50 protein-coding genes and 2 pseudogenes (1 of these 52 only partly in view) are annotated in these 57,270 nt (G+C 71.4%); 33 read left to right on the top strand and 19 right to left on the bottom strand.

Features of this window, described 5'->3' with window-relative positions; all coding sequences use genetic code 11:
* Positions 1-466 carry the 5' end (the start) of a SpoIIE family protein phosphatase/ATP-binding protein gene (locus EST54_RS13305; RefSeq protein ID WP_129247814.1) on the bottom strand. It extends 2,399 nt beyond the left edge of the window, so only the first 466 of its 2,865 coding nucleotides appear in the window; its start codon is at positions 464-466; the stop codon falls past the left edge of the window.
* Between the two features lie 320 nt (positions 467-786).
* On the opposite strand from EST54_RS13305, the gene rsgA reads away from it, so the two are divergent.
* Together rsgA and EST54_RS36155 are read left to right on the top strand one after the other, a co-directional pair.
* A complete protein-coding gene (rsgA, locus tag EST54_RS13300; RefSeq protein WP_129247813.1) occupies positions 787-1,962 on the top strand; it encodes a ribosome small subunit-dependent GTPase A in 1,176 nt (391 codons plus the stop codon).
* Positions 1,963-2,049: 87 nt separating this feature from the next.
* Entirely contained in the window at positions 2,050-2,229 is a 180-nt protein-coding gene (locus tag EST54_RS36155) for an Ada metal-binding domain-containing protein (RefSeq protein WP_239013126.1), read from the top strand.
* Positions 2,230-2,273: 44 nt separating this feature from the next.
* On the opposite strand, the gene EST54_RS13290 is transcribed toward EST54_RS36155, so the two are convergent.
* Positions 2,274-2,756, bottom strand: a complete 483-nt coding sequence (locus EST54_RS13290; protein WP_129247812.1) for a DUF456 domain-containing protein — start codon at positions 2,754-2,756, stop codon at positions 2,274-2,276.
* Positions 2,757-3,208: 452 nt separating this feature from the next.
* Between EST54_RS13290 and EST54_RS13285 the strand changes: the two genes are divergently transcribed.
* Both EST54_RS13285 and EST54_RS13280 read left to right on the top strand, forming a co-directional pair.
* Positions 3,209-4,699: a protein phosphatase 2C domain-containing protein gene (locus EST54_RS13285; RefSeq protein WP_129247811.1), complete on the top strand. Its 1,491-nt coding sequence runs from the start codon at positions 3,209-3,211 to the stop codon at positions 4,697-4,699.
* Positions 4,700-4,823: 124 nt separating this feature from the next.
* Positions 4,824-6,566 carry a pyruvate dehydrogenase gene (locus tag EST54_RS13280; RefSeq protein WP_129247810.1) on the top strand — a complete coding sequence of 581 codons (1,743 nt, stop codon included), beginning with the start codon at positions 4,824-4,826 and terminating at the stop codon, positions 6,564-6,566.
* Between the two features lie 135 nt (positions 6,567-6,701).
* Here EST54_RS13280 and EST54_RS13275 read toward each other — a convergent pair whose 3' ends face one another.
* The gene (locus tag EST54_RS13275) at positions 6,702-9,857 is read right to left on the bottom strand and encodes an alpha-mannosidase (RefSeq protein ID WP_129247809.1); all 3,156 of its coding nucleotides are present in this window, start codon (positions 9,855-9,857) and stop codon (positions 6,702-6,704) included.
* A gap of 267 nt (positions 9,858-10,124) precedes the next feature.
* Here EST54_RS13275 and EST54_RS13270 point away from each other — a divergent pair, with 267 nt between their 5' ends.
* The gene (locus EST54_RS13270; protein WP_239012665.1) at positions 10,125-10,598 is read left to right on the top strand and encodes an ATP-binding protein; all 474 of its coding nucleotides are present in this window, start codon (positions 10,125-10,127) and stop codon (positions 10,596-10,598) included.
* Positions 10,599-10,637: 39 nt separating this feature from the next.
* Here EST54_RS13270 and EST54_RS13265 read toward each other — a convergent pair whose 3' ends face one another.
* Entirely contained in the window at positions 10,638-11,720 is a 1,083-nt protein-coding gene (locus tag EST54_RS13265; RefSeq protein WP_129247808.1) for a DUF2637 domain-containing protein, read from the bottom strand.
* Between the two features lie 788 nt (positions 11,721-12,508).
* On the opposite strand from EST54_RS13265, the pseudogene EST54_RS36340 reads away from it, so the two are divergent.
* From EST54_RS36340 to EST54_RS13250, 3 genes and pseudogenes are all read left to right on the top strand, one after another.
* A pseudogene (locus EST54_RS36340) lies at positions 12,509-12,918 on the top strand (hypothetical protein); the annotation flags it as partial.
* 33 nt (positions 12,919-12,951) lie between these two features.
* Positions 12,952-14,493 (top strand): FAD-binding oxidoreductase, encoded by a 1,542-nt coding sequence (locus EST54_RS13255; RefSeq protein WP_129247806.1) that lies wholly within the window; start codon positions 12,952-12,954, stop codon positions 14,491-14,493.
* Positions 14,494-14,585: 92 nt separating this feature from the next.
* On the top strand, positions 14,586-14,795 hold the full coding sequence (locus tag EST54_RS13250; RefSeq protein WP_129247805.1) for a hypothetical protein: 210 nt from the start codon (positions 14,586-14,588) through the stop codon (positions 14,793-14,795).
* Between the two features lie 36 nt (positions 14,796-14,831).
* Here EST54_RS13250 and EST54_RS13245 read toward each other — a convergent pair whose 3' ends face one another.
* A complete protein-coding gene (locus tag EST54_RS13245; RefSeq protein ID WP_129247804.1) occupies positions 14,832-15,671 on the bottom strand; it encodes a (2Fe-2S)-binding protein in 840 nt (279 codons plus the stop codon).
* A 171-nt stretch (positions 15,672-15,842) separates the two neighbouring features.
* On the opposite strand from EST54_RS13245, the gene EST54_RS13240 reads away from it, so the two are divergent.
* Complete coding sequence (locus EST54_RS13240; RefSeq protein WP_129247803.1) at positions 15,843-16,538, top strand: GntR family transcriptional regulator; 696 nt, start codon at positions 15,843-15,845, stop codon at positions 16,536-16,538.
* Between the two features lie 13 nt (positions 16,539-16,551).
* On the opposite strand, the gene EST54_RS13235 is transcribed toward EST54_RS13240, so the two are convergent.
* The 3 genes from EST54_RS13235 to EST54_RS13225 form a co-directional block, all read right to left on the bottom strand.
* Positions 16,552-17,427: a hypothetical protein gene (locus tag EST54_RS13235; protein ID WP_239012664.1), complete on the bottom strand. Its 876-nt coding sequence runs from the start codon at positions 17,425-17,427 to the stop codon at positions 16,552-16,554.
* 416 nt (positions 17,428-17,843) lie between these two features.
* On the bottom strand, positions 17,844-18,698 hold the full coding sequence (locus EST54_RS13230; RefSeq protein WP_239012663.1) for a hypothetical protein: 855 nt from the start codon (positions 18,696-18,698) through the stop codon (positions 17,844-17,846).
* A 374-nt stretch (positions 18,699-19,072) separates the two neighbouring features.
* Entirely contained in the window at positions 19,073-20,728 is a 1,656-nt protein-coding gene (locus tag EST54_RS13225) for a PucR family transcriptional regulator (protein ID WP_129247826.1), read from the bottom strand.
* Between the two features lie 281 nt (positions 20,729-21,009).
* Between EST54_RS13225 and EST54_RS13220 the strand changes: the two genes are divergently transcribed.
* From EST54_RS13220 to EST54_RS13190, 7 genes are all read left to right on the top strand, one after another.
* Entirely contained in the window at positions 21,010-21,909 is a 900-nt protein-coding gene (locus EST54_RS13220) for an FAD binding domain-containing protein (protein ID WP_129247801.1), read from the top strand.
* Positions 21,900-22,499, top strand: coding sequence for a (2Fe-2S)-binding protein (locus EST54_RS13215; RefSeq protein WP_129247800.1), 600 nt, complete (start codon positions 21,900-21,902; stop codon positions 22,497-22,499). The genes EST54_RS13220 and EST54_RS13215 overlap by 10 nt, the downstream gene beginning before the upstream one ends.
* 5 nt (positions 22,500-22,504) lie before the next feature.
* Complete coding sequence (locus EST54_RS13210; RefSeq protein ID WP_129247799.1) at positions 22,505-24,892, top strand: xanthine dehydrogenase family protein molybdopterin-binding subunit; 2,388 nt, start codon at positions 22,505-22,507, stop codon at positions 24,890-24,892.
* A gap of 232 nt (positions 24,893-25,124) precedes the next feature.
* Positions 25,125-26,582, top strand: a complete 1,458-nt coding sequence (locus EST54_RS13205; RefSeq protein WP_129247798.1) for an NCS2 family permease — start codon at positions 25,125-25,127, stop codon at positions 26,580-26,582.
* A gap of 35 nt (positions 26,583-26,617) precedes the next feature.
* The gene (locus EST54_RS13200; protein WP_129247797.1) at positions 26,618-27,856 is read left to right on the top strand and encodes an XdhC family protein; all 1,239 of its coding nucleotides are present in this window, start codon (positions 26,618-26,620) and stop codon (positions 27,854-27,856) included.
* A 649-nt stretch (positions 27,857-28,505) separates the two neighbouring features.
* Positions 28,506-31,259: a magnesium-translocating P-type ATPase gene (mgtA, locus tag EST54_RS13195; protein ID WP_129247796.1), complete on the top strand. Its 2,754-nt coding sequence runs from the start codon at positions 28,506-28,508 to the stop codon at positions 31,257-31,259.
* 82 nt (positions 31,260-31,341) lie between these two features.
* Positions 31,342-32,598: a GNAT family N-acetyltransferase gene (locus EST54_RS13190; RefSeq protein ID WP_129247795.1), complete on the top strand. Its 1,257-nt coding sequence runs from the start codon at positions 31,342-31,344 to the stop codon at positions 32,596-32,598.
* A gap of 147 nt (positions 32,599-32,745) precedes the next feature.
* Here the strand turns inward: EST54_RS13190 and EST54_RS13185 are convergent, their stop codons facing one another.
* Positions 32,746-33,720: an amidohydrolase family protein gene (locus tag EST54_RS13185; RefSeq protein ID WP_129247794.1), complete on the bottom strand. Its 975-nt coding sequence runs from the start codon at positions 33,718-33,720 to the stop codon at positions 32,746-32,748.
* A gap of 130 nt (positions 33,721-33,850) precedes the next feature.
* Positions 33,851-34,567 (bottom strand): SDR family NAD(P)-dependent oxidoreductase, encoded by a 717-nt coding sequence (locus EST54_RS13180; protein ID WP_129247793.1) that lies wholly within the window; start codon positions 34,565-34,567, stop codon positions 33,851-33,853.
* A 176-nt stretch (positions 34,568-34,743) separates the two neighbouring features.
* On the opposite strand from EST54_RS13180, the gene EST54_RS13175 reads away from it, so the two are divergent.
* Positions 34,744-35,787, top strand: a complete 1,044-nt coding sequence (locus EST54_RS13175) for an Lrp/AsnC family transcriptional regulator (RefSeq protein ID WP_129247792.1) — start codon at positions 34,744-34,746, stop codon at positions 35,785-35,787.
* Positions 35,788-36,216: 429 nt separating this feature from the next.
* Here EST54_RS13175 and EST54_RS13165 read toward each other — a convergent pair whose 3' ends face one another.
* Positions 36,217-36,816, bottom strand: coding sequence for a GNAT family N-acetyltransferase (locus EST54_RS13165; protein ID WP_129247791.1), 600 nt, complete (start codon positions 36,814-36,816; stop codon positions 36,217-36,219).
* A 99-nt stretch (positions 36,817-36,915) separates the two neighbouring features.
* Between EST54_RS13165 and EST54_RS34435 the strand changes: the two genes are divergently transcribed.
* The 6 genes from EST54_RS34435 (at position 36,916) to EST54_RS13140 (ending at position 40,281) form a co-directional block, all read left to right on the top strand.
* Positions 36,916-37,062 carry a hypothetical protein gene (locus tag EST54_RS34435; protein ID WP_154074017.1) on the top strand — a complete coding sequence of 49 codons (147 nt, stop codon included), beginning with the start codon at positions 36,916-36,918 and terminating at the stop codon, positions 37,060-37,062.
* Entirely contained in the window at positions 37,056-37,406 is a 351-nt protein-coding gene (locus EST54_RS13160) for a type 2 periplasmic-binding domain-containing protein (RefSeq protein WP_129247790.1), read from the top strand. The genes EST54_RS34435 and EST54_RS13160 overlap by 7 nt, the downstream gene beginning before the upstream one ends.
* A 168-nt stretch (positions 37,407-37,574) precedes the next feature.
* A complete protein-coding gene (dmpI, locus tag EST54_RS13155; RefSeq protein WP_129247789.1) occupies positions 37,575-37,757 on the top strand; it encodes a 4-oxalocrotonate tautomerase DmpI in 183 nt (60 codons plus the stop codon).
* Between the two features lie 224 nt (positions 37,758-37,981).
* Positions 37,982-39,523, top strand: a complete 1,542-nt coding sequence (locus tag EST54_RS13150) for an AMP-binding protein (RefSeq protein ID WP_129247788.1) — start codon at positions 37,982-37,984, stop codon at positions 39,521-39,523.
* A gap of 41 nt (positions 39,524-39,564) precedes the next feature.
* Positions 39,565-39,747 (top strand): hypothetical protein, encoded by a 183-nt coding sequence (locus EST54_RS34430; RefSeq protein WP_129247787.1) that lies wholly within the window; start codon positions 39,565-39,567, stop codon positions 39,745-39,747.
* 117 nt (positions 39,748-39,864) lie between these two features.
* Positions 39,865-40,281 carry a hypothetical protein gene (locus tag EST54_RS13140; RefSeq protein WP_129247786.1) on the top strand — a complete coding sequence of 139 codons (417 nt, stop codon included), beginning with the start codon at positions 39,865-39,867 and terminating at the stop codon, positions 40,279-40,281.
* 68 nt (positions 40,282-40,349) lie between these two features.
* Here EST54_RS13140 and EST54_RS13135 read toward each other — a convergent pair whose 3' ends face one another.
* Entirely contained in the window at positions 40,350-40,901 is a 552-nt protein-coding gene (locus EST54_RS13135) for a YciI family protein (protein WP_129247785.1), read from the bottom strand.
* Between the two features lie 303 nt (positions 40,902-41,204).
* Between EST54_RS13135 and EST54_RS13130 the strand changes: the two genes are divergently transcribed.
* Positions 41,205-41,501, top strand: coding sequence for a hypothetical protein (locus tag EST54_RS13130; RefSeq protein WP_129247784.1), 297 nt, complete (start codon positions 41,205-41,207; stop codon positions 41,499-41,501).
* Positions 41,502-41,576: 75 nt separating this feature from the next.
* Here the strand turns inward: EST54_RS13130 and EST54_RS13125 are convergent, their stop codons facing one another.
* Positions 41,577-42,380: an NAD-dependent epimerase/dehydratase family protein gene (locus EST54_RS13125; protein WP_129247783.1), complete on the bottom strand. Its 804-nt coding sequence runs from the start codon at positions 42,378-42,380 to the stop codon at positions 41,577-41,579.
* Between the two features lie 311 nt (positions 42,381-42,691).
* On the opposite strand from EST54_RS13125, the gene EST54_RS13120 reads away from it, so the two are divergent.
* Entirely contained in the window at positions 42,692-44,332 is a 1,641-nt protein-coding gene (locus EST54_RS13120) for an AMP-binding protein (protein WP_129247782.1), read from the top strand.
* Between the two features lie 17 nt (positions 44,333-44,349).
* Here the strand turns inward: EST54_RS13120 and EST54_RS13115 are convergent, their stop codons facing one another.
* From EST54_RS13115 to EST54_RS13095, 5 genes are all read right to left on the bottom strand, one after another.
* A complete protein-coding gene (locus EST54_RS13115; protein WP_129247781.1) occupies positions 44,350-44,730 on the bottom strand; it encodes an MmcQ/YjbR family DNA-binding protein in 381 nt (126 codons plus the stop codon).
* Between the two features lie 81 nt (positions 44,731-44,811).
* Positions 44,812-45,561: a hypothetical protein gene (locus EST54_RS13110; protein WP_129247780.1), complete on the bottom strand. Its 750-nt coding sequence runs from the start codon at positions 45,559-45,561 to the stop codon at positions 44,812-44,814.
* Between the two features lie 463 nt (positions 45,562-46,024).
* Positions 46,025-47,506 carry a catalase gene (locus EST54_RS13105; RefSeq protein WP_129247779.1) on the bottom strand — a complete coding sequence of 494 codons (1,482 nt, stop codon included), beginning with the start codon at positions 47,504-47,506 and terminating at the stop codon, positions 46,025-46,027.
* Positions 47,507-47,858: 352 nt separating this feature from the next.
* Positions 47,859-48,779, bottom strand: a complete 921-nt coding sequence (locus EST54_RS13100; protein WP_129247778.1) for a 2-hydroxy-3-oxopropionate reductase — start codon at positions 48,777-48,779, stop codon at positions 47,859-47,861.
* Between the two features lie 59 nt (positions 48,780-48,838).
* Positions 48,839-49,678, bottom strand: coding sequence for a TIM barrel protein (locus tag EST54_RS13095; protein ID WP_129247777.1), 840 nt, complete (start codon positions 49,676-49,678; stop codon positions 48,839-48,841).
* 135 nt (positions 49,679-49,813) lie between these two features.
* Here EST54_RS13095 and EST54_RS13090 point away from each other — a divergent pair, with 135 nt between their 5' ends.
* The 7 genes from EST54_RS13090 to EST54_RS13060 all read left to right on the top strand — a co-directional run bounded on the left by EST54_RS13090 (position 49,814) and on the right by EST54_RS13060 (position 56,045).
* Positions 49,814-50,083: a hypothetical protein gene (locus EST54_RS13090; protein ID WP_129247776.1), complete on the top strand. Its 270-nt coding sequence runs from the start codon at positions 49,814-49,816 to the stop codon at positions 50,081-50,083.
* Positions 50,080-50,478: a helix-turn-helix domain-containing protein gene (locus tag EST54_RS13085; RefSeq protein ID WP_129247775.1), complete on the top strand. Its 399-nt coding sequence runs from the start codon at positions 50,080-50,082 to the stop codon at positions 50,476-50,478. The genes EST54_RS13090 and EST54_RS13085 overlap by 4 nt, the downstream gene beginning before the upstream one ends.
* Before the next feature lie 239 nt (positions 50,479-50,717).
* Positions 50,718-51,230 carry a 2-oxo-4-hydroxy-4-carboxy-5-ureidoimidazoline decarboxylase gene (uraD, locus tag EST54_RS13080; protein WP_129247825.1) on the top strand — a complete coding sequence of 171 codons (513 nt, stop codon included), beginning with the start codon at positions 50,718-50,720 and terminating at the stop codon, positions 51,228-51,230.
* Positions 51,227-51,634, top strand: a complete 408-nt coding sequence (uraH, locus tag EST54_RS13075; protein WP_129247774.1) for a hydroxyisourate hydrolase — start codon at positions 51,227-51,229, stop codon at positions 51,632-51,634. Before uraD ends, uraH begins: the two co-directional genes overlap by 4 nt.
* Before the next feature lie 7 nt (positions 51,635-51,641).
* Positions 51,642-52,589: a factor-independent urate hydroxylase gene (pucL, locus tag EST54_RS13070; protein WP_129247773.1), complete on the top strand. Its 948-nt coding sequence runs from the start codon at positions 51,642-51,644 to the stop codon at positions 52,587-52,589.
* 318 nt (positions 52,590-52,907) lie between these two features.
* The gene (locus EST54_RS13065; protein ID WP_129247772.1) at positions 52,908-54,311 is read left to right on the top strand and encodes an 8-oxoguanine deaminase; all 1,404 of its coding nucleotides are present in this window, start codon (positions 52,908-52,910) and stop codon (positions 54,309-54,311) included.
* A gap of 294 nt (positions 54,312-54,605) precedes the next feature.
* Complete coding sequence (locus EST54_RS13060) at positions 54,606-56,045, top strand: nucleobase:cation symporter-2 family protein (RefSeq protein ID WP_129247824.1); 1,440 nt, start codon at positions 54,606-54,608, stop codon at positions 56,043-56,045.
* Positions 56,046-56,140: 95 nt separating this feature from the next.
* Here the strand turns inward: EST54_RS13060 and EST54_RS13055 are convergent, their stop codons facing one another.
* Complete coding sequence (locus EST54_RS13055) at positions 56,141-56,743, bottom strand: TetR/AcrR family transcriptional regulator (protein ID WP_129247771.1); 603 nt, start codon at positions 56,741-56,743, stop codon at positions 56,141-56,143.
* A gap of 196 nt (positions 56,744-56,939) precedes the next feature.
* Between EST54_RS13055 and EST54_RS13050 the strand changes: the two are divergent.
* A pseudogene (locus tag EST54_RS13050) lies at positions 56,940-57,270 on the top strand (hypothetical protein); the annotation flags it as partial.

Genomic DNA, 57,270 nt, shown 5'->3' with positions numbered 1-57,270 from the left:
GGCCGACCGACGTGGTGAACGTGGCGGTGTGCGCCTTGCCGTCGAGCGGCGGCCGGCGGGTGGCGGGTTTGCCGATCAGGCGGGGATCGGGGTGGGTCCAGCGGATGCCGTCGGGACGGAGCGCGACGACGAGGTCCGCACCGGAGGCCTTGCGCGCCGCCTCCGCCGCGGGCTGGAGCTGCGCGGTCGGGTCGGCGGACTGCATGGCGGCGAGGGTGCCCGGCGCATGGGCGAAGGTCTCGGCGCCGACGGCCGAACGCTCCCGGGCCTCCTGTGTGCCCGCGCGCTCCGACTGGAAGAAGAGGGCCAGCAGCGCCGCGACGACCAGCAGCACCGTGAGCGCGAGCTGCAGTACGAACACCTGGCCCGCGACGCTGTGGGTGGTCAGCAGTGCGCGCAGGTGCTGTCCCGGGGAGCGTGACGATCCCGGGGAATCGTCGCGCCCTCGCCGGAAAAATTCCCTCATGACCCAATATTTAGCATTACGCCCAGTCAGTCGTGACGGCCCCACGTGGTGGCGGTCCGCCGCGGCCGGAAAAACCGGTGGCGCCCCTGACCGGCACCGCGCTAGCGTCTGCGGCGTTCGGGACGGCGGCAGTGGCCGCTGTCATCAGCCGTGTGAGCGAACGGGAGGTGAGGACATTGATGACTGCCGTTGCGGTGGGCACTGCCCGCATTCAGGAGTTCCTCAACCCCACCCCTGTGGTCTCCGGCTGACGCAGCTTCATCACGCACTTCCGCGCGTGGGCGCGGCGCCGGGGCCCCACCCTCTGAAGGGCCATCCCGTTGTTCAACCTCACCTTCTCCGCTGCGCACCCGCTGTCCGCCTACGGCTGGGACCAGGGGTTCGCGGAGAGTTTTGTTCCCTTTGCCGAGCAGGGGTTCCTGCCCGGCCGGATCGTCCGCGTGGACCGCGGGCGGGTGGATGCCGTCGTGCCGGACGGCGACGGCATCCGGACCGTGCTGGCGGACACCGCGCTGGTGGCCACCGGTGATCCCCTGCGCGTGCCGTGCACCGGGGACTGGGCCGCGCTCGACCTCGGCAACGGCCGGAGCGGAGCCCATGTCGACGGCGTCGTACGGGCGTTGCTGCCGCGCCGCACGGCATTCGTGCGCTCCACGTCCTCGAAGCGGGCCGAGGGCCAGGTACTGGCCACCAACCTCGACCACATCGCCATCTGTGTCTCGCTCGCGGAGCCGCTGGACCTCGGGCGGATCGAGCGGTTCCTGGCGCTGGCGATGTCCAGCGCGTCCGACGAGGGACCGCTGGACACCTCCGCCCCCGCCCCGGCGGGCGGGGCACAGCCCGTGATCGTGCTGACCAAGTCGGATCTGGCCGGGGCACCCGAGGGCCTCGCCCATCTCGTCGCGGATGCCGCATCCGTGGCGCCCGGAGTGCCGGTGCTGGCGGTCAGTTCGGCGACCGGTGACGGGCTCGATGTGCTCCGCGCCGTGCTCGCGGGCGGCACCTCCGTCCTGCTCGGCCGGTCCGGTGCCGGCAAGTCCACCCTGGTCAACGTCCTCGTCGGCGAGGAGGTGCAGCTGGTGCAGGCGATCCGCGACCGGGACGGCAAGGGCCGGCACACCACGACCACCCGCGATCTGCGGCCGCTGCCCGGCGGCGGGGTCCTCATCGACACACCGGGGCTGCGCGGCGTCGGGATGTGGGACGCACACACCGGCCTCGCCCGGACGTTCTCGGACGTCGAGGAACTGGCCGAGGAGTGCCGTTTCCACGACTGCGCACACCGCGGCGAACCCGGCTGCGCGGTGCAAGAGGCCGTCGACAGCGGTGAGTTGAGCGTCCGGCGGCTGGAGAACTACCGCAAGCTCCAGCGCGAGAACCAGCGCATCGTGGCGAAGACGGACGCCCGGCTGCGCGCCGAACTCCGCCGGGACTGGAAGCAGAAGCAGGCGCTGGGCCGGCACATGATGGAGCGGAAGCGGGGGCCGCAACGTTGAGACGGCAGTTCGGGGGAGGGGCCGGTCCCTCCCCCGAGAGCCACCCCCGACAGCCACGTCCGATTTCCGCCGGCCGGGTGCTTCCCGGTGGTCACGACCGGCATCCACTGCCGGCCGAGCTGCCCCGCGGTCACTCCCAAGCGGGTGCACGTGCGGTTCTTCCCGGCGGCCGCCGCCGCGCAGGGCGCCGGATTCCACCGGGCAGCGGACGGGGCGCCGGCGGCGGTGGAGCCGCCGGCGTACGCCGCGGCCGGGCGGGCCGGGTGACTCCTCAGCCCGCGGACGCCTCCCCGGCCGGTCCGGCTGACGCCTCAGCCCGCCGACACCGCCCCGGCCCAGGCCCCGGCGACCAGCAGGCAGGCGAACAGCTCGACCAGCACGCTCAGGCCGGTGGCGCGCAGCACCGTACGGGTCGAGGCCCAGGCCTGGCCGTGGCCGCCGAGCCGGACCCGTTCCAGCAGATAGAGACCGCCGACGGCGCCCAGCGGGCACCCGAGGACCGGGACCACGAAGAACCCCACGATGCCGGCCACCCCCGCCAGGAACAGGGTCCGGTACGGCGCGCCCGCGGCCCGCGGATTGCGGGCCGGCAGCAGCCACTTCACCACCTGGTTGAGCAGCAGCACGGCAGTGGCGCCGATGAGCACCGCCCAGGCCGGGCCGGACTTCTCGGACAGCGCCCACCACATCGTGGCCGCCCACACGATCAGCGGTCCGGGGATACCGGGCACCAGCACCCCGAGCAGCCCGAGCAGCATGACCAGGCCGACCGCCACCAGCTGCCACACACTCATGCGCGGGCCCCGCTCCGCCCGGCGGCCCCGCCGTCACGGGGCGCGGCTCCCGTCCCGGCCCGCCCGCAGCCCGCACTCACCCGCCGGCCTCACTCCCGGTGGGCGCACGCCCCGTGACGGACCGTCCGCTGCACACTCTCATGGGCCCAGCGTGCCGGACGCGGCCCGGAAGCGCTTGCCGGCGGACTCCCGGGCGGGTGCCCGCCCCGGCCCGCCTGTTCGGCCCGCCGGTCCGGGCCGCCCGCCCGAACCGTCCGCCCGGACCGTCCGCAACGTAGCCGTGCCCGCGGGGGACTTCGCCGGCCCGGAGCGGGACACCGTCGGCCCTGGGCGGGACACCGCCGGAGACACCCCGGCAGCCCCGATCAAGGCCGCGCCGCCCGTTGCCCCCGACGGGGGAACGCTCTTTCGCGCCCTGTCCGGTCCGCGGCCGTCCGGGAACAATACGGTCCATGAAGCAGCAGGGGACCGGGCGCGGCCACGAGGACGACTGGTGGCGGCGGCTGTACGGCGACGGCGGCGGCAGTGGTGGCGGGGGCGCGGGGGACGACGTCCCGGGGCGCGGCGCGGTGGGCGACACCGGGCCGTCCGACGCTCCGGACACCCTCGACGACCGGGTCGCGTCGGCGCTCCGGGCGCTCGCGGCGCCGGGACGCTCCGACCGGGCGCCCCAGCGCCCGCCCGGGAGAACGGAGCCGCCTCCTGCGGCTGCGTCACCGCCCCCGCCCGCCCCATCGGCACCGATCCCGCTCCAGTCCACCGGCCCCGGAACGCGCCCGGCAGCCGCCTCCCGCCGGCCCGCCCCGTCCCCACGCGGCGCGCCCGGTGACACACCGCCAGCCGCCCCCGCCGACGTCACCGGAGACCGGCCGCCCGCGTACGAGCGCGAACCGGGCGGGCGCGATCCGGGCGGGCGCGCGCCCAACGAATCCGAGCCGAACGGCTACGGGCCCAACGGGTCCGACCCCAACGGCTACGAGCCCGACGAATCCGACCCCAACGAATCCGATCCCAACGGATACGGACCGCACGGCTACGGCCCGAACGGATACGAGCCCGAGCCGGGCCCCCTGCCCGCCGCCGACCCCGCCGCGCTCGATGAGCTGGTGCCCGACACCGCGCTGGACGGTGCCCGTTACGGCTCGTTGACCCTGCGTGCCGCCTCCCGGCGCGGCGATCTGGCCCGTCACCGCGGCGACGTCCGCCGCGATGCGCTGCTCACCGTCCGCTTCGGGGCCGGCCGGCATGCGCTGATCCTGGTCGCCGTCGCCACGGGGCTGCCGGGCGTCGAGGGTGCCCCGCGCGCCGCCCGCGACGCCTGCGCCTGGATCGGCGGTGCGGTCGGCCGCAGTTACACCCGACTGGCGGAGGACATCCGTACCGACCAGCGCGACGCCCTCAAATCCGGGTTGCAGCGGCTCCTCGACCGCAGCTACGGCAAGCTGCGCGCCCGGGCGGAGGAGCGGGGCGTCCCGCCGGAGCAGTACACGGCCGCGCTGCGCTGTCTGCTGCTGCCCGCCGACCCGGAGTGCCGCACCCGGGTGTTCTTCGGCGTCGGCGCGGGCGGCCTCTTCCGGCTGCGGGACGGCGCCTGGCAGGACCTGGAGCCCGCCACTCTGGACCACCTGCCGCGGCACGCCCCGGCGGTCGCCGGCGACCCGCCCGCCGCCGGCGACCCGCCGCTGCCCGCCGCCGGCGGGAGCCCGGCGCGGCCCGAGCCGTTCCTCTTCCGGACCGCCTTCGCCCGTCCGGGGGACATCCTGCTGCTGTGCAGCGCCGGATTCGCCGAACCGCTCCACCAGGAGCCCGCGTTCGCCGCCCGGCTGGCCGCCGCATGGTCCGCCCCCGAGCCGCCGGGCCTGGCGGACTTCCTCACCGCCGCCCAACTGCGGGTCGAGGGCCACCCGAAGGACCGTACGGCCGTCGGGGTGTGGGAGGCGTAGCCCGGGGCACACGGGGACCGGCCCGGATCGGAGGCGGACGTCCAGCGGAGGCGCCCCGGGGCGGCGCATGGGTTCATGGGAAACGGACCCGCAGCCACCCACCCGTCGAAGGAGCGGCAGCGACATGGCGAAGCAGACCGTGGCCGAGCAGTTCGTGGACATCCTCGCGCGGGCGGGGGTGCAGCGGCTCTACGGCGTCGTCGGCGACAGCCTGAACCCGGTGGTGGACGCCGTCCGCCGGAACTCCGCGATCGACTGGATCCAGGTCCGCCACGAGGAGGTCGCGGCCTTCGCCGCCGGAGCGGAGGCGCAGCTCACCGGCTCGCTGGCGGCCTGTGCGGGCTCCTGCGGACCCGGCAACCTGCACCTCATCAACGGCCTCTTCGACGCCCACCGCTCCATGGCCCCGGTCCTCGCCCTGGCCTCCCACATCCCCTCCAGTGAGATCGGCACCACCTTCTTCCAGGAGACCCACCCCGACCGGCTGTTCACCGAGTGCAGCCACTACAGCGAACTGATCTCCAGCACGAAGCAGATGCCCCGGGTGCTGCAGACCGCGATCCAGCACGCCATCGGGCAGCGTGGGGTGTCGGTGGTCTCCCTCCCCGGCGACATCGCCGCCGAGCAGGCCCCCGAGCGGGCCATCGAGCACGCGCTGGTCACCTCGCGCCCGTCCGTGCGCCCCGGGGACGCCGAGATCGACACGTTCGCCCGGATGATCGACGAGGCCCGGAAGGTCACCCTGTTCTGCGGCAGCGGCACCGCGGGCGCCCACGCCGAGGTCATGCAGTTCGCCGAACGCGTGAAGTCCCCGGTCGGCCATGCTCTGCGGGGCAAGGAGTGGATCCAGTACGACAACCCCTACGACGTGGGCATGAGCGGCCTGCTGGGCTACGGCGCGGCCTACGAGGCCACCCACGAGTGCGATCTGCTGATTCTGCTCGGCACGGACTTCCCGTACAACGCGTTCCTGCCCGACGACGTCAAGATCGTCCAGGTCGATGTCCGGCCCGAACACCTGGGCCGCCGCTCCAAGCTCGACCTGGCGGTCTGGGGCGATGTCCGCGAGACGCTGCGGTGCCTGATCCCCAAGGTCCGGCCGAAGCAGGACCGCACGTTCCTGGACCGGATGCTGAAGAAGCACGCCGACGCGCTGGAGGGCGTGGTCAAGGCCTACACCCGCAAGGTCGAGAAGCACACCCCGATCCACCCGGAGTACGTCGCCTCCGTCCTGGACGAGGAGGCCGCCGACGACGCCGTCTTCACCGTCGACACCGGCATGTGCAACGTCTGGGCCGCCCGCTATCTCAGCCCCAACGGCCGCCGCCGGGTGATCGGTTCGTTCAGCCACGGCTCGATGGCCAACGCGCTGCCGCAGGCGATCGGCGCCCAGTTCATCGACCGCGGCCGGCAGGTCGTCTCCATGTCGGGCGACGGCGGGTTCTCCATGCTGATGGGCGACTTCCTCACCCTGGTCCAGTACGACCTGCCGGTGAAGGTGGTGCTGTTCAACAACTCCTCGCTGGGCATGGTGGAGCTGGAGATGCTGGTCTCCGGCCTGCCGTCGTACGGCACCACCAACCACAACCCGGACTTCGCGGCCATCGCCCGCGCGGCCGGGGCCCACGGCGTCCGGGTGGAGAAGCCCAAGCAGGTACGCGGCGCACTGCGCGACGCCTTCCGGCACAAGGGCCCGGCGCTGGTCGACATCGTCACCGACCCCAACGCCCTGTCGATCCCGCCGAAGATCAGCGCGGAGATGGTCTCCGGCTTCGCGCTGTCGGCCGGCAAGATGGTGCTCGACGGCGGGGTCGGCCGGATGCTGCAGATGGCCCGCTCCAACCTGCGCAACATTCCCCGGATGTAGCCGGCTTCACCCCCAGGCCATCGCCTGTGGTGGCGGACGACCCGGCTCCGAGCGGAACGCCGGGCGTGCGAGGCGGCCGGAAGCGCCGCCCGGCGGTGGCTGAATTCCGCGCAGGCTCCGCGCGCGGTTTCGCGCTCAGCCCGCCGGCGGGTGCTGGGGGCGCAGCCGCAGCGTGAGGATCTGGAACGGCCGCAGCTCGACCGTCAGATCGGAGGTCGGCCCCTCCTCCTCCCGGTGCAGCGGACGCTCCAACAGGTCGGTGACGGTGGCCCGTTCGACGGGGAAGCCGGGGGAGAGGGTGCCGCTCGCCCGTCCGCCGTGGGACTCGTACAGCCGCACCACCACATCGCCGCTGCGGTCCTCGGCGAGCTTGACCGACTCCACGGTCAGGGCCGGGTGGTCGACGCGGATCAGCGGCGGGACGGGCGGGGTGGCGGCGGTGCGCAGCGGGAGGTTGAGGGCCAGGCCCTCGGCGACGGCTTCTCCGGTGCCGGCGCCCGGCAGCAGCGCATAGGTGAAGCGGTGGGTGCCCTGGTCGGTCTCGGGGTCGGGGCTGTGCGGTGCGCGCAGCAGGGTCAGCCGCACCGTCGTGCCCAGGCCCTCGGGGTGCGGGGTGCGGGTGACGTCATGGCCGTACGTCGAGTCGTTGAGCAGCGCGACGCCGTAGCCGGGCTCGGCGACCCGCAGCCAGCGGTGGGCGCAGATCTCGAAACGGGCGGCGTCCCAGCTGGTGTTGGTGTGCGTGGGGCGGTGGACGTGTCCGAACTGCACCTCGGAGGTGGACCGTTCGGCGTGCACATCCAGCGGGAAGGCGGCCTTGAGCACCTTTTCCGACTCGTGCCAGTCGATGTCGGTGCGGATGTCGAGGCGGTGCGAGCCGGCCCGCAGGGTCAGCTCCTGGACGATCCGGGACGCGCCGAACGCCCTGGTCACCCGCACCGTCGCGGACAGCGGCCCGGCCGCGGCCAGCTCGACGGACTCGGCGTCGGTCAGATCGGTGTGCCGGTTGCGGTAGTGCCGGTCGAGGTCCCAGGCGTCGTACTGGTTGGGGTGGTCGGGGTGCAGCTGCAGCAGATTGCCGCGGGCGCCAGGCGCCAGGACCTCCCGCCCGGCGTGCAGATCGCGTACGGACACCAGCAGCCCGTCGGTGTCGAGCCGCACCCGCAGCAGCCCGTTGTCGAGGGTGAGGTCGCCGTCGGCGCCGGTCCCGGTCCGGACGGGCGCCGGCGGCGGGGTGGGGGAGTCCGGTCCGGGCGGGCGGACGGCGGCCGAGCCCAGCGCCGGGACGTGGACCGCGACGGCGGTGCGTCCGCCCGGGGCCGCGTCCCCCGCGGGCAGTTCGACGATCTCGTCCCGGTCGTAGGGCGAGGCGTTGAACACCGTTGGCAGACCCGCCGGCTCCGCTTCCGGATCGTCCAGCGCGCCGATCGCCGCCTCGATGATCCCGGTCAGCTCGGCCTCGACCGCCGCATAGGTCTCCCGGGCCTCGCGATGCACCCAGGCGATGGACGAGCCCGGCAGGATGTCGTGGAACTGGTGCAGCAGGACGGTCTTCCACAGGCGGTCGAGTGCTTCGTACGGGTAGCGGTACGCGGCGCGCCCGTTCGCCCGTACGGAGGCCTCACCCGCCCGTACGGCGGCCGTCGCGGCCCACAACTCCGCCTCGCGCAGCAGATGTTCACTGCGCCGGTTGCCCTGTTTGGTCTTCGCCTGCGAGGTGTACGTACCGCGGTGGAACTGGAGGTACAGCTCGCCCGACCAGACCGGCGCCGTCGCACCGTACTCCTCGTGCGCGGCCGCGAAGAACCGTGCCGGCGGCTCGATCTCCACCCGCGGTGAGCCCTCCAGAGAGCGCAGCCGACGGGCCCGCTCCAGCATCTCGCGGGTCGGCCCGCCGCCGCCGTCGCCCCAGCCGAACGGCACCAGGGAGCGGGTGGCCCGGCCCTTGTCGGCGAAGTTCCGTTCGGCGTGGGCGAGTTCGCGGGCGTGGAACTGGGCGTTGTAGGTGTCGACCGGGGGGAAGTGGGTGAAGACGCGGGTGCCGTCGATGCCTTCCCACCAGAACGTGTGGTGCGGCATCCGGTCGGTCTGGTTCCACGACAGCTTCTGGGTCAGGAACCACTTCACCCCGGCCAGATGGGCCAGCTGTGGGAAGGCGGCCGTGTAGCCGAACGAGTCCGGCAGCCAGATCTCCTCGGTCTCCACCCCCAGCTCCTCAAGGAAGAAGCGCTTGCCGTGCACGAGCTGGCGGGCCAGCGCCTCACCGCCGGGCATATTGGCGTCGGACTCCACCCACATCGAGCCGACCGGCGCCCAGTTGCCGTCCCGTACGGCCTCCTTGATGCGATCCCAGATGTGCGGCTGGTGCTCCTTGACCCAGGCGTACTGCTGCGCCTGGGAGCAGGCGAACACCAGCTCCGGGTAGTCCTTGGCGAGCTGGGTGACATTGGCGAAGGTGCGGGAGGCCTTGCGTACGGTCTCGCGCAGCGGCCACAGCCAGGCGGAGTCGATGTGCGCATGGCCGGCGGCCGAGACGCGGTGCGCGCTGGCGGCGGCCGGGCGGCGGAGCACCTCCGCCAGCGCGGCCCGGCCCGCGGCCGCCGTGCCGCCGACGTCGTGCAGATCGAGCGCGTCCAGCATGTCCTCCAGGGCCCGCAGGATCTCGGGCCGGCGCGGGCGGTCCACGGGCAGCTCGTGCATCAGCTCCGACAGCACCTCGATGTCGAGGACCAGCTGCCAGACGGTCTCGTCGAGCACCGCGAGATCCGCCGCGGCGAAGCGGTACAGCGGCCGACGGGGCGCGGTGCGGACATCGCCGAGGTCGGTGGGGGAGAAGTCCCGCAGCACCGCCGGGTTCGCGGCGGCCTCCAGCAGCAGCCGGACCTCCTCACCGCCGTCGGCCGGTGCGCCCACGGGGATGTGCCGGTTGTGCGGATGGATGCCCTTGAGCGGTACGCCGTCGGCGTCGTAGACCAGCCCCTCGGCCTGGAAACCGGGCCCGTCGCCGCTGAAGCCGGGGTCGATGACGGCCTCCACCCGCCGCCCGGCCCACTCCTGCGGCACCCGGCCCGCCAGCCGGAACCAGCTGGTGGACCACGGCGGCCCCCACGCCTCACCGACCGCGAACGGTTCGTACGCGGCCTCCAGCGCCTCGCCCACCGGGACGGGCTCTCCCGGCGGATGCCAGACCGAGAGCCGCAACGGCACCCGCGCCGCGTACTGCGCGGGCCTGATGAACTGCCTCAGCGCCCGCTCCAGGCGCCCCTCCACCAGCAGTCGGTCGTCGTGCACAGCGGCTCCTCACGTTCGTTCTCCCCGTGCGCCGGGGGCGCGCCCCCGGCGGGTGGCCGGGGAGCACCCCCGGCGCGGCCCGGTCCGGCGGGGTTCCACGACGGGCTCGGGTCAGGCATACCCACGGGAACACGGGGGGCTCACCCGGCGCGCGGGGCGTGCACCGGTGACCCCGCGGGCGGAAGCATGGCGGCTGATCCGATGGGCATGCTGACCGTGAGGCTGTTCGAGGCAGAGCGCCGAAGTTCGTTGGGGGCGGGGGAGAGCATGCGTCAGCCTGTGCGGCGCGAGGAACGGGACAGAGGAGAGCGCGGCATCGAGGGGAGCCGGGGCGGCGGGAGCGCCGCGCGGGCGCCGGGCGTACTGGAGCGGAAGGTGCGCCATGCGGACCTGAAGGCGGTCGGCGAGGTGCGCCGCGAGCTGCGCCAGCTGCTGAGCCGCTGGACGGTGCCGGGGGGCGGTGAGCTCATGGAAGTCGCCACCCTGCTCACCAGCGAACTGGTCACCAACGCCCTGGTGCATGCCGAGGGCGGTGCCGTCGTCACGGCCCGGGTCGGTGACCGGCTGCGGGTGGAGGTCCGGGACTTCGTCCCCGGGCGCCCCGAGCCGCGCGCCCCGACCACCGACGGGACCTCCGGCCGCGGGCTGATGCTGGTGCGTTCCTTAGCCGATGCGTGGGGGATCCGCACCGAGAGCCTCGGCAAGAGCGTGTGGTTCGAGCTGGGCGGCGGACCGGCCTGACCCGGGGCGGGTGCGCCGGCCGGCGCGGTCCGCCACCGGTCAGCCGAATTGCCGTTCGATCTCGGCGAGCTTCTCCTCCAGGGAGTCCAGCCGCGGAATCGTCTGGGTGTCGTCCTCGGCGGTGAGATCGACGGCCCGCGGGGGACCGGCAGCGGCATCGGCGCCCCCGGCCTCAGCACCGGACACGGCCTTCAGGGCCGGACGGGAGTGCGCCGGCGGCTCCCCGGTGAGCGGCGGCTGCGGCTCGCCGGCTATGGCCGGGTCCGGGCCGGCCACCTCCGCGGCGGCCGACGCCGCCTGCGTCACCGCCAGTTGCCGGCCGCCGCGGCCCCAGCTGCGGTGCTGCCGGTTGATGGCCTTGATCCTGGCCCGGTCGAGCTTGCCCTGCTCGCGTCTGCGCAGACGATTCTGCTCGCTCTGCCGACGGTCCTCCCGCACCTCCTCGACCGCCTCGTCCAGCGTCCGTACGCCCTCCAGCAGCATCAGCGACCAGGCGGCGAAGGTCTCCCGAGGCGCGCGCAGCCAGCGGACGATCCGGATCTGCGGCAGCGGACGCGGCACCAGTCCCTGTTCGCGCAGCGCTGCCCGGCGGGTCTGCTTCAGCGCCCGGTCGAAGAGGACCGCGGCCGACAGCGACATCCCGGCGAAGAACTGCGGCGCACCGGCGTGGTCCAGGCCGCGCGGCGCGTGCACCCAGTTGAACCAGGCAGCGGCTCCCGCGAAGGTCCACACCAGCATCCGGGAGCCGAGCGCCGCGTCACCGTGGCTGGCCTCCCGCACGGCGAGTACGGAGCAGAACATCGCCGCGCCGTCGAGCCCGAACGGCACCAGATACTCCCAGCCCCCGGAGAGGTTGAGGTTCTGTACGCCGAAGCCGACCAGACCGTGGAAGGACAGTGCGGCGGCGACCGCCGCACAGCAGAACAGCAGCAGATAGGAGGCCGAGGCGAAGACGGTCTCCTTGCGCCGGCGGCGCTCCTCGCTGCGCTCCCACGAGTCGCCGGCGGCGGACCGTGCGGCCGCCCGCCGACCGCGCACCACCAGCGCCACCGCGACCGGCACGCCGACGAGCACCAGGGCTCCGGGAACCAGCCAATCAAGCGATATGTCGGTCATTCTCATTCCGGGATCCCTTTGTGTCGCGGTCCGCTTTTCGCGCGCCATCCTGACGGAAGCCGCTGCCGTAACCGAGGCATTCGAAGCAAGTGGGCGCCAAGGGGTGCGAGAAGGTCACCTTGATATCGAACTGTCGCTCTTTGAGGAGAAGTTGCGTTCGAGTTGGATCATCCTGGCGGGTGAGGCAGGGGATCGGGGCGCGGGGTCGAGCATCGATTCGTGTCTGCATACCGTGCCGTGGGGTGGTCTCGGCGAGCGTGACCGTGCGTCCGATGTGTGGCCACCTTCAGGCGTCTTCAGTAGCCCTGATGCTGACCTGATGCCGATTTTCGTGACGGGCCGTCAGGTGAGAGCTCGCTCCCGGCCGCTCGTGATCGCGCCGCGTCCCGGTTGCGATGGAGCTGATGACGACATCAGTCCTGGAGGGCTCGCAACACGGTCACCTCGACGGGCACGGCCTGTTCGTGCACAGGGGTCACCACCCCGCCGGTCACCATCACGGTCAGTGGGTCGACGGGAACGACTCTGGTGGCGGCCCCTGCATGCTGGCGGGGCAACCTCCCCTTCCCCCTGCCGAACGTGTTCACGGCGACGTTGCGGGCCACCGTGGCCTACCCATCACACCACCGACGCCACCCTGAAAACCTCAGTAGCAGAGCCGTGCGGGGCTTCCTGCGGACCGAGAGCTCGGCGCCGAACAACTGCGGACCGTTAGAGGTTTCCCTAGCGCGAGCCGCTGAAGAATCCAAGCGACCGTTGCGCTGCTGGCTGTGGAGATCCGGAAGGGGCTGTTCGTGTACGCGGTGTCGCCATCGTACAAGCTGTTCCGGTACCCGCCGGAGGTCATCTCGCGTTGCGTGTGGCTGTACCACCGCTTCCCGCTCAGCTTCCGCAACGTCTTAGACACCCTGGTCCGATCCCGGCGGAACGCCAAGGCCGCCGAGCGCCTCCTGGCCAGCTCATGAAGCAGTAGCAGATACCGCGGGTACTGGTCACCAACATGCTGAAGGGCTGCGGCACCGCGCCCTGATGCCCTCGGTCGAGCATCGTTCGCACAAGGGACTGCACCACCGCGCCGAGAACTCCAAGGAAGCGCGAACGTGCAATGAAGGGCTTCCGTCCGCCTGTGGCAGCCCAACAGTTCCTGCCGGTGTTCAGCCAGATCTCGCCGCACTTCCGCCGCCGGCGCCACCTGCGTCCTGCACTCACACCCGATGAATCCAGCAAGGGGAGAACCATGCTCAACCGTCGCACCACCCTGAGACTGGGTGCCGGAGCCGCCGTCGGCGCGATAGGTGGAGGGGTGATCGCCGGGACCGCGACGGCCGTGACCTCGCGCATCGCCTCTCGGGGCAAGACGGGCCCCGACTGGTCCAGGCTCGGCACCCACCTCAGCGGCGACCTCGTCCTGCCGACCGACGCCGCCTACGAGCAGGCCAGGCGTCTGGCGATAGGCCAGTTCGATGTGATCCGCCCGCAGGCCGTCGCGTACTGCGCGACCGAGCGGGACGTCCGGACCACGCTCGCATTCGCTCAGGACAACGCGCTGCGCCTGGTGCCTCGCAGCGGCGGGCACAGCTTCGCCGGCTACTCCACCACCACCGGTGTCGTGCTGGACGTGTCGCGGCTCAACTCGGTCCGGCTGTCGAAGAACACAGTGGTCATGGGGCCGGGCGTCCAGCAGGTCGACGCGCTGACCAAGCTGGCTCCGCGCGGGGTGTCGCTGGCCAGCGGGCTGTGCCCCGGGGTCTGCCCGGGCGGGTTCGTCCAGGGCGGTGGCATGGGCTGGCAGACCCGCAAGTTCGGCATGGCCAGCGACCGGCTGATATCCGCGCGGGTGGTACTCGCCGACGGCCGAGCCGTCACCGCCTCCGCCACCGAGAACCGGGACCTGTTCTGGGCGCTGCGCGGGGGTGGCGGCGGCAACTTCGGCGTGGTGACCAGCTTCGAACTGCGGCCCACCCATGTGCCGACCTTCGTGAACTTCAACCTGACCTGGCCGTGGGAGGCCGCGCAGCGGGTCATCGCCGCGTGGCAGCGGTGGGTCATCGCGGGGCCGCGCGATCTCGGAACCGGAATGGGCGTGCAGTGGCTCGACGCCGGCACCGGCCGCCCCGACCTGCTGGTGTACGGCGGCTGGCTCGGGACTCCTGGCAGGTTCACGCCGGTCCTGGACGCGCTGGTGGCCGACGTCGGCAGTGCCCCTGCCACCCGCGGGGTGGCGGAGCAGACCTTCCAGAAAGCGATGATGTCGTACTACCACTGCGCGGACCTGACTCCCGACCAATGCCACACCGTCGGTTACTCGCCCGAAGCGAAGCTACCCCGGGCCAACTACGCGATCGACCGCAGTCGGCTGTTCTCCGCGGCCATCCCGGACACGGGGGTGGAGAAAGCCCTGGAGGCGTTCACCGCGAACCCGCGAGCAGGCCAGTTCCGCTTCCTCAGCTTCTTCGCACTCGGCGGCGCAGCCAAGCAGCCGGGCCGCCGGGACACCGCCTTCGTGCACCGCGACACCGAGTTCCACGTTGGCTACTCGCTCGGTCTCAATGACCCGAAGTACACGCCCGAGGACGAGCAGGCCGGCCAGGCCTGGGCAGACAACGGCTTCCGGGCTATCGACCCGTACTCGAACGGCGAGAGCTACCAGAATTTCATCGACCCGTCGCTCGCGGACTGGCAGTCGGCCTACTACGGCGAAAACTACGCCAAGCTCCGCGCAGTCAAGCGGAAGTACGACCGGCACCGACTCTTTTCGTTCGCCCAGGGCATCGCCTGATCCCCCGAAGGCACTGTCACCTTGAGCCGGCGGTCTCGGGAGTGGAGTGATCGTCGAGTTTGCTGATCACCGGTGAGGCTGGGCTGTCGAGGTTGAGGCGCACGCTGCCCGGCGATCCCTCCGAGCTGCACCTGCGCATCTCCTACGACGACGGACTCCGCGACACCCCGCAGGCCGACACACTGGAGCGGTGGGATGTGGCCGTCCTCCACCGGCGCCGTGCGCATCACGGCGGCGAGGACCCGGCGGCGACCAGCGACTGCGGCCACGCGGACCGTCCCTCGTGCACCGTACTGAGTTGAGTTCGGATGTGACGACCCGAAAGGGCGGCGTGGGGGTCAGGTGGTTGCAGTGAGGCGTTTGATGCGGTCCGCGTCGCAGGTGCGCGGGCAGGTGACGCAGGTGTCCTCGGGGCGGAGGGTGTAGTACATGCAGCAGCTGGCGCGGTCCCGGGTCGGTAGCGACTCGCCGCCCGGCCCGGTGAGGGCGCGGAATCCCGCACCGCCGACGTAGGGCGCGGTGGCGCCCGGCAGCAGCCGCTTCAGCGCGGCCACCGCACGCGGCTCCTCGCCCAGCAGATGTCCCAGGTACCACAGGCCCTCGACGAGCTCGTCGGACGCCATGCCCCACAGCGCCCGCGGCCCGCGCCGGGTCCGCGCGGCGAAGCCGGCCAGGACGGGGGCGAGGTGCTCGGCCACCGCAGCCCGCACCTCCGCGCGCAGCGCCTCCTCGTCCGGTACGACCCGGGCGCCGGGCAGGTCGGCCGCCGGATCGTCCGGAAGGCAGCAGAACGCGCCGATGCGCACCGCCATCCGCCCCGGCTCCCGCTGGAAGGACACGTCCTGCACGGGCAGCCGCGGGACCCGGCGGTGCAGGAACCAGGGGAGGGTGATCAGCAGGCAGGCGGGCCAGGCGTAGCGGTGCAGGGCGAAGCTCGCGACGACGTCCGGCCGGGCGCGCTGTCCGTAATCGCGGAGGATCTGTGCGTCGTCCTGCGTGAGAAAGGTCTCCAGGGCCTCGCCGCCGGCCGCGAGACCGGCCGCGCACACCCAGCCGTCGCCGCTGGGTGGTGCCGCGTCCCAGGTGGTCACCTGCAGGCCGGGGAAGACCTCCGAGAGCCGGGCGTAGGCGTCGGCGACGGGGTGGGCGGCGGGCGGAGCGGCGGGGACAGGCGTCATGGGGGAGACCACCGAATCGCGAGCGTCAGAGGTAAGCCTTACCTTACCCGAGGACCTTACCCGCGCCTGCCGAACGCCAGTCCTCGCGGCCCCCGGGGGTTCCCCGGCCGGTTCGGATGTGCAGGGCGGCCCGCGCCGCCTATGGTGCTGGGAACGTCAGGAGGAATCGTCATGGAGCAGGGCACAGCGGAACCGCAGCCGTGTGTGCGTGGGTGGGTGCCAGCGCAGCCCGGTCCCGGCGTGCCCCGGCGGCACTCCGTCCGCGGCCAGGTGCTGGCCGCACTGCGCCGTGCGCTGGTCGACGGCGAGCTGACCCCGGGCGAGGTCTACTCCGCGCCCGCGCTCGGCGAGCGCTACGGCGTCTCCGCGACCCCGGTCCGCGAGGCCATGCAGCAGCTCGCGGGTGAGGGCGCCGTCGAGGTGGTGCCCAACCGCGGCTTCCGGGTCGCCGAGCGCAGCGCCCGCGACCTCGCCGAGCTGGCCGAGGTCCGGGCGATGCTGGAGGTGCCCGCGATCATCCGGCTGGCCCGGGCGCTGCCCCCGCAGCGCTGGGAGGAGCTGCGCCCGCTGGCCGCGGCGGGCGTGGCGGCCGCCGCCGGTGGCGACCGGGTCGGCTATGCCGAGGCCGACCACGCCTTCCATGACGCGCTGATGTCGCTCACCGGCAACCGCCGGCTCACCGAGGTCACCGGCGATCTGCTGCGCCGGTCCCAGTGGCCGCCGGCCGCCGGCTCCGGGCGCGCGGCCGAGCTGCTGGCCGATGCCGCCGAACACCACGAGCTGCTCGACGCCCTGAGCGCCCAGGAGTTCGCGGTCGCCGAGCGGATCGCCCGCGCGCATGTCTCGGCGGCCCGGCACCCGCACTGAACCGTCCGGTGGTTCAGCCGGGCAGCAGCTCTTCCAGAGGCAGCGCCGCGACGTCGGCGGCGGGCCGGGAGAGATAGAGATCGGCGTGGTAGAAGCCGTCGGATTCCTTGCCCGTGGTGGACAGGCCGTGTCCGGCGAGCGCCTCGAACGCCCCCCGCCGCTCATCCCCGTCGGCGAACCGCCGCTGGCGGAACGTACGGGTGGTGAGCTTCTCCGTGACCAGTCCGGCCCGGGCCAGCAGGGCGGAGACCGGGCGGTAGGACACCGTGCGCAGCACGAACGCGGCGACCCAGGGCGGTGACGAGACGCAGTCGAAGAGACGGGTGAACGTGGTCGCGGTGATGTAGCCGACGCCACCGGTGACGGTGATCAGATCGGTGTCGGCCAGCACGCGCCGCAACTGTGGGCTCGGCTCGTCGAGCTCCAGATTCTCCGCGAATCCGTGGTCGAGGAGACCGACGTCGCGGGCGTAGCCGACCGCGCGGTCCGCCGCGTCGATGCCGGTGATGCGTACGGACTCGGCACGCCGCCGGCTGGCGAAGAACGTGCGGTCCTCGTCGATGAGTTGACGGGTTGTCGGCACGTCCGGGCGGAGCGCGGTGTAGCGGTCGTAGAGGTCGGAGAGGGACAGCTGGTGGTTGAGCAGTGCGGCGTTGACCCCGTATGAGCAGCAGAGGTCGACGACGTTGAGTGGTGGGCGGTCACTGCGGTGGCGCCGCAGTGTCTCGGTCACGGTGCGGAACACCGCTTGGCCGTGGTGCGGAATCTGGTAGTCCAGGGGCTGCAGGGTGGTGAAGTACCGGCGGGGATCCGGGCAGTTGTAAATCGCCTCGAAATCCGCCTTGCCCCAGTCGGTTCCCGCGGTCGTGTTGGTCACTCCTGCTGTCATGTGGCCTCCCGAAAGGCTGAGCCAATGGGTGGGGGCTCAGCTGGTCCCGGACCAGCATCCTGTCCCCCGCCGCCGCCTCACAGTGCGACTTGCGGCCATTCTCGGGGCCTGTGGGGCGTGCGGAGACACCCCGGCCCCGGGCCTTCGCCCCATGGTCCCACCTCCCGGTTCACCCGGCGCGTCGACCGTCGGCCGGCCCGGCAACCGTCACACCCCGGCCGATCCGCCCCGGGGACCGTCGAGATCCAGCCAATCGGGCCGGTTGCGGGCATGGCTGAGGAAGGGGGGTTGACGGCGAGCGGAGGAGCGCCCTCCGGCGTTGGAGAACGGTGCCGGCCCACCACCCGCCGAGCGCGAGTGGTGGGCCGGCACCGGGTCCCCGGCGACCGCGGCCGGGGGCAGCGTGATCCATATGGCTAGGTCGCCGTGACGGGCGTGGAGAGATGATCGGCGAGCCAGGTCGGCACCCCGCCCATGAGGCGGAACAGCCGGGCCGCCTCGGCGCGCAGCCGGGCCGCGTCGCCCTCCGGGGCGGCATCGGCCAGCGCCGCGAGGGCCGGTGCCGTACCGATGAGGAAGCCCAGCTCCTCCCGGATCCGCAGCGACTCGGCGAAACCGTGCCGGGCCTCCGCCAACTCCCCGTCCCGCAGCGCGAGTCCGGCCAGGTGGCGCCAGGTGAAGGACAGCAGCAGGTGGTCGCCGTGCGCGGTGGCGCCGGCGTGCGCGCGGCGGTAGGCGGCGCGCGCCGCATCCGGGCTGTCGGCGACGTGCTCGGCCATCAGCCCGCGGCGGAAGTCCAGCAGCGGGCGGCCGGCCGCGGTGGGTGCCAGCAGCGCGGCGGCCCGGCCGAGTGCCGAGCGCGCCTCGTCGGCCCGGTCCCGGACGCCCAGGACGGTGGCGGCGTAGGCGAGGTGGCCGCGCTCGCAGGCCGCGCCGCCGCGCTCGTCGTCGTCGCCCGCCAGGGCCTCGGCGCCGCGCAGCGCGTCCTCGGCCTCGGCCCAGCCGGTGGTCGTGAACACACAGCGCTCGACCAGGAGGGCCGCGCGGCGCAGCGCGGACGGGGCGTGACGGACGGCGTGCGGCTCCAGCAGCGCGGCCGCGTCGTCCCAGCAGCCGCGGGAGCGCAGTCGCCACACGGCACGGTCGAGGGGATCGTCCCCCTCGACCGTGGCGACGGTTGGCACTTCCGGTGCGGATGCGGGTCTCGGTACGGTGACCGGCACCGGATCCGCGGAACGGTCCGGATCCGCGGGATCCGCTGATTCTGGCATGGCGGTATCCGCCACGTTGCCCTCCCCAAGCGCGCCATTGAGCTGGAAATCGCAAGCCGTGGGCGCATCTCAGCACGAACTCCGCCGCCGGGCCAAGGGGGCGGGTGAATGAATTCACAATCACCAGGTGCGCGCTACGGAAGGGGTGCGCGGCCCTGATCGGGCGCGTTGCGGCGCAAGCGCGGGCGGCCGCGGCCGGCACAACCGCCGCGATGCCGCCCGATCGAGTTACCCCTAACGGCGGATGCCGGGTCCGCCGGATTACACCGCCGGATCGCGCCGCTCGGATGGCACCGGCCGGCCGCGGACCGGCGGGACGCCGCCGCGACGCCCTCAGCGGGACGTCGGCGCGGTCGGCCCATCCGGCGTGCGCGTCAGCTCATCCGCAGTGCGAGGAAGAAGTCGAGCTTGTCCTCCAGGCGGGACAGGTCGCGGCCGGTGAGCTGCTCGATCCGGCCCACCCGGTAGCGGAGCGTGTTCACATGCAGGTGGAGACGGGTCGCGCAGCGGGTCCAGGAGCCGTCGCAGTCCAAGAACGCCTCCAGCGTGGGGATCAGCTCGGCGCGGTGCTTGCGGTCGTACTCGCGGAGCGGGTCCAGCAGCCGGGCGGTGAAGGCCCGGCGGACGTCGTCCGGCACGAACGGCAGCAGCAGGACGTGCGAGGCCAACTCCTCGTGCCCGGCGGCGCAGACCCGGCCGTTGCGGGCGGCGGCGACCCGGCGGGCGTGCCGGGCCTCCTCCAGGGCGCCGCGCAGGCCCTCCGCGGAGTGCACCGCGGCGCTCACCCCGACCGTCAGCCGCCCGTCGTCGTCCAGACCGCGGGCGAGCGGCTCCTGGACGACCCGGAGCAGCTCCGCGGCGTGCAGACCCGTCGCCGAGGAGTCCTGGGACTCGTCCGGTACGGGCAGCGGCACCAGCGCCACCGCCTCGTCGCCGGTGTGCGCCACGGCGATGCGGTCGGAGTGCTCGGGCCCGGCGACGCCGGGGTCGACCAGCATCTCCTCCAGCAGGCTCTGCGCCACGGGGCCGCCGGGGACGTCGCCGTCCTCCCACTCGACCCGGGCCACCACGAGCTGCCAGTGCGGTGCGGTGCCCAGGCCGGGCAGCAGCACGGGGGCGGCCACCCGCAGCCGGGCCGCGATCTCGGCGGGCGGGGCGCCGGCCTGGACGAGCTCCAGCACCTCCTGGGCGAGCCGGCGGCGGACCGTACGTGCCGCATCGCGCCGGTCGCGTTCCACCGCGATCAGCTGGGTGACGCCGTGCAGCAGGTCCAGGCGCTCCTCCGACCACTCGCCGGCGTCCGCCTCGACGGCCAACAGCCAGTCGCTCAGCACCGTCTGGCGCAGGTCACGGCCCTCCTGGCGGATCGGGAACAGCGAGAAGGTGGCCCCACCGAAGGTGACGCGGTGCGGCCCGCGCCGGCCGGTGCGGGCGGCCGCCAGGTGCTCGCCCGCGAGCCGGGCGGCCAGTTCACCGGACAGCTCCGGCCCGGCGTCCGCCAGGGTCGAGCCGGCGATCTGCCGCCCGGTGGGGGAGAGCACCCAGGCCCGCAGGTCCAGGTCGGAGCCGAGCAGGTCCAGGACCACGTCCGGGCCGCCGCCCGCGGAGGTCATCAGCCGCCGGTGGCGGTCCACCACGGCCGCCAGATCGCCGGCCCGCTCGCTGGAGACCTGGCGGACGACATGCTCGGTGATGGAGGCGAACGAGACGTCCTCGACGACCGAGAACAGCGGCATCCGGTGCCGTGCGCAGGCCGCGATCAGATCCTCCGGGACCGAGCCCAGCTCCGCCTCGCCCGCCGCGAGTCCGGCGACCCCCGCGGCGGCCAGGATGCGGACGAACGGCTCGGAGTCCTCCGGCTCGCGGTGCCAGGCCAGGCCGGTCAGCACCAGTTCGCCGCCGGAGAGATAGCGGCTGGGATCGCGCAGGTCGGTGGTCATCACGCCGCGTACAGTGCGATCCAGTTCTTCCTCGCCTCCCAGGAGCCTGAGGCCCAGGGAGTGGGTATCCAGGAGTACGCGGAGCCGCATGACCTCGCCCGCCGTTCTTTGCTGTCTGGTGTTGCCGGTGGAATGCCGCGAGGTTTCCAAGCCTCGACTTTCGTTCGAATCTACAAGACAGGTGGCCTGGCCAGCCAACCGCTTCATGGTTTCGGTGACTGCACCGGACGGGTCCGGGAGCGTTCACTGAGCCTCATCACATGAACGAGACATGAATCGCTCCATGGCGGCGAGAGCACCGCGTCCGCACCATGAGCACCGAGCGACCGATTTCGCAGCACATTCGTAGAATTCGTAGAAGAGGCCACCCCATGGACTTCCTTCGCCCCGCCAGCTGGGAGGAGGCGCTCGCCGCCAAGGCCGAGCACCCCACCGCTGTGCCCATCGCGGGCGGCACGGACGTGATGGTCGAGATCAACTTCGACCACCGCCGCCCGGAGTACCTGCTCGACCTGAACCGCATCGGTGAGCTGAACGAGTGGGAGGTCGGCGAGAGGACCGTCCGCCTGGGCGCCTCCGTGCCCTACACCCAGATCATGGAAAACCTGCGGGCCGAGCTCCCCGGCCTCGCCCTGGCCTCGCACACGGTGGCCTCCCCGCAGATCCGCAACCGCGGCGGCGTCGGCGGCAACCTCGGCACCGCCTCGCCGGCCGGTGACGCCCACCCCGCGCTGCTGGCCGCCGGCTGCGAGGTCGAGGTGGAGTCCGTACGCGGCCGCCGGATGATCCCGATCGACGACTTCTACACCGGCGTCAAGCGCAACGCGATGGCGCCCGACGAGCTGATCCGCTCGGTGCATCTGCCCAAGGCCGACGGCCCGCAGCAGTTCTCCAAGGTCGGCACCCGCAACGCCATGGTCATCGCGGTCTGCGCCTTCGGTATCGCGCTGCACCCCGAGACCCGGACGGTGCGCACCGGCATCGGCTCCGCCGCGCCCACCCCCGTCCGCGCCAAGGAGGCCGAGGCCTTCCTCACCGCGGCGCTGGAGGAGGGCGGCTTCTGGGACTCGGGCAGCCCTATTCCGCCGTCCGTCGCCAAGCAGTTCGCGCAGCTCGCCGCCGGCGCCTGCAACCCGATCGACGACGTGCGCGGCAGCGCCGCGTACCGCCGGCACGCGGTCGGCATCATGGCGCGCCGCACCCTCGGCTGGACCTGGGAGTCCTACCGCGGCAACGCCCACGGCTCAAAGGGAGGCGCACAGTGCGCGTGACATTCACCGTCAACGGCCGCCGGCAGGAGGCCGACGACGTATGGGAAGGCGAGAGCCTGCTGTACGTCCTCCGCGAGCGGATGGGGCTTCCGGGCTCCAAGAACGCCTGTGAGCAGGGCGAATGCGGGTCCTGCACGGTCCGTCTGGACGGCGTGCCGGTGTGTTCCTGCCTGGTCGCGGCCGGCCAGGTCGAGGGCCGCGAGGTGGTGACCGTCGAGGGCCTGGCGGACTTCGCCAAGCAGCGTGCGGAAGGGGGCGGCTGCGCCTCCGGTGTCTGTGGCACCAGCGTGGCCGAGGCCCAGCAGTGGCAGGCCCGGCCCGCCGGCTCGCAGGCCGGCGAGCAGGCCGAACTCTCCCCGATCCAGCAGGCATTCATCGACGCCGGTGCGGTCCAGTGCGGTTTTTGCACCCCGGGTCTGCTGGTCGCCGCCGATGAACTGCTGGAGCGCAACGGCTCCCCGTCGGACGCCGATATCCGCGAGGCGCTGTCGGGCAACCTGTGCCGCTGCACGGGCTACGAGAAGATCCTCGACGCGGTGCGGCTGGCGGCCGCCCGCGGCGACTCCCACACCGCCGGACAGGGGGCCTGATCGCCATGGCCGGTGTCACCCGCACCCCCACCAGCCTCGTCCAGGGCGGCAAGACCAGGGCCGGGATCGGCGAATCCACCCTGCGGCCGGACGGCACCCTCAAGGTGACCGGCGAATTCGCCTACTCCTCGGACATGTGGCACGAGGACATGCTGTGGGGCTTCACGCTGCGCAGCACCACCGCACACGCCGAGATCCGCTCGATCGACACCGCCGAGGCGCTGGCGACCCCCGGTGTGTACGCCGTGCTGACCTACGACGACCTGCCCACCGACGTGAAGAACTACGGCCTGGAGATCCAGGACACGCCGGTGCTCGCGCACGGCAAGGTGCGCCACCACGGCGAGCCGGTGGCGCTGGTCGCCGCCGACCACCCGGAGACCGCGCGCCGCGCCGCCGCCAAGATCAAGATCGAGTACTGCGAACTGCCGGTCGTCACCGACGAGGCCTCCGCCACCGCCGAGGGCGCACCGCTGGTCCACGAGAACCGCACCGACCACCACGCGGGCCATGTGCCGCACCCCAACATCGTGCACCGCCAGCCGATCATCCGCGGCAACGCGGACGAGGCCGCCAAGAAGGCCGATGTCATCGTCTCCGGCGAGTACGTCTTCGGCATGCAGGACCAGGCCTTCCTCGGCCCGGAGTCCGGCCTCGCGGTGCCCGGTGAGGACGGCGGCGTCGATCTGTACGTCGCCACCCAGTGGCTGCACTCCGACCTCCGCCAGATCGCCCCGGTCCTCGGCCTGCCCGAGGAGAAGGTGCGGATGACGCTCTCCGGCGTCGGGGGCGCCTTCGGCGGCCGCGAGGACCTGTCGATGCAGATCCACGCCTGCCTGCTGGCGCTGCGCACCGGCAAGCCCGTCAAGATCGTCTACAACCGGTTCGAGTCCTTCTTCGGCCACGTCCACCGGCACCCGGCCAGGCTCTGGTACGAGCACGGCGCCACCAAGGACGGCAAGCTCACCCACATGAAGTGCCGGATCGTGCTGGACGGCGGCGCCTACGCCTCCGCGTCCCCGGCCGTCGTCGGCAACGCCTCGTCCCTCTCGGTCGGCCCGTACGTCGTCGACGACGTCGACATCGAGGCCATCGCGCTGTACTCCAACAACCCGCCCTGCGGGGCGATGCGCGGCTTCGGCGCGGTCCAGGCGTGCTTCGCCTACGAGGCGCAGATGGACAAGCTCGCCGCGAAGCTGGGGCTGGACCCGGTCGAGTTCCGGCAGCGCAACGCCATGGAACAGGGCACGCTGCTGCCGACCGGACAGCAGGTCGACTCGCCCGCGCCGGTCGCCGAACTGCTGCGCCGGGTCAAGGCGATGCCGCTGCCGCCCGAGCAGCAGTGGCTGTCCGCCGGCGAGGGCGCCGATGTGCGCGCGCTGCCCGGCGGGCTGTCCAACACCACCCATGGCGAGGGCGTGGTCCGCGGGGTCGGCTATGCCGTCGGCATCAAGAACGTCGGCTTCTCCGAGGGCTTCGACGACTACTCCACCGCCCGGGTGCGGATGGAGGTCATCGGCGGCGAACCGGTCGCCACGGTCCACACCGCGATGGCGGAGGTCGGCCAGGGCGGCATCACCGTGCACGCCCAGATCGCCCGTACGGAACTGGGCGTCCAGCAGGTCAGCATCCAGCCCGCCGACACCCAGGTCGGCTCGGCCGGCTCCACCTCCGCCTCCCGGCAGACGTATGTGACCGGCGGCGCGGTGAAGCACACCTGCGAGGCGGTGCGCGAGAAGGTCCTGGCCACCGGCCGCGCCAAGTTCGGCACGTACCACCCCGCGTGGGCCACCGCCGAACTGCTGCTGGAGGGCGGCAAGGTCACCACCGACGGCGGAGAGGTCCTGGCCGATATCGCGGACGTCCTGGAGGACGAGGCGATCGACCTGGAGCTGGAGTGGCGGCACCGCCCGACCGAGGCGTTCGACCTGCGCACCGGCCAGGGCAACGGCCACGTCCAGTACTCCTTCGCCGCCCACCGCGCGGTGGTGGAGGTGGACACCGAGCTCGGCCTGGTCAAGGTCATCGAACTCGCCTGTGCGCAGGACGTCGGCAAGGCGCTCAACCCGCTGTCCGTCGTCGGCCAGATCCAGGGCGGCACCACCCAGGGCCTGGGCGTGGCCGTCATGGAGGAGATCATCGTCGACCCCAAGACCGCGAAGGTGCGCAACCCGTCCTTCACGGACTACCTCATCCCCACCATCCTCGACACGCCGACCATCCCGGTCGATGTGCTCGAACTCGCCGACGAGCACGCCCCTTACGGGCTGCGCGGCATCGGCGAGGCCCCCACCCTGTCGTCCACCCCGGCCGTCCTCGCGGCGATCCGGAACGCGACCGGGCTGGAGCTCAACAAGACGCCGGTGCGCCCCGAGCACCTCACCGGCACCTAGAGACCGTCCGGGGCCGGACCCCGGGCCCGGCTTCCGGGCGGTGCGCGCAGGAGGTCCTGCCGGTCCTCCTGCGCGTACCTTCCGCAGGCCCGCACCACGCAGTCACTGCTCCGCCCCGCACGGAGTCAGTACCCGTTCGTCTCGGGCCGTCCCCCGGGTCGTGCAGCCGTTGATCCATCCCAAATCTCGCATCCGATGCGAGGGCCCCTTTGAACCTTGGGAGCAAGGCACCATGACCCAGCAGTCCACCGAGCCGCGGACCACGGCGGAAGACGCGGGCTCCGGCTCGCGCCAGCCCGCCGGCCGGGACTGGCTCGACCGGTATTTCCACATATCCGACAGAGGATCGACCCTCGCGCGCGAGCTGCGCGGCGGCATCACCACCTTCATGGCGATGTGCTACATCCTCCTGCTCAACCCGCTGATCCTGTCGACCCCGGACGTCGAGAAGAACACCCTCGCGCACGCCGGCGTGGTCACCGCGACCGCGTTCGCCGCGGCCGTCTCCACCCTCCTGATGGGCTTCATCGGCAAGGTGCCGCTGGCCCTGGCGGCCGGCCTCAACGTCTCCGCCGCGCTGACCGCCCAGGTGGTCCCGCACATGACCTGGCCGCAGGCGATGGGCATGTGCGTGATCTACGGCGTCGTCATCTGTCTGCTGGTGGTCACCGGCCTCCGTGAGATGATCATGAACGCCATCCCGCTGGCGCTCAAGCACGCGATCACCATGGGCATCGGGACGTTCGTCGCGCTGCTCGGCCTGGTGAAGGCCGGTTTCGTGGGCAAGGGCGAGGGCGGCCCGGTCACCCTCGGTCTGACCGGGCAGCTCTCCGGCTGGCCGGTCCTGTTCTTCTGTGTCACGCTGTTGTTGATCTTCATCATGCAGGCACGCAAGGTGCCCGGTGCCATCCTCATCGGCATCGTGGCCGGCAGCGTCCTGGCCATCGCGGCCACCAGGATCGGCGGACTGACGGCCAAGGACTGGGGCGGTACGCCTCCGGAGCTGAGCGGCAGCGCGGTGGCGATGCCCGACTTCGGCCTCTTCGGCCATGTGGACTTCGGCGGCTGGGGTTCGATCGGCGCCCTCAGCGTGGGCATGATCGTCTTCACCCTGGTGCTGGCCGGCTTCTTCGACGCGATGGCCACCATCATCGGCGTCGGTACGGAAGCCGGGCTGGCCGACGACAAGGGCCGGATGCCGGGGCTGTCCAAGGCGCTGTTCGTGGACGGCGCGGGCGGGGCGATCGGCGGGGTGGCCGGTGCCTCCGGTCAGACCGTGTTCATCGAGTCGGCGAGCGGCGTCGGCGAGGGTGCCCGGACCGGCCTCTCGTCCGTCGTCACCGGTCTGCTCTTCGCGGCCTGCCTGTTCTTCACCCCGCTCACCCAGCTCGTACCGGCCCAGGTGGCCTCGGCCGCCCTCGTCGTCATCGGCTCGATGATGATGAGTGCCGCCGGGCACGTGGACTGGCGCGACCGTTCGGTGTCCGTCCCGGTCTTCCTGACCGTGGTGCTGATGCCGTTCACCTACAGCATCACCGCGGGTGTCGGCGCCGGCGTCATCGCCTACACCGTCATCAAGGCGGGGCAGGGCAAGTGGCGCGAGGTCGGCGGCTTCATGTGGGTGCTGTCCGCGATCTTCCTCGTCTACTTCTCGCTCCATCCGATCGAGCAGTGGCTGGGCGTCAAGTAACCGCCCCGCCCTCCCCCGTCCGTAAGGAGACCGACATGCTGGACATCGCCGACGAGCTGCACCGGTGGGTCGAGCAGGGCCGCGACGTCGCGGTGGCCACCGTGGTGGCCACCCACGGCAGCGCGCCCCGCCAGCCCGGAGCCGCCCTTGCCGTCGACAGCGCCGGCACGGCGATCGGGTCGGTCTCCGGCGGATGTGTGGAGGGGGCGGTGTACGAACTGTGCCAGGAGGCGCTCCGGACCGGCCGGCCGGTCCTGGAGCGCTTCGGGTACAGCGACGAGGATGCCTTCGCCGTGGGCCTGACCTGCGGCGGAATCATCGACATCCTCGTCGAGCCGATACGGGCCGCGGCCGTGCGCCCGGCCGGCGGCGGCCCGGCGGCGGGGGAGCCGGCGGACCGCACCGCGGGCACGCTCGCCGCCGGGCTGGCCGCCGCCGCCGCGGGGGAGGCGGCGGCCCTCGCCCGGGTCGTCCGGGGCCCCGACGGGTACCTCGGCCGGGCCCTGCTCGTCCGCCCCGACGGCAGCCATACCGGCACCCTCGGCGGCCACCCCGCCCTGGACCGCACCGCGCTGGCCGAGGCCCGCGCGCTGCTGGACGCCGGACGCACCACGACGGTCGCGATCGGCACGGGCGCTGCCGACGGCGCACCGCAGGGCGACGACGGGGCGCAGCCGGCGGGCTCGCGCTGCGGCGGGACCGTCGAGCTGCTCGTGGAATCCTCCGTCCCCGCACCCCGCATGATCGTCTTCGGGGCCATCGACTTCGCCGCCGCGCTGGTCAAGGTCGGAAAGCTCCTCAACTACCACGTCACGGTCTGCGACGCCCGTCCCGTCTTCGCCACCCGCGGCCGCTTCCCGGACGCCGACGAGATCGTCGTCGACTGGCCGCACCGCTACCTGGACTCCCAGGACCTCGACGCCCGCACGGTGCTGTGTGTGCTGACCCATGACGCCAAGTTCGACGTACCGCTGCTGGAGCGCGCGCTGCGGCTCCCGGTCGCCTACGTCGGGGCGATGGGCTCCCGCCGCACCCACCTGGACCGCCAGCGGCGCCTTCGCGAAGTCGGCCTGAGCGAGCTGGAGTTGAACCGGCTGCGCTCACCCATCGGCCTCGACCTCGGCGCGCGCACCCCGGAGGAGACCGCGCTGTCCATCGCCGCCGAGATCGTCGCCAACCGCCGCGGCGGCACCGGCGCACCGCTGACCGGCGCGCACACCCCCATCCACCACGACACGGCCCGGCCGGTCGGGCGGATCGGGTCGGTGGCCTGAGGGCGCGCAACGGGCAACGAGCAACGGGCAACGGGCGGCAGGCGAAGGGCGAGGCGTCCGCTGTCGCCGCCGCCCCGGTCCTCCTTTGCTGCCGTCCGCCCCGCTCGCTCCGCACCGCTTATTCCGCACCACTCGCTCCGCACCGCTCATTTCGGAGCGGCGCAGATCACACCGTGCCGGGACGGTATTCGGCCGAAAGAATGAGGGGCCCGCTGCGGGGATATGGCAGCATGGGGAAATGACGGCGCCCGTTGTGAGGGCGCCGGGGTATGTCCGCGCGAGCAAGGAGGTGATCGGGATGAGTCCCGAAGGAAGTCCTTGCCGCAGCGTTGCAGCGTACTGAACTGCTGCCTATCTCCGAGCCGTTGACGGCGTGCCCCTAGGGGCTCCGTGCCGGCTTTGCGGTATGCCTTCACCCTGAGACCGGGGCGCTTCCGGCTGTGTCCGGCCGCCCATGGTCCCCCTTTTTCGAGTTTCTTCGAGTTTTCGCATTCTTCGCGCGAAGGCCATGCCGGCCTGCCCGAAAACAGCCGGCCGTCTTCCGGCCCGGAACGCCGAATTGCGTGCGCATGCCTTGTGCCGTGCCATGCGCCGGCGTCGCGTATTCCGGTCCGCCGGTGTGCCCTTCTGCGCGGAAGGAGGTTTTGTCATGACCAATCTGCTCACCCCTCAAAAGCTCGCTCCGCCGGGCCGCCGTCTTCGGCGGGAGCGGCAGGCGGCCGAATCGGCGGCCCGTACCCGGCACGTCGCCGATCAGCTGGCCGAGGCGAGCGGCCGCCCCGCCGCCCAGGTCCTGCAGGATCTGCAGAGCACCCCCGCCGGGCTGTCCTACGGCCTGGCCCAGCACCGGCTGGAGCGCGACGGCGCCAACGTCCTCACCCCGAGGTCCGCCCCGCGCTGGTACGCCCAGCTCGCCAAGGCCTTCTGGAACCCCTTCATCCTTGTGCTGGCGGTGCTGGTCACCGTCATGTTCGTGCAGTGGCTGCAGGTCGCCGACGAGGAGCCGTTCGACCCGAAGATCGCGATCCTGGGCGCGATGGTGCTGATCAGCGTGGGGCTGCGGTTCTGGCAGGAGTACCGCTCCAACAGCGCCGCCGCCGCGTTGCAGGCCCTGGTCACCACGACCACCGCCGTACAGCGGCTGGCCGGCAACGGACGGCTGCCCACCACCATCGAGATCCCGATGGACGGCGTGGTCAAGGGCGACCTCATCAAGCTGGCGGCCGGCGATCTCGTCCCCGCCGACCTGCGGCTGCTGACTGCCAAGGACCTGATGGTCAGCCAGGCCGCGCTGTCCGGTGAGTCGCTGCCGGTGGCCAAGGCCGACACCCGCTTCCCCGACGACGGGCAGCGGCTGACCAGCGACCCGATCGAGGCCGACAACCTCGTCCTGGCCGGCACCTCGGTGACCTCCGGCACCGCGACCGGCGTGGTCGTCGCCACCGGCCCGTACACCTACTTCGGCTCCATGGCGGACGCGTTGACCGGCGAGCGTCCGCAGACCGGCTTCGACACCGGGGTGAAGAAGGTCAGCCTGCTGCTGATCCGCTTCATGCTGGTGATGGTCCCCGTCGTCTTCCTGATCAACGGTGTGACCAAGGGCGACTGGGCCGAGGCCTTCACCTTCGCGGTGGCCGTCGCCGTCGGCCTCACGCCCGAGATGCTGCCGATGGTCGTCACCACCAACCTGGCGCGCGGCGCGGTGGCGCTGTCCCGCCGCAAGGTCGTCGTCAAGCGCCTGAACGCGATTCAGAACCTGGGCGCCATGGACGTGCTGTGCACGGACAAGACCGGCACCCTCACCGAGGACCGGATCGTCCTGGACAGCTACCTCGACATCCACGGCGAGCCGGACGACGAGGTCCTGGAGTACGCCTACCTCAACAGCCACTTCCAGACGGGGCTGCGCAACCTGCTGGACCAGGCCGTCATCGACCGCATGCACGAGGCCGAGGAGGTTGTCGTCGACGCCCGCTTCACGCTGGTCGACGAGATCCCCTTCGACTTCGCACGGCGGCGGATGTCGGTGGTACTGCGCCGCAACGACGCGGACGGACCGGCCGGCGAGCACATCCTGATCACCAAGGGCGCGGTCGAGGAAGTGCTCGACAGGTGCAGCCATCTGACCGGCGGCGGACGCCGCGCCGAGCTGACCGACACCCTGCGCCGGCAGGTCCTGCACACCGCGGCGTACCACCAGCGGCAGGGCATGCGGGTGCTGGCCGTGGCCACCCGCACCCTGCCCGGCGGCCCCGACGGCGGGCAGGAGGCCCGTACCGCCTACGGTGTCGCGGACGAGACCGGGCTGACCCTGATCGGCTTCCTGGCGTTCCTCGACCCGCCGAAGCAGGACGCCGCCCGGGCGCTGGGGGCACTCGCCGACAGCGGTATCGCGGTCAAGGTCATCACCGGCGACAACGAGCTGGTCGCCGCCCGGGTCTGCGCCGATGTGGGCCTGGAGGTCGGCACCGTGGTCACCGGCGCCGAGCTCGACGGCCTCGACGACGGGCAACTGCGCACACTCACCCGCACCACCACGGTGTTCGCCAAGGCCGACCCCACCCAGAAGGCCCGGATCGTGCGGGCCCTGCAAGCCGACGGGCATACCGTCGGATTCCTCGGCGACGGCATCAACGACGCCGCCGCGCTGCGCGACGCGGACGTCGGGATCTCGGTGGACACCGCGGTCGACATCGCCAAGGAGTCCGCCGACATCATCCTGCTGGAGAAGGACCTGATGGTCCTGGAGCAGGGGGTGCTGCGCGGCCGGCTGACCTTCGGCAACACCATCAAGTACCTCAAGATGACGGCCTCCTCGAACTTCGGGAACGTCTTCTCGGTGCTGGCCGCGTCCGCGTTCCTCCCCTTCCAGCCGATGCTGGCCATGCAGTTGCTCGTACAGAACCTCCTGTACGACATCTCCCAGCTGGCCACGCCGTGGGACCGGATGGACCGCGACTACCTGCGCACCCCGCGCACCTGGGACGCCCGGGGCATCGGGCGCTTCATGCTCGTCCTCGGGCCGACCAGCTCGGTCTTCGACATCACCACGTTCGTGCTGATGTGGCACGTCTTCGGGGCCAACAGCGAGGTGCACCAAGCGCTGTTCCAGTCCGGCTGGTTCGTCGAGGGCCTGCTGACCCAGACGCTGGTCGTCCACATGCTGCGCACCCGGCGGATCCCCTTCGTGCAGTCGCGGGCGACCCTCCCGGTGATGGTGATGACGGCGGCGGTGACGGCGATCGGCCTATGCCTGCCGTTCTCGCCGCTGGCCGGTGTGCTCGGGATGCAGGCGCTGCCGATGGCCTACTTCCCGTGGCTGGTCGCGACGCTGGCGGCGTACTGCCTGCTCACCCAGGGCGTGAAGACCTGGTACATCCGCCGGTTCGGCAGCTGGCTGTAACACCACCGGGGGCCCGGGGACGCCGGCCCGGCGTGCGCAATAACGGGATGAGGATCCCGGCGCGCCGGGTTAGCGTCCCCGGGTGACCCACGACGACACCCGCACCGCCCCCCACCTCGGGGACATCCCCGAAGAGGACCTCGACCAGGCCCTGGACCTGGTCTACCTCGCGTTCCATCTGACGCTCCCCGACAAGACCCGCACCTACCACCGCCAACTGCTGCGGGAGAGCACGCGCATCGGCGCCCGGCACGAGGGACGGCTGACCGGGGTGGCCGGCGCCCACCGCCTCACCCTCTCCGTCCCGGGCGGTCAACTCCCCTGCGCAGCCCTCGACTTCGTGTCCGTGGCACCCACCCACCGGCGCCGCGGGGTGCTGACGTCGATGATCGACGAGCTGTGGCGCCGCTGCGCCGCCGACGGTCAGCCGCTGGCTTGCCTGTGGGCCTCCGAGAGCGCCATCTACGGCCGCTTCGGCTTCGCCGCGGCCACCGAGGCGTACCGCGTGGAGATCGACTCCTCCCGGCCGCTCGCGCTGCGGGTCGCGGCCGACCGCCGTCCGCTGCGGCTGATCGACCCGGCCGCGGCACCCGCCCTGCTCGCCGCCCGCTACGACGCGAGCCTGGCCGACCGCGCGGGCCGGTTCACCCGCGACGAGACCTGGTGGCGCAGGCAGGTGCTGGACCTCGACGGCGCCCGCAGTGGCGACGACCGAGACGGCTTCGGAGTGGTGCGCGTGGTGGTGCTCGGCGCGGACGGCGAGACGCCCGGCGGCTACGCGGTCTACCGCACCCGCTCCGCGAACGACAGCCGCCCCGGCGCGGTCGCGGTGGAGGAGCTGGAGGCGCAGTCCGCGCCGGCCGCCGCCGCCCTGTGGTCCTACCTCGCCGCCATCGACCTCACCTCGACCGTCCGGATCCACGCCCGACCCGCCGACGACCTGCTGTTCAGCCTCGCCGCCGACCGCGACCAGGTACGCGTCACCGGCCAGGAACCCTGTCTGTGGCTCCGGCTCGTGGACGTCCGCGCCGCGCTGACCGCCCGTTCCTGGGCGGCGCCGGTCGACCTCGTTCTCGACCTGAGCGACCGTGCGCTGCCCGCCAACGCGGGCCGCTTCCGGCTGACCGCCACACCCGCCGGTGCCACCTGGACGCCGACCACGGACGACCCGGATCTCACCCTGGACGTACGGGAGTTGAGCGCCGTCTACCTGGGCGGCACTCCGCTCCGGCGCGCCGCGCACGCCGGTCTGGTCACCGAACACACCCCGGGGGCGGTCCGCCGGCTGGACGCCGCCCTGGAGACCGAGTGGCTGCCCTTCACGGCGGACAACGACTGAGCTGAACGCCACCTCGGCCCTGGCCGCCCCGTTCCCGATGTCAGAGGCCGCTCAACTGGACACGGCCCACCAGCCTCACCGCACGTCCGCAGCGGTGGAGAACGAAGTCGTCCGCATGCGACTCTTGCTCACCACCTCAAACACCGCCTAGACGGCAATGCCGTACAGGGATGCCGCGTTGGCCGACGAGAACTGCTTGCGTTCCGCGTCTGACGAGAAGTGCTTCAGGAAGGCATCGATTTCTTCTCTGGTTGGCTGTTGGAACGGGTAGTCGGTCGAGAAGATCAACCGGTCGACGGAGGTGACGGACAGGGCGTGCTGCAGGAACGCCGGATTGAGCATGCCGGAGGTAGTGATATATGAGTTCGACCGGACGTAGTCCGATATGGATCGCTCCAACCCGGCGATACGGGAAAGGCTGTCAGCTCGGTCGAGCCAGAAGAGCAGCATCTCTCCCCAGTGGCCGAGCACAACTTGAAGGTCGGGATGACGGTCGAACGTTCCTCGTAGCATCAGCCGGAGTACCGCAATTGCGGCGTCCAGGTGCCACCCCCACCCGAAAGTGGCGAGGGCGAGGTCGGTCATGCGGTCGAATCCGCGAAATGAGGCGTCTCGGACTGCGGTCGAGGGCAGCTGCGGATGGATGAACACGGGCTGGCCGAGTTCTGATGCGGCGCAGAAGAAGTCGTCATAGGCGGGGTCGTCGAGGAACAGGTCGCCCGATCGGCCATAGACCATGGTGCCTACGTGCCCCATGCCCGCAGCTCTTTCCAGCTCGCCCCCGACGTCCTTCGGTGACGACATGGGGAGAGTGGACAGCGATCGAAAGCGGGTCGGGTGCCGGGCGACGGCCGCTGCAGCCATATCGTTCGCGGCGCGGCTCAGAGCCAGTGCCTCCCTGGGCGGCAGCGGCTGGACTCCCGGCGGTGTCAGGGCGAGGACGGACACGTCGATTCCCTGAGCATCCATGGCCGCGATGCGGCCGGCCCCGAGGTCCTCCAGACGTTCCTGGTTGTCGCCCATCTCGTTGAAGGCAAGGCTTTCGTCAGGCTGCAACACAGCTCGGAGGCCGGACGTCACGTCCGGCATGATCCAGTGTTCTTCGATGGCGATGAGCGGCACAGCCGTCAATCCTTTGCATTCGCCTGCGTGTTGGCCACGTCAGGCGCGGGTGATGGGGCGTTCCGTGTGAGGAGACCGCTTGCGGTGCCTGCTGGTCGTCAGGCCACCCGCAAGGGTCGCTCGGTGGGGCTTACCAGGGCACTGTCCGGCCCGAGCGGTCCAGATACGCCAGGCCAGGAGTGCCCAGTTTGGACAGCAGGACGTCCACCAGAAGCGGGGCGCTCTCTTCGACGGTGAACGGCGCGTCGGGCCCCCCGAGCGCGGTGCGGATCCAGCCCGGTGCCAGGAGGGCGAAGCCGCGCTGTGTCCCCGCCTGCCGGATCGCGAAGCTGCGCATAAACATGTTCAAGGCCGCTTTGCTTCCCCGGTAGACCTCACGGCCTGCGGTCGTGTTGTTCGTGATGCTGCCCTGCCCGGACGACATCGCTCCGATGAGGCCGGTGTGGGACACCAGGTCTTCGAGCGTCTCGATGACGCGTATGGGGCCGAGAGCGTTGGTGACCATCACCTCGACGAAATCGTCTGTCGCCACCTTGCCGATGGGTGTCTGCTCATTATTCGTGGTGCCGGCGTTGACGAAGAGCAGATCGAGCTGGCGTTCCGCAAGACGCTCGTGCAGGGGCGCAAGGTGGTCGGGCTCGTTGATGTCGAGATGCTCGATGGTGACGCGCCCCTCGGCCCGGTCGGCGAGATCGTGCAGGGGCGTTTGCGCAGAGGTGTCGCGGACCGTGCCGATGACGTTCCATCCTCGGCCGAGGAATTCAGCCGCCATCGCGTGGCCGAGGCCGCGCGAGGCCCCGACGATGAGGGCGGTCGACATGTGCTGCCCTGTGTCAGTCGATGACATGGAGCGTCATCTCCGTTCCTTTACGTCGCAAGCTCACTTCGTGCGTCCTCGACCGAGACCGCCTTGGGGCGACACCGGAATACGCACTGCTGTGGCTCTTCATCGGTACGGAACAAGTCTGCTTGCCGTGCGGCCGCAAGTGAGATCCCGGCAGATCGATTTGTAGGATTCCTGCTATGGCAGGTGCATCCATGTATGAATCCCTCGCAATCCAGCCCGATGATGTGCGAATCATTCGTGCGCTGCAGGTTGCCCCGAGAGCCTCCTTCGCCTCGATAGCAGCCGCGCTAGGCCTCACCGAAGGCACCATCAACCGCCGATATCGGCGCCTGCACGCGGACGGGGTCATCCGCGTCATCGGCGTGGTCAACCCGGGAACGTTGGGGCAAAGCAGATGGCTGGTACGACTACGCTGCCGGCCCGGCAGCGTCGGGGCGATCGCGGGCGCACTCGCCAAGCGGGACGATGTCAATTGGGTAGCTCTTGGCGCAGCGGGCTCCGAAGTCACGTGCGCGACTCAGTCACGGGATCAAGCGCAGCGCGAAGAACTGCTCGGCCAACGACTTCCGCGCACCGCGGCGGTGCTCGACATCAGTGCCTTCGCCATGCTCCGCCAGTTCATGGGAGGCCGCGGTCACTACTGGGCGGCACTCCACGGCGCGCTGTCCCCGAAGCAGGAAGCCATGCTCGGGAGCGACGGCCCCCCGTTCACGGAGTCTCCGGTGGTCACTCACGACCCCGTACACCTCACCGCCGAAGACGAGAAGATTCTTGACGCGCTCGTTGCAGACGGTCGGGCCAGTCTCGTCACTCTCGCCGCAGCGGCGGACTCCACACCAGGCCGCGTATCCCGCCGCCTGCGCGTCCTGCTTGAGGAACGCGTCGTCCACATCGACGTCGAGATCGCCCCAGCAGCTTTGGGCTATCACGCGCGGGCCAACCTGTGGTTGCGAGTGCATCCGTCAGAGGTGAAGAATGTCGGACGCTCGCTGGCACGAGAACCCGAGATCGCTTTCGCGGCGGCCATCTCCGGCCCCTACAACGTCCATGCCGTTGCCCACTGCCGAGACCTCGACGAACTCTTCGAATTCACGTCGGATCGCATCGGGGCTCTGCCTGGTCTGCAAAGTATGGAAGTGTCACCTGTCCTACGGCACGTCAAGCAAGCAGGCACGCTACTGTCCGGCGATCGCCTCATCGGGCCCGCCACTCAAGCGTGACGTAAGCAGGCCCGTGGCGTCGCGACACTCTCGCTGCTTCCAGCGGAAGGTGTGCGCCCGTGAGCCGTCTTCTGCCCACCGTAAGTACCGTTGGCCACCGCGGTACTTCCCTGGGGAACGGTGAGGGTGAAGTCGTAGGAGGCTTTGTCCTTGGGATGGTCATGGACGGGGAACCACGTCATGGCGCCGAGCCAGTCGAATACCCCACGGAAACCAGCACCTTGCGCCTTGAGCGAGGCTCATGCCGGTACTCGACACCCAACGGATCAGAACCCTGGAGGCATGGCGTCGTAGCGTGAATCCGTCTGAGGGTCCAGCAACCGCCTCATACTCACGTCGGACCCAGCACGCCGGACCAAGACGCATTCCGACGAGCAAAGCCCGTCCTGACCCTGACCCCGGGACCGATGTGAATCGCCTTCAGTTGCTTCAGGCAGAAATGATGGTGCCCTGGGCCGGTTCTTCTGTGGGTGTGCCCGTCCCCCGCCGCGTCCGCAGCGCCGCCATCACCAGCACGTCGTGCCACTCGCCGTCCCAGTGGAGGGCCTCGCGCAGCCGGCCCTCCACCTCGAAGCCGCACTTCTCGTAGGCCCGCCGGGCGCGCGGGTTGTAGTCGAAGACCTCCAGCTGGACGCGGTGCAGGCCCACCCGGTCGAAGGCGTGGGCGAGCAGCAGCCGTATCGCCTCGCTGCCGATGCCGCGGTCGGTGGCGTGTGGGACGAGGGCGATCCGGAACACCCCGTGGGCGTTGTCCCGGTCGATCTGGCTCAGCGCGAGTTCGCCCAGGAACGCACCGCTCTCCCGGTCCTCGACGGCGAGGTCGAGCCGGTCCGGGCGGTCGGCGCATCCGGCGCACCAGTCCTCGATCTCCTGCCGCGTGAAGTCGTGGTGGGTACCGGTCAGCCGGCGCGTCTCCGGGTCATGACAGGCGGCGTAAAAGGCGTCCGCATGCCGCGCCGACAGCGGTACGAGACGGATCCGGGCGCCGGTCAGTACGGGCTTCCCGGAGAGTGCGGTGGCGTCGATCATGGGGGGATGATGTCGCGGCCGCGGACGGCGCGGCAAGGGAATTGACCGGCCGGGGAACGGCCCCCGACAGGCCGGAACCGGGCCGGGGACGGGGGAGCGGTGGAGCTTCGGCAGGTGCGGCTGACGGCCGCCGGCGAGCGGTTCCTTCCCGAGGCGCGGGCGCTGCTCGCCGCCGAGAAGCGCGCCCGGGCCGCCGCCCCGGCCCCGTCCGGCTCGCCCAACTTGGTCCCGTCCCACTGGTGTTGACCGCACGGCGCACCAACCGGGCGCTGGTCGACCTGGTCGTGCACGCCTGTCAGGAGGCCGGCTTCGGCCCCGTCCCGGGGCCCTCCTTCGGCTCGCTGGACGACACCCTGACCGCCATCGGGGCCTGCGGCCCGGCGGACGACGGCCTGTGGACCGTCGTCTACGCCGCGCACGCCCGCCGGCTGAGCGTCCCCCGGGCCGCCTTCCTGCCGTTCCGCGACCCCGGCCTGGAGCTCACCACCCTTCTCGCGGTGCGCCGTAACGACCCGCCCGCCGGCCTGGATCTGCTGCTGCGGGCCTGCGCGGTGCGGGACGACGGCGCGGGGTCCGATCTCGATCGGTGATCGCTGGGTGCGCGTTCTGCTTCTTGGTCGCGACGGCCGTCCGCGATGGACTGAGGGCACGCCGGGCACCACCAGGAGCCCGGGGAAACCGGGGCGGAGCCGGGAGAGCCGGGCACGGAACCTGTGCCGGGTTTCCCGGACGGCCGCCTCCGACAAGGGAGTTCTCTCATGCCGATCGTCACCGTCCAGCAGGGTCCGCGCAGCGTCGAGCTGAAGCGGGAGCTGGTCAAGCAGATCACCGACGCCTTCGTCGACGCGTACAAGATCCCCGCCGACACCGTCCAGGTCTGGATCCAGGAGGTGCCCACCGACAGCTGGGGTACGGCGGGCACCCTGACCGCCGACAAGTAGCCGGCGGACGGGGCCGGCCCGCACGGGGGAGGGCCGGCCCGGCGTCCTACGGCAGCGCACACGCTCGCCGGGCCAGGCCGGGGCGTCTTCCCCTTCCCCCGCGGCCGGCCGCTTGCCCTCCCATGACGAAAAGTTGCTGCTTCAGCCGTCCTCGCCCCGGCAACTGCCACACTCCTTCCAGTCAGCAGACATGTGGTTCAGGTCAGCCGAACGCAGGAGAGAGCATGCGGACACCGATGACGATCGCGGACTTCCTCGACCGGGCCGAGCTGGGGTTCCGCGACAGCCCCGGAGTGATCGACGAACCGCAGCAACCCGCCCCGCCCGTGCCCGCATCGACGTACGGGCGGTTCGCCGAACGCGTCCGTGCCTGGCAGGCGGGCCTGGACGCGCTCGGAGTGGGGGAGGGCGAACGGGTGGCGGTGGCCGCCCACAACTCCGCGCGCCTGCTGGAGCTGCTGTTCGCGGTGCCGATGAGCGGCCGGATCTGCGTGCCGGTGAACTTCCGCCTCAAGCCCGACGAGGTCGATTACGTGGTGCAGCAGAGCGGGTCCTCGGTCCTGCTCGTCGATCCGGAGCTGGACGACGCGCTCTCCGGCGTCACGGCGCGCCACCGCTTCGTCCTCGGCGAGCAGACCGAGACCCGACTGATGCGCTTCGGCGTCGAGCCGCGTCCCTGGGCGCACCCGGACGAGGACGCCACCGCGACCATCAACTACACCTCGGGCACCACCGCGCGGCCCAAGGGCGTGCAGCTGACCCACCGCAACATCTGGGTCAACGGCCTCACCTTCGGCCTGCACACACGGGCCTGGGAGCGCGACGTCTATCTGCACACGCTGCCGATGTTCCACTGCAACGGCTGGGGAATGCCGTACGTGATGGCGGGTCTGGGCGCGAAGCAGGTGGTGCTGCGCAAGGTCGAGGGTGCGGAGATCCTGCGGCGGGTGGCGGAGCACGGGGTCACGCTCATGTGCGGTGCCCCGGCCGTCTGGAACCTGGTGCTGGACGCGGCGGCGACCTGGGAGGGCGCGATCCCGGGCCGTGACCGGGTGCGGATCGTCTGCGCGGGCGCCCCGCCGCCGACCAGGACGATCCAGCGCGTGGAGGAGGAACTGGGCTGGGAGTTCATCCAGCTCTACGGCCTGACCGAGACCTCGCCGGTGCTCACCTTCAACCGCACCCGGCCCGCCGACCTGGACCTCCCCGCCGAGGAACGCGCCCGCAAACTCGGCCGCGCGGGCCTGCCCGCCCTCGGCGTCAGGCTGAAGGTCTCGGAGTCCGGTGAGGTCCTGGCCCGGTCGAACACGGTGCTGGGCGGGTACTGGGACAAGCCGGAGGAGACGGCGGACGTGCTGGAGGACGGCTGGTTCCACACCGGCGACGGCGGCACCCTCGACGAGACCGACGGTCACCTCACGATCTCCGACCGGAAGAAGGACGTGATCATCACGGGCGGCGAGAACGTGTCGTCGATCGAGGTGGAGGACACGATCTTCCGCCACCCGGCCGTCGCCGAGGTCGCCGTCATCGGCGTACCGCACGAGAAGTGGGGCGAGACGATCAAGGCCCTGGTGGTCCTCGCCGAGGGCGCGACCGCGCAGGAGGCCGACATCATCGCCCACTGCAAGCAGCGGATGGCCGGCTACAAGGCCCCGACCTCGGTGGAGTTCCGGGACAGCATTCCCCGTACCGCCACCGGCAAGATCCAGAAGTTCAAGCTCCGGCAGCCGTACTGGTCCGGGCGGGACCGAGGGGTCAGTTGAGGGTGCGCCCGTAGGGCGGCGGGCACCGGGGCGAACCACTGGTGAAGGTGTCCCGCTGGCTGCCCGTCCTCCTGATCGTCGGCGGTCTCGCATTCGACTTCGGGACGCCGCCCCGATACACCGCCGCCCCGTTCCTCGCCGCCGCCACGCTGGTCGCCGCGGCGCTCTGCTCGCTGCGCGCCACGATGCTCCGGGCCTCCCTCGCGCCTGTTACAAGACAGTGACGCCGGGGCCACAACGCACGCGGCTGAGGGTGCATCTATTCGGTCGAGAGTCACGCGAATGTGCAGATATGAGCTTTTGAGCGTGAACACCCACCATCGTTACCGAAAGGGACATCCATGATCGTCACCAAGCGGCACTCCCTGCGTATCGCTGCCGTCGGCGCCCTCAGCGCGGCATCCGTTGCCCTGGCGGGCACCGCCGCGATAGCCGCCACCCCGGCGGCGTCCACCACTTCCGTCACGCAGAAGGCTCCCGTCACCAAGGCCGGCATCACCGCGAAGCCGTCGGTGACCTCGGTCAAGGCATGGACGCTGTTCCGTGTCACCGGCACGACGACCGGCATCAAGGCGGGCAGCAAGGTCACCCTGCAGCAGAAGCAGCACGGCAAGTGGGTCTCCCTGCCGGCCTCCGCGCCCGTCACGCACAAGGGCACCTACTCGCTGGGCGTCAAGCTCGGCCTGAAGGGCAAGAACGACCTGCGCATCGTCAACGGAAAGACCGCCTCCGGCGTCTTCAACGTCACCGTGCGCTGACCGTCTTGGCGTGGCACTCGGCTCCTGTCCGCACCGTCGGCGGCAGGGGCCGAGCGCCACGCCACGGTTCATGACGGCCGCCCGCCGAACTGCCAGTGGTGGACCTCGATGTCGGCGTACCGCTCCGGGGTCAGGACGGCGCGTGCCGCGTCCGCGTCCGGCGCCCGGACCAGCGCCGCCGTGCCCAGCCAGTCGGTGCCGTCGTCGGACAGCAGCGGCCCGTACGCGATGAGCTCGTCCTGATCGGGCGGCACGGCGAGGTCGGCGGCCGGCCCCGTGCCGAGGCCGAGCACCAGGTACCGGTTGCCGCCGGTCCGGCCGCCGGGGAAATCCCACATGGTGCGCCCCAGGGTGTTGTGCCACCGCCGCAGCAACACGTCCCGGTACACGCCGGCTTGGTAACCGGGCTCGTCGAAGGCGAATGCGCGGGCGGCGGCGGGGTCCGGCAGGTCGACGACGTGCACGCTGCCGGTGGGCGTGTCGCCGTCGCCGGCGAGGGTGGGCCCGCGGGCGATCATCTCCGCTGCGTACCGGTCCATGTAGGACCAGTGCTCTTCCAGCAGCTCGTGACGCAGCGCGACGGAACCGGGCCGATCGCGGTGGTAGCAGAAGAACTCCATGCCCACAGTTTTCACCACCGTCCGGCATCGGCCCGCCCCCGTACGTCCGTATGTACGCCACCGAACCGGACGCTCAACTCCCGTGTCGGGTACGGGAGTCAGGGCCGACGTGCCTCATGGGGTGCGGCCTTGACGCGCCAAAGCCCTTCGTGACGAGCGTGGTTCTCCGGTCGGTACGCGAACGCGCCCGCTGCTCCTGCGGTCGACATGCAGGGAGAACGTGGTGCCGTTCAGGACTCAGCCGGCTCCTCCCGCCGAAAGGCGCGGTGGCGCATTCACCCCCGACCCGCGATCGTATGCCGCATGGATTCCGACGAAACCGAGATGCGTGAAGCGGTCCGTGAGCTGGCCGGGGCGTTGGAGACGATGCTCAACCTGATCAAAGCCGACGCGCTTCCCGCCACCCCTGAAGCGCACGGCCTCATGCGGAAGGCGATGGCCTTCCTCGACGAGTCGACCGACCGGATCGCCGCCCCGGATCGGCCCGGCGAGACGCTCGCCGTGGCCACCGCACTCAACAGGCTGGTCGTCTCGGCGCGGGACCAGATCTTCGACGATGCTGTCGCGTCCTCACCGGTGCCGGACCATCCGGACGTGTGAACACGTGGCGCCGGCCCCGGGGCTGCACGTGGGCGGGGCCGGGAACCTCCGCGCCACATGCGCATCCGGCGTGGGTCAGGGCCCGAGGTGCTTCAGGGTGAACTCGGGCAGGGCGTAGGGGCCGGCCTGGGGTGCGGCCGGGTCGGCCGGGAGGTCCGTGCCGGGGATGTCCCCGGCATGCAGTTCGGCGTCGTCGACGGGGGTGTAGCCCAGCACCGCCGGGTCGGGGAGTTCCCAGAAACGGCGGGTGTTGGCGGAGACGGCGTACACCGTGGCGAAGCGGGTGGACGACGGGGCGGTCAGCGCGGCCCGGATGTAGCCGACGGCGTCGCGCGGGCTCAGCCAGGTCGCCAGATGCCGCGGCTCGGCGGGCGCCTGCTCGAAGCTGCCGATGCGCAGGCAGACCACGGACAGACCGAACTTGTCGGCGTACATGCGCCCGAGGGCCTCGACGGCCGCCTTGCTCACCCCGTACAGACCGTCGGGGCGTACCGGTTCGCGCGGGCCGGTGTGCTGCCCCGCGGGGTAGAAGCCGGTCACCCGGTTACTGCTGGCCAGCACCACCCGCTCGATTCCCGCGCGGCGCGCCGCCTCCAGGACGTGGTGGGTGCCGAGCACGTTGGCCTCCAGCAGGTCGGGAAGCGGCGCCTCGTCCGGGACCCCTCCCAGGTGGAGCACGCGGTCGGCCCCCGCGAGCGCCGACTCCACGGCAGCCGCGTCCCGCAGGTCGACGGTGTGGACGTCCTCGTTCCCGGCCTCCGGTTGCAGCGGGACGCGGTCGACCAGGATCAAGCGCGCTGCCTCTCGCCGCAGCGCCTCCCGCACGACGGAACCGATGTTCCCCGCCGCGCCCGTCACCGCCACCGTCCCCAGACCCACAGCGCCTCCCCAGGTTTCGACAACCCTCGCATCTTCACCGTCGAGGAACCGCTCGGCAAGGCAGCGGGGAACCCGGCCCGCGCGGTGCGCAGGTCCGCACCGGGAGCCACCGTTCACCCGCTCGGCCGGGGCGTCGGATGGTTGTGCGCCGTGAGGTCAGGGGAGGTGTTGATCCCCGGCTGATGAGGGGTGAAGATCCCTTGACAAGGCGATCCCTTCACGGCCTCCGATGACGAGATCCCGCCGTTCGCACCGGGGAGCGCGGAGCAGCTCTTCGCGCACCCCCGTGACGCCCTGGAGGAGAACCACCGATGAGCCCCACGCACCAGGAACTGTCGTACGCCAGCGGCGCCGCCGGACGACCGCTGCTCGGCCACACCATCGGCACCGATCTGGCCCGCGCCCTCGCCCGGTTCGGCGACCGCGAGGCGCTGGTCGAGGTGGCGAGCGGCCGCCGCTGGACCTACACCGAACTGGGCCGCGCGGTCGACGAGGTGGCCCTCGGCCTGCTCGCCAAGGGCGTCACCAAGGGCGACCGGGTCGGCATCTGGGCCCCCAACTGCGCCGAATGGGTCCTCGTCCAGTACGCGACCGCGAAGATCGGCGCCATCCTCGTCAATGTCAATCCCGCCTACCGCGTCCATGAGTTGGGCTACGTCCTGCGGCAGGCCGGCATCACGGTCCTGGTCTCCGCGACCCACCACAAGACCAGCGACTACCGCCGGATGATCGAGCAGGTGCGCGCCGAGAGCCCGGCGCTGCGTGATGTCGTCTACCTCGACGACCCCACCTGGGGCGGGCTGCTGGCGGCCGGCGCTGCCGTCCCGCAGTCCCGGCTCGCGGAGTGCGAACAGACCCTGACCGCCGACGACCCGGTCAACATCCAGTACACCTCCGGCACCACCGGCTTCCCCAAGGGCGCCACCCTCTCCCACCACAACATCCTCAACAACGGCTACTGGGTCGCCGAGACCCTCGGCTACACCGAGCACGACCGGGTGTGTCTGCCGGTGCCCTTCTACCACTGCTTCGGCATGGTCATGGGCAACCTCGGCAGCACCTCGCACGGCGCCTGCATCGTCATCCCGGCCCCCGCCTTCGACGCCGCCACCACCCTGCGCACCGTCCAGGACGAGCGCTGTACCTCCCTCTACGGCGTCCCCACCATGTTCATCGCCGAGCTCAACCACCCCGACTTCGGCTCCTACGACCTCTCTTCGCTGCGTACGGGCATCATGGCGGGCTCGCCGTGCCCCGAGGAGGTGATGAAGCGGGTGGTCGCCGAGATGCACATGGACGAGGTCTCCATCTGCTACGGCATGACCGAGACCTCGCCGGTCTCCACCCAGACCCGCCGCGACGACGACCTCGCACACCGCACCGAGACCGTCGGCCGGGTGCTGCCGCACATCGAGGTGAAGGTCACCGACCCGGCGAGCGGGGTCACCGTGCCGCGCGGCACACCGGGCGAGCTGTGCACCCGTGGCTACAGCGTGATGCTCGGCTACTGGGAGGAGCCCGAGCGCACCGCCGAGGTCATCGATGCCGCCCGGTGGATGCACACCGGCGATCTCGCTGTGATGAACGACGACGGCTACGTCCGGATCGTCGGCCGCATCAAGGACATGATCATCAGGGGCGGCGAGAACGTCTACCCGCGCGAGATCGAGGAGTTCCTCTACTCCCACCCCAAGATCGCCGACGTACAGGTCGTCGGGGTCCCCGACGAGAAGTACGGCGAGGAGATCGCGGCCTGTGTCATCCTGCGCGACCCCGAAGACCCGCTCACCCGCGACGAGTTGGCCCGCTTCTGCCGCTCCCGGCTCGCCCACTACAAGGTGCCGCGCCACCTCGACATCGTCGACGCGTTCCCGATGACGGTCAGCGGCAAGGTCCGCAAGGTCGAGCTGCGCGAGCGGCTGGCCAGGGACCTGGGGCGGGTGCCGCACTGAGCGGCCGCCGGCCCGCTTCAGGCCCGGCGCTCTCCCGGCCAGTCGAGCAGCAGCCGCTGGGCGCGCGGAAGCGAGGCGACCACGAGGTCGTACGAGTCCTCGATCATGTCGAGAACGAGCCGGTCGGGCAGCGAGCCGTCCAGGGAAACGGTGTTCCAGTGGCGCTTGTTGAGGTGATAGCCGGGCACCACCTCCGGGTGTGCGGCCCGCAGCCGCTCCGCCAGCTCGGGCTCACACTTGAGGCTCACGGTGAGCGGAGCCTGCGTCAGCGTCGTCAGCGCGAAGATCTTGCCGCCGACCTTGAAGGTCGACACGTCCGGGTGCCGGGGGAAGGGGAACTCCTCGGCCGCCCCGTTGAAGTCCAGGCAGACGGCCCGCAGGGTGTTCGCGTCGATCATGCCGTCATTATCGCCGGAGAGGGGGCGGGCGGGGGTGGGCGCAGCTGATGTCTCGTCATGTGGGGGTGTCGCGCGGTCGGGTCACCGGCCGGCCGGGCCGTACGTGATCAGCTCGTCGGCCGGGTCGTTGACCGGCTGCGGGGTGCCGGTGAGGTCCATGACGAACAGCGGGAGACGGAGCTCGTCGGCGCGCGACCGGGCGTCGCGGGCGTAGCCGGCGAGGGAGAAGAAGACCGCGAGGGCCGAGTCGTTGAGGCCGTTGAGCCAGACGCATTCGATGTCCCGCAGCGCGGTGGCGTGGGTGGTCGGGTCGACCTGCGCGACCACGCCCGTACCGCGCAGGTCCACCCCGGAGGCGGTGCGCTCCTGGGCCCGTGCGACATCGGCATAGCCCAGCCACTTCAGATACTGCTCGGCGGCGGTGACGCAGTCGCGGGCCGTGCGGATCGTCACCGGGCGGAACGCCGGGCGCGGGGTGCCGAACGGGACGCCGTGCGGGGCGCGGGACACGGGTGCGGGCTGCCTCGTGGGCCGGCCGGGTGACGGGAAGTTCGGGGGAGGCGGGGTGGGGGCCGGGGCGACCGGGACCCGGACGACCGTGCCGCAGGCGCAGCCGGACTCCGGCGCCGGCCATTCGTCCTGCCGTCCGCAGACCTCGCAGCGCACCTCCACCCAGGAGGCCTGCCAGGTGCGGTGCAGTATCTCGACGGGCACCCCGCCGCGCAGCACGGGCAGGGTCAGCGGGGCGCCGCAGGCGCACGGGAAGGTGGGCGGGGTGAAGGCGTTCTCGCGGCGGCACGTGGGGCACCGCACCGGCACGCTGTCGGCCATGGTGGGCTCCTGGCAGGTCGGGCGGCAGTCAGGTCGGATCTGCTGCCGGCTCCATGGTCTCGCCAAAACCGGCCGTCCGGGGCCGAATTGCGGGAGAGCCCCGGGTGGGGAAGAACACGGGGAGCCATGGCGTATGGGGGAGCGGAGCCGGGGCGGGGGCCGGCGCGCATGGCACAGGGCCCGGAATCCGTGACCGTACGGATTCCGGGCCCTGTGGTGGATCCCGCCCGACAGCGCGAGAAACGGCGCGACAGGACATCGCGCCGCCGGACGGAGCGTGTGGGGGCCGAGTGGAGGAGGCGGGCTCCGCGGCAGGGATACGGCTCGCCCTTCCTGCCGGGCGGGCGCTGCCCACCGCACTGGAGTGTCCCGGATGCCGCGGAGCCCGCGCTCCCTCTCCGTACCGGCCGGCCGCCCCTCAGCTGGCCGGCCGGTACGGATGCGCAAGGATGCTGACCTCCCGTCAGTCCTCGCGCAGTTCGTGGACCCGCGCCTCGACGCGCTTGCCGTAGTCCGGGTCGGCCGCGTGGAAGTGCGCGAGGTTCTTCTCGATCACGTCGTCGCGGCCGACCTGGGAGAGGCCGCCGGCGATGTTGTCCACCAGGCGCTTCTTCTCGTCCTCGGACATCAGCCGGTAGAGCTCGCCGGCCTGGAAGAAGTCGTCGTCCTTGGTGTGTGCCGGGGCCTCGTGGGTGCCGGTGTGGCCGGAGACCGCGAGCGGGGCGGAGAGTGCCTCGTTCGTCTGCACGGGGCCGCCGTAGGAGTTCGGCTCGTAGTTCTTGGCGTGCCGGTCGTAGCCGTTGGTCGCCATGAGGCCGTCCCGGCCGTAGTTGGCGGCTCGGCCACCGGAAACAGCCTTGGGGGCGTTCACCGGCAGCTGGGTGTGGTTGACGCCCAGGCGGTAGCGGTGCGCGTCGGCGTAGGCGAACAGCCGGCCCTGGAGCATCTTGTCCGGGGACGGGCCGATGCCGGGCACGAAGTTGTTCGGGGAGAAGGCGGACTGCTCGACCTCGGCGAAGACGTTGTCGGGGTTGCGGTCCAGGACCAGGCGGCCGACCCGCTGGAGCGGGTAGTCCGCGTGCGGCCACACCTTCGTGAGGTCGAACGGGTTGAAGCGGTAGTCCGCCGCCTCGGCGGCCGGCATGACCTGCACATACAGCGTCCAGGAGGGGTACACGCCCCGCTCGATGGACTGCAGCAGGTCGGTCTGGTGGCTGTTGGGGTCCTTACCCGCCAGCTCGGCGCCCTGCTCGCTGCTCAGGCTGCGGATGCCCTGGTTGGTCTTGAAGTGGTACTTGACGAAGAAGGCCTCGCCCTCGGCGTTCGTCCACTGGTAGGTGTGCGAGCCGTAGCCGTTCATATGGCGGTAGGAGGCCGGGATGCCGCGGTCGCCCATGAGCCAGGTGATCTGGTGGGTGGCCTCGGGGGCGTGTGCCCAGAAGTCCCAGACGTTGTCCGGCTCCTGCTTGCCCGTGAAGGGGTCGCGCTTCTGCGAGTGGATGAAGTCGGGGAACTTGATCGGGTCCTTGATGAAGAACACCGGGGTGTTGTTGCCGACGAGGTCGTAGTTGCCCTCTTCGGTGTAGAACTTCAGGGCGAAGCCGCGCGGGTCACGGGCCGCGTCCGGGCCGCCCAGGCTGTCGGCGACGGTCGAGAACCGGATGAACGTCTCGGTCCGCTTGCCGACGGTGTTGAGGAAGTCGGCGCGGGTGAAGCCCGTGACGTCGTCGGTCACCTCGAAGTAGCCGTACGCACCGGAGCCGCGGGCGTGCACGACCCGCTCCGGGATGCGCTCGCGGTTGAACCGGGCGAGCTTCTCCAGCAGGTGCTGGTCCTGGAGGACGAGCGGGCCGCCGACGCCGGCGGTGGCGGAGTTCTGGTTGTCGGCGACGGGGGCGCCAGCCTCCGTAGTGAGAAAGCGCGCCGTCAGCGTGGGCTTCGACATGGTGACCTTCCGTACGAGAGCGCGGAAGTTGGCTTCCGCTGTCGGAGCGTAAGAAGCGCTCGGACCAAACGTCAACAGTTTGTTGAAACAAACCGGGGGTGGGGATGCGGCGCGGAATTCCGGGCGGCGGCCGCGCCTGGGCGCGACAGGACAGTTGTCGGCGCGGCCGCCGCCCGGAAGGGTGGAGGGGGCCTGGGGCGGGCCCCGTGGGTGCGCCTGTGTACGGCAGCGACGGGCGCGGGCCGCACACCGCGCGTCGCGTGCGCATGGTGCGGCCCGGCGACGGCGTGCCGTGCGGCCCGGCGTGTGTCGTGCCGCCGGGCCGTCGTGCGCTCAGTCGTCGGCCACGGCCTCAGCCGGCGGTGGGCTGTCCGGAGAGGCGCTCGACGCCGCGCAGCAGGGCGGAGTGGTCGAGGCCGCCGTCGCCCTGGGCGCGCAGCGCGGCGACGAGGTTGGCGACGAGGCCGCCGACCGGGAGGGCGGCGCCGACGGTGCGGGCGGCGTCGGTGACGATGCCCATGTCCTTGTGGTGCAGGTCGATACGGAAGCCGGGCCGGAAGTCGCGGTTCTTGAAGTTGTCCTTCTTGCGGGTCAGGACGGTCGAGCCGGCCAGCCCGCCGTTGAGGACGTCGAGGGCGGCGGCCAGGTCGACGCCGGACTTCTCCAGGAAGACGACGGCTTCGGCGCACGCCTGGATGTTGACGGCGACGATGAGCTGGTTGGCGGCCTTGACGGTCTGACCGGAGCCGTGCGGACCACACAGCACGATGGTCTTGCCCAGCGCCTCCAGGAGGGGGCGGGCGGCGTCGAAGTCCGCCTGGTTGCCGCCGACCATGATGGACAGCACGGCCTCGACGGCACCGGCCTCGCCGCCGGAGACCGGGGCGTCCAGGACGCGGATGCCCTTGTCGCCGGCGGCCTCGGCCAGGTCGACGGAGGTCTGCGGGGTGATCGAGGACATGTCGATCAGCAGCGCGCCGGGCCGGGCGTTCTCCAGGATGCCGTCGGGGCCGTAGGCGATGGCCTCGACCTGGGGGGAGGCGGGAACCATGGTGATGATGACGTCGGCATCGGCGACCGCCGCGGCGATCGAGTCGGCCGCGGTGCCGCCGGCCGCGGCCAGCCGCTCCAGCTTGTCGGCCTCCAGGGTGTAGCCGGTGACCGAGTAGCCGGCCTTGAGCAGGTTCTCGGCCATGGGGGAGCCCATGATGCCCAGGCCGATCCATGCAATCGCCGGGCGGGTCGGGCGGGAGGAGTCAGCAAGGTTGCTCATGAGGGTGCCTCTTTCGAAAGCGTGCGTCGTCAGGCGGGGTGCCGCCGGTTTCCTACGGGTCAGCTCGCCGCGCGCAGCGGGGCCGGCAGCCAGGCGAAGGCGCCCGCGCTCGGCCCGTCGCCGGGCTTGTACTCCAGGCCGGTCCAGCCGTCGTAACCGGCCTTGTCGAGGCGGTCGAGCAGATCGGCGAAGTCGAGGTCGCCGGTGCCGGGGGCGCCGCGGCCCGGGTTGTCGGCGATCTGCACATGCGCGGTCTTCGCGGTGTAGCGGTCGATGACCTCGTGCAGGTCCTCGCCGTTCATCGACAGGTGGTAGAGATCCATCAGGAACCGGGCGTTGTCCAGGCCGGTGGCCGCGTTCACCGCGTCCACGACCTCGATCGCCCGGGGGGCCGAGACGATCGGGCAGCGCGGCGACTCGGGCGCGTTGAGCGCCTCGATCAGCAGCGCCCCGTCCACCTCGGCGACCGCGCGGGCGGCGAACGCCAGGTTCTCCAGCGCCAGTTCGTCCTGCTCCGCCTCGCTCACGCCCTCGACGCGGTTGCCGTACAGGGCGTTGAAGGAGGTGCAGCCCAGCGAGCGGGCGAACTCGACGGCCACCGGCACGTTCGCCCGGAACCGCTCCGACTCCGCCCCCGGGACGGACAGCGCGCCACGGTCGGGCCCCGGCAGCTGCCCCGCGTAGAAGTTCAGGCCCACCAGCCGGGTCCCGGCGTCCTCCAGCGCCGCGCGCAGGGCGGCCGTCTCCGTCGGCTCGGGAACCGGGGCGTCCACCCACGGCCACCACAGCTCCACCGCCGTGAAACCCGCCGCCCGTGCGGCCGCCGGCCGCTCCAGCAACGGAAGCTCGGTGAACAGGATCGACAGATTGACGTTGAAGCGCGTGTCCGTGAAGCCCATCAGGCCGGCGCCCCTTCCGGATAGTGGAACTGTTTTTCTGCTTAATGGAACACTGCCTGGCGGGCTCGGAGACTGTCAAGGGGGCCCCGGGGCAATTTCTGGTGGCCGGGCCGAACCGCGCGTAGGTTGAGCGACGTGCGATTGAGAGTGGAGTTCACGACGGAGCCGTTCGACCTGGACGAGGCGCCCCCGCATGCGGTGGTGGCGCGGGAGGTCGTCACGGGCGCCGCACTGGACGCCGTCGACGTCGGCCCGTTCGGCAATACGGCCGAGGGTGACGCGGACCAGGTGCTCGGTGCGGTGAACGCCCTGCTGCGGGAGGCCCTGGAGGCGGGCGCCACCCGGGTCTCCCTCCAGGTCAACGTGATCGCGGACGCCGGGCGCGGCGAGGGGGCGGCGACGTGACGGAGCCCGCCGACCACCCGTTCGTCCGGGCCGTCAAGCCGCTGGTCGATGCCATGGGCGGCCGGCTGGTCGCACCGGACCAGGCCCAGGGTGATGACGTCGTGCTGACCTGGGAGGGGCAGGACCGGGTGGCCGTACGCCTCCCCCACCTGTCGGAGTCCCTCGACCACATCCTCGTCGAGCTCCAGCGCCGGCACGGCAAGCCGCTGGCGGAGCTGGACCGCAAGACCAAGCAGTCGGTGGTGCGGATCCTGGAGTCCCGGGGCGCCTTCTCGGTCCGCCACGGCGTCGAAACGGTCGCGACCGCCCTCGGCGTCAGCCGCTTCACCGTCTACAACTACCTGAACCGCGAAAGCGCCGCGCGGGAGCCCGGGGCGCAGACGGCGGGCGAGTAGCGGGACAGGCAGAGGGGCGAGCGGCGCGAGGAGAGCGGCGGGCGGGGCGGCATTTCCGTCCGGAATCACCCGACGGTGGCTTTTGTGTCACCAACTTTTCAACAAAGTGTTGACGTGGTGTGGCCGGGGGTCTTAGCTGTTTCCAGCCAACCAGAGCTGTCTCGCATCACCTGCCGCACCACCTGCCACGGAGGCTTCCCGTGTCTTCGAGTTCACCGCGCTCGACGGGGGACACCCCCGTGCCCCCGCCGGGGCTCAGCCGGCTCAACGCCGCCGACGACAGGACGGCCCGGGCCGCCCTGCACGAGGTGTGTGCCAGCCGGGCATGGGGAGACCGGATTCTCGCCGGGCGCCCCTACACCACCACCGACGCCCTGTGCGCCGCGAGCGACGCCGCCATGGCCGAGCTGACCGCGGACGATCTGGCCGAGGCGGTGGCCGGGCACCCGCCCATCGGCCGGCCCAGGCCCGGAGACCCGACCTCGCACCGCGAGCAGAGCGGGATGGCCGGCGCCGGTGCCGCGCTCAAGGCGGAGATGCTCGAACTCAACCTGGCCTACCAGGAGAAGTTCGGGCACACCTTCCTGATCTGCGCCTCCGGCCGCACCGGTGAGCAGATGCGGGACGCGATCCGGCACCGGATCGACAACACGCCGGACCAGGAACGAGAGATCGTGCGGGTGGAGCTCGGCAAGATCAACCGCATCCGCCTGACCCGTAGCGCGCAGCGCGCAGAAGGAGACGCAGCATGAGCGGCGAGACGGCTGCACGGACGTCGGTGTCCACGCACATCCTGGACACCAGCGTGGGCTGCCCCGCGGAGGGCGTCGCCCTCACGCTTTCGGTGCGCTCCGGCAGCGACGCCGCCTGGACCGCCCACGGCGCGTCCACGACCGACGCGGACGGACGCTGCAAGGACCTGCCGGCGCTGCCGGACGGCACCACCCATGTGCGCCTCGACTTCGCCGTCGAGGAGTACTTCGTATCCAGCAAGGCACACCAGCAAGCCGAGGAACAGCAGGACGCCCCCCGCGCAAGGGACAGCGGAGTCTTCTTCCCGGAGGTGGCAATCACCTTTGCCGTCACTCCGGGCGAGCACTATCACGTACCGCTGCTGCTCAACCCGTTCGGCTACTCCGTATACCGAGGGAGCTAGCACCGACATGACTGCCCATTCCCGCCCGGTGATGCTCGGCCAGAACCAGTACGGCAAAGCGGAAAACCGCGTCGTCAAGATCACCCGCGAGGGGGACACCCACCACATCAAGGACCTGAACGTCTCGGTCTCGCTCTCCGGCGATCTCGAAGAGGTCCACCTCTCCGGCTCCAACGCCCACTGCCTGCCCACCGATACGACCAAGAACACCGTCTACGCCTTCGCCAAGGAGTACGGGATCGAGTCGGCCGAGCAGTTCGGCATCCATCTGGCCCGGCACTTCGTCACCAGTCAGGAGCCGATCCACCGGGCCCGCATCCGGATCGAGGAGTACGCCTGGGAGCGGATCGCCGGCTCCGACGCCAACTCCCGCTTCATCGGCTCCGACGAGGTCAACCACTCCTTCGTCCGCAAGGGCCAGGAGACCCGGCTGACCGAGATCACCTACGACGGTGAGCGGTGGCAGGTCATCTCCGGTCTCAAGGACCTCGTGGTGATGAACTCCACCAACTCGGAGTTCTGGGGCTACATCAAGGACAAGTACACGACCCTGAAAGAGGCCTACGACCGCATCCTGGCCACCGAGGTGTCCGCCCGCTGGCGGTTCAACTGGACCGACGACGACCAGCGGATGCCCGGCTGGGAGCGTTCGTACGAGCAGGTCAAGAAGCACATCCTGCAGGCGTTCGCGGAGACCTACAGCCTCTCGCTCCAGCAGACGCTGTACCAGATGGGATCACGCGTGATCAACCATCGCTCCGAGATCGACGAGATCCGCTTCTCCCTCCCGAACAAGCACCACTTCCTGGTGGATCTGGAGCCGTTCGGAATCAAGAACGACACCCCCGACGGAGCCGTCTACTACGCGGCGGACCGCCCGTACGGCCTGATCGAAGCCACCGTCCTGCGCGACGGTGTCGAAGCCCGGATCCCCGTGGATCTGACCAACCTCTGAGCGTCCCGACGCCACGCCGTGCCCGCTCCCCGCCCCGCGGCGGGGAGGGGCACGCACCCCGAGGGGAGCGACCTGTGACACAGCCGGCGCACACGCGCTCCTGCTCCCGCTGCGCTTCCCCTCATTCGGCACCCGGAGCACCCCACGGGCGGCGGCCCACCCGGCCGTCCCGCCCGGCTCCGGCACTCAATTCCGTAGGGCCATGCCGTGCCCTCCCCCTGGGACCGAGACCGTCCCCCGCTCCCGACGTCGTGCGAGCGGCGGGACCTGACCCGTCCAGGGGGATCCCCATGCCGGAACCGAACGAAGGAAAGCACCATGGCTGCATCGGCATCCCCTGACGGCGCGGAGACGCGGCGCATCGTCATCGAGAACTGTGCCCTCGCGACCGTCGACGCCCAGGACACCGAGTACGCCACCGGCCATGTGGTGGTCGCCGGCAACCTCATCGAGTCGGTGGGTGCGGGCAAGGCGCCCGAGGGTCTTCCGGGTGTCGTACGCCGGGTGGACGGCACCGGACATCTGGTCACGCCCGGCCTGGTCAACACCCACCACCACTTCTACCAGTGGATCACCCGCGGGCTGGCCACCGACCACAACCTGTTCAACTGGCTGGTCGCGCTCTACCCGACCTGGGCGCGGATCGACGCCCCGATGCTCGCCGCGGCCACCCAGGGCTCGCTCGGCATGATGGTCAAGGGCGGCGTCACCACCGCCTCCGACCACCACTACGTCTTCCCCCGCGGCTCCGGCGACCTCGTCGGCGCCGAACTGGCCGCCGCCGCCGAGATCGGCGCCCGGATCACCCTGGCCCGCGGCTCCATGGACCGCAGCGAGAAGGACGGCGGGCTGCCCCCGGACTTCGCCGTCGAGACCACCGAGGGCGCCCTGCTGGCGACCGAAGAGGCCATCGACCGGCACCACGACGCCTCCTTCGGCTCGATGGTGCACATCGCCGCCGCGCCCTGCTCGCCGTTCTCCGTCTCCACCGAACTCATGCGGGAGGGCGCGAAGCTGGCCCGCCGCAAGGGCGTGCGGCTGCACACCCACGGCTCGGAGACCGTGGAGGAGGAGAAGTTCTGCCACGAGCTCTTCGGCATGGGCCCCACCGACTACTTCGAGTCGACCGGCTGGCTCGGTGACGACGTGTGGATGGCGCACTGCGTCCACATGAACGACTCCGACATCGCCGCCTTCGCCCGCACCGGCACCGGCGTGGCGCACTGCCCGTCCTCCAACGCCCGCCTCGCGGCCGGCATCGCCCGCGTCCCCGACATGCTGGCGGCCGGCGTCCCGGTCGGCCTCGGTGTGGACGGCACCGCCTCCAACGAGTCCGGCGAACTCCACACCGAGCTGCGCAACGCCCTGCTGATCAACCGCCTCGGCGCCCACCGGGAGGCCGCGCTGAACGCCCGCAAGGCGCTGCGGCTGGGCACGTACGGCGGTGCGCAGGTCCTCGGCCGGACCGCCGAGATCGGTTCGCTGGAGGCCGGCAAGCTCGCCGACCTGGTGCTGTGGAAGCTGGACGGCCTCGGCCACTCCTCCATCGCCGACCCGGTCACCGCGCTGGTCTTCGGCCCGCCCGCACCGGTCACCCTCTCCCTCGTCGGCGGCCGGCCGGTCGTCGAGGACAACCACCTCAGCAACGTCGACGAGGACACCCTCGCCCGCACCGCGCGGGCCGAGGCACAGCGTCTGGCCCGGATCGCCGCCGGGGACTGACCCCGCGGCGCGGTCCATCGGCCGACGACCCCTGACTCGGCCGGGAGGGACGGCTCCCGGCCGGGCTTGTGGATCCGAGCGGGATCCACAAGCGCCGGACCCGGGGGTACGGGTACTGCCCGCACCCCCGGGACGGTCGGACCTGCCGCCGTCCACGCGCCACAAGCGCACCCGTACGCAGCACCGCTCACCAGGCGACATCTCCACCACGCAGCACCTCGCAAGCCCTCCGTGACAGCCTCGCATCGCCTGCTCCGGCGACGCAGAAAACGAAGGAGGCCCGCAGTGGCCGCAATGACCGGGCAGAAGTCGGAGGGGGACCGGAAACACCCCGTTGACGAGACCCTCCCGCCCCTGAAGATGATCACCAGCGGCCTCCAGCACGTGGCCGCGATGTACGCGGGTGTGGTGGCCCCGCCGATGATCGTGGGGCCGGCCTGCGGGCTCGGCGCCACCGAAACCGCGTTCCTGATGGGCGCCAGCCTGTTCACCGCGGGCATCGCGACGCTGCTGCAGACGCTGGGGTTCTGGAAGGTCGGCGCCCGGCTGCCGTTCGTGAACGGGGTCTCCTTCGCCGGGGTCACGCCGATGGTCGCCATCGGCAAGGCCCAGAGCCCCGGCCATGCGCTGCCGGTCATCTTCGGTGCCGTGATCGTCGCCGGTGTACTGGGGTTCCTCCTCGCCCCGTACTTCTCCAAGCTCGTACGGTTCTTCCCGCCGGTGGTCACCGGCACCGTCATCACCCTGATCGGCGTCTCGCTGCTGCCGGTGGCCTTCAACTGGTCCCAGGGCGGCAATCCGCAGGCTCCGGACTTCGGTTCGCTGACCAACATCGGGATGGCCGCGCTGACCTTTGTGATCGTGCTGGTGCTGCGCCGGGTGCTGCGCGGCTTCCTCCAGCAGATCGCGATCCTGCTCGGGCTGGTCGCCGGCACACTGATCGCGATACCCGTCGGCATCACGCACTTCTCCGCCCTCGGCAAGGCGTCCCTGATCGGTTTCCCGACGCCGTTCCACTTCGGTGCCCCGCAGTTCGACATCGCCGCGATCGTCTCCATGTGCATCGTGATGCTGGTCTGTATGACCGAGTCGACGGCCGACATGCTCGCCCTCGGCAAGATCGTCGGCCGGCCGGCGGACGAGCGCACCATCGAGGGCGGACTGCGCGCCGACACCCTGGGCACGGCCCTCAGCCCGCTGTTCAACGGCTTCGCCAACAGCGCCTTCGCCCAGAACATCGGCCTGGTCGCGATGACCAAGGTGCGCAGCCGCTACGTCGTGGCGACCGGCGGGCTGATCCTGATCGTGCTGGGCCTGTGTCCGGTGGCCGCCTCGGTGATCTCGCTGGTCCCGCTGCCGGTCCTCGGTGGGGCCGGCATCGTGCTGTTCGGCTCGGTGGCCGCCAGCGGCATCCAGACGCTGGCCTCCGCCGCCATGGAGAAGGACGACAACGCCCTGATCGTCGCGGCGGCCGTCGGCATCGGGCTGATCCCGATCGCCGCGCCGGACTTCTACCACGCCCTCCCCAAGAACCTGCTGGTCGTCCTGGACTCCGGCATCAGCACCGGCTGTCTGGTCGCCATCGTCCTCAACCTCGCCTTCAACCACTTCAGGAACAGGGACGCAGAAACGGCGCCGGACACCGGTGCCCCCGGCGATCCGGAGGCCGCGCAACCACCGCGCCTCGCCACCGACGGCGGCGCCGGCGAGCCCGCGGCGGCGCCCGCCCACTGACGCCGGAACAGGGCAACGGCCCGTACGGGAGCGCCAACTGCGGCTCTCCTGCGGGCCGTTGGGCTGTTCCGGCGGGGGAGCAGGGGCAGACGGCGTCAGTCGGCGCGGTGGCTCTCGCCGTACGTCTTCCGGTCCTGCGGCGCTCGGTCCAGCAGCCCGGACAACAGCTCGCGGACCCCTGGAACCGGGTCGAAGTCCTCGGCGGGGAAGGCGAGTTGCCGGAAGACCACCCCGTCCATGTAGTCGAGGAGGATCCCGCAGTGCCGCCGCGGTGCCGGCGAGCCGAAGCGCCGCAGCCACTCCGCGCCCCAGCCGACGACGGCCTCCCGTCCGCGAGTAAGCGCAGGGCGGAGCTCGGGCCGGGACGTGGACTCCAGGTAGAGCGCGAAGCGGGCGGCGGTCCTGGTGCGCTCGGGGCCGGTCACGTACCGCAGGAACCGGCCGACGGCATCGGCGAGTTCACCGGCATCGGCCGGGGCGGCCGCCGCGGCGAAGGCCTCCCAGTCGCGGTGCTCCCGCTCCTGGAGGTGGTCGACGATGCCGTCGATCAGGGCCGTCCGGTTGCGGAAGTAGTTGGAGGTGGTGCCCGACGGAACCCCTGCCGCGGCGTCCACGGCCTGATAGGTCAGGCGCCGCGCGCCGTCGCTGCCCAGTACCTGGATCCCCGCGTCCAGGACCTGCTCCCGCCGTCGTGCCACGCCGCGCGCCCTTCGTGCCGTGCTCGTTCGTCCTGCTGGTGCAGGGGCGAGTCACTATAAACGTAGTGACGTGGCGAGAGCACGCACGCACATATCAGCATTTACCGTCTCATGCCGGATATGCTGCATCGGCCCTGACAGGGAGTCAGGAGGTCGATGTGTGCGCGGCGACGGCGCCACGGAGAGGGGTTCCGCGGTGCACGAGAACGCCGGCGACCCGCCCTTCCGCCGCGCCGGCGCGGCCGGCGGCGCTCTGGAGACCACCGTCGACGCCCTGATGGACGGGGTGTGCGCCGACCTCAAGCGGCTGGCGGCCATCCCGTCGATCGCCTTCCCCGGCTTCTCCCCCGAACCGGTGCTCCAGGCCCGCGATCTGCTCGTCGCCCTGCTCCGGGACGCCGGTGTGGCCGATATCGGCGAGCTCAACCTCCCCGGTACCGCGCCCGTCATCACCGGCAGCCTCCCGCCGCCGTACTCGCCGCTGTGCACGGCGGCCCGGAGGGTGCGGACCTCGGCGAAGACCACGG

The sequence above is a fragment of the Streptomyces sioyaensis genome, assembly GCF_004122735.1.
GTDB classification, from domain to species: domain Bacteria; phylum Actinomycetota; class Actinomycetes; order Streptomycetales; family Streptomycetaceae; genus Streptomyces; species Streptomyces sioyaensis.
The sequence above is the reverse complement of the archived record's forward strand: the minus strand, read 5'-3'. Positions and strand labels throughout refer to the sequence as shown.

Excerpts from the sequence above, each read along its gene's own strand:
- EST54_RS13290 (WP_129247812.1), bottom strand. The coding sequence starts at position 2,756 with ATGAGTGTGTGGCAGCTGGTGGCGGTCGGCCTGGTCATGCTGCTCGGG.
- EST54_RS13285 (WP_129247811.1), top strand. The coding sequence starts at position 3,209 with ATGAAGCAGCAGGGGACCGGGCGCGGCCACGAGGACGACTGGTGGCGG.
- EST54_RS13280 (WP_129247810.1), top strand. The coding sequence starts at position 4,824 with ATGGCGAAGCAGACCGTGGCCGAGCAGTTCGTGGACATCCTCGCGCGG.
- EST54_RS13270 (WP_239012665.1), top strand. The coding sequence starts at position 10,125 with ATGCGTCAGCCTGTGCGGCGCGAGGAACGGGACAGAGGAGAGCGCGGC.
- EST54_RS13265 (WP_129247808.1), bottom strand. The coding sequence starts at position 11,720 with ATGAGAATGACCGACATATCGCTTGATTGGCTGGTTCCCGGAGCCCTG.
- EST54_RS13255 (WP_129247806.1), top strand. The coding sequence starts at position 12,952 with ATGCTCAACCGTCGCACCACCCTGAGACTGGGTGCCGGAGCCGCCGTC.
- EST54_RS13245 (WP_129247804.1), bottom strand. The coding sequence starts at position 15,671 with ATGACGCCTGTCCCCGCCGCTCCGCCCGCCGCCCACCCCGTCGCCGAC.
- EST54_RS13240 (WP_129247803.1), top strand. The coding sequence starts at position 15,843 with ATGGAGCAGGGCACAGCGGAACCGCAGCCGTGTGTGCGTGGGTGGGTG.
- EST54_RS13235 (WP_239012664.1), bottom strand. The coding sequence starts at position 17,427 with ATGACAGCAGGAGTGACCAACACGACCGCGGGAACCGACTGGGGCAAG.
- EST54_RS13230 (WP_239012663.1), bottom strand. The coding sequence starts at position 18,698 with ATGCCAGAATCAGCGGATCCCGCGGATCCGGACCGTTCCGCGGATCCG.
- EST54_RS13225 (WP_129247826.1), bottom strand. The coding sequence starts at position 20,728 with ATGCGGCTCCGCGTACTCCTGGATACCCACTCCCTGGGCCTCAGGCTC.
- EST54_RS13220 (WP_129247801.1), top strand. The coding sequence starts at position 21,010 with ATGGACTTCCTTCGCCCCGCCAGCTGGGAGGAGGCGCTCGCCGCCAAG.
- EST54_RS13210 (WP_129247799.1), top strand. The coding sequence starts at position 22,505 with ATGGCCGGTGTCACCCGCACCCCCACCAGCCTCGTCCAGGGCGGCAAG.
- EST54_RS13205 (WP_129247798.1), top strand. The coding sequence starts at position 25,125 with ATGACCCAGCAGTCCACCGAGCCGCGGACCACGGCGGAAGACGCGGGC.
- EST54_RS13200 (WP_129247797.1), top strand. The coding sequence starts at position 26,618 with ATGCTGGACATCGCCGACGAGCTGCACCGGTGGGTCGAGCAGGGCCGC.
- mgtA (WP_129247796.1), top strand. The coding sequence starts at position 28,506 with ATGACCAATCTGCTCACCCCTCAAAAGCTCGCTCCGCCGGGCCGCCGT.
- EST54_RS13180 (WP_129247793.1), bottom strand. The coding sequence starts at position 34,567 with ATGTCATCGACTGACACAGGGCAGCACATGTCGACCGCCCTCATCGTC.
- EST54_RS13175 (WP_129247792.1), top strand. The coding sequence starts at position 34,744 with ATGGCAGGTGCATCCATGTATGAATCCCTCGCAATCCAGCCCGATGAT.
- EST54_RS13165 (WP_129247791.1), bottom strand. The coding sequence starts at position 36,816 with ATGATCGACGCCACCGCACTCTCCGGGAAGCCCGTACTGACCGGCGCC.
- dmpI (WP_129247789.1), top strand. The coding sequence starts at position 37,575 with ATGCCGATCGTCACCGTCCAGCAGGGTCCGCGCAGCGTCGAGCTGAAG.
- EST54_RS13150 (WP_129247788.1), top strand. The coding sequence starts at position 37,982 with ATGCGGACACCGATGACGATCGCGGACTTCCTCGACCGGGCCGAGCTG.
- EST54_RS13140 (WP_129247786.1), top strand. The coding sequence starts at position 39,865 with ATGATCGTCACCAAGCGGCACTCCCTGCGTATCGCTGCCGTCGGCGCC.
- EST54_RS13135 (WP_129247785.1), bottom strand. The coding sequence starts at position 40,901 with ATGGAGTTCTTCTGCTACCACCGCGATCGGCCCGGTTCCGTCGCGCTG.
- EST54_RS13130 (WP_129247784.1), top strand. The coding sequence starts at position 41,205 with ATGGATTCCGACGAAACCGAGATGCGTGAAGCGGTCCGTGAGCTGGCC.
- EST54_RS13120 (WP_129247782.1), top strand. The coding sequence starts at position 42,692 with ATGAGCCCCACGCACCAGGAACTGTCGTACGCCAGCGGCGCCGCCGGA.
- EST54_RS13115 (WP_129247781.1), bottom strand. The coding sequence starts at position 44,730 with ATGATCGACGCGAACACCCTGCGGGCCGTCTGCCTGGACTTCAACGGG.
- EST54_RS13110 (WP_129247780.1), bottom strand. The coding sequence starts at position 45,561 with ATGGCCGACAGCGTGCCGGTGCGGTGCCCCACGTGCCGCCGCGAGAAC.
- EST54_RS13105 (WP_129247779.1), bottom strand. The coding sequence starts at position 47,506 with ATGTCGAAGCCCACGCTGACGGCGCGCTTTCTCACTACGGAGGCTGGC.
- EST54_RS13100 (WP_129247778.1), bottom strand. The coding sequence starts at position 48,779 with ATGAGCAACCTTGCTGACTCCTCCCGCCCGACCCGCCCGGCGATTGCA.
- EST54_RS13095 (WP_129247777.1), bottom strand. The coding sequence starts at position 49,678 with ATGGGCTTCACGGACACGCGCTTCAACGTCAATCTGTCGATCCTGTTC.
- uraH (WP_129247774.1), top strand. The coding sequence starts at position 51,227 with ATGAGCGGCGAGACGGCTGCACGGACGTCGGTGTCCACGCACATCCTG.
- pucL (WP_129247773.1), top strand. The coding sequence starts at position 51,642 with ATGACTGCCCATTCCCGCCCGGTGATGCTCGGCCAGAACCAGTACGGC.
- EST54_RS13065 (WP_129247772.1), top strand. The coding sequence starts at position 52,908 with ATGGCTGCATCGGCATCCCCTGACGGCGCGGAGACGCGGCGCATCGTC.
- EST54_RS13060 (WP_129247824.1), top strand. The coding sequence starts at position 54,606 with ATGACCGGGCAGAAGTCGGAGGGGGACCGGAAACACCCCGTTGACGAG.